The following is a 57,026-nucleotide window of genomic DNA, read 5'->3' on the forward strand; positions in this document are numbered from 1 at the left end:
AGCCGCCAATGGCGAAAAACGCCCCGTGGCCCAGGCTCAAGATGCCCAAATAGCCCCACACCAAATCCACCGCCACCGCGAGCAGCGCGTAGCTCAGGTACTTACCGAACAGGTTGACGGTGTAAGCGTTCACATGCAGCGGATGCCCCTGGGGCACCGCCAAATGCAGCACGGTGACCAGCACCAGGGCGCTCAACAGGACGCCGAGGAAAAGTTGCGTGGCCCGCTCACCGAACGGGCGTGTCAGCCAGAATTGACTAGACGTCGATTGCATCGTCATCACTTAGCCCTCCGCAGCCCGGCCCTTCTGCGGGAAGAGTCCACGCGGGCGTTTTTGAATGAATAGAATGATGAACACCAGCACGATGATCTTGGCCAACACGGCACCGGCCCAGGGCTCCAGCACCTGATTGATCACGCCCAGCGAGAGCCCCGCCACCAGCGTGCCCCACAGGTTACCCACGCCGCCGAATACCACCACCATGAACGAATCGATGATGTAGTTCTGGCCGAGGTTGGGTCCCACGTTGGTGAGCTGGGAGAGCGCCACGCCCGCCAACCCCGCCACGCCCGAGCCCAGCGCAAACGTCATGATGTCCACGCGAGTGGCACGAATGCCCATGGAGCGTGCCATGGCGCGGTTCTGGGTGACGGCACGCACTTCGAGTCCTAGTCGGGTGCGGCGCATGATCAGCATCAGCGCGGCAAACACCACCAGCGCAAAGCCCAGCACGTACATACGGTTGAGGGTCAGCGAGAGCGCGTCGTTGATCACCAGCGAGCCGCTCATCCACTCCGGCGTCACCACGGTGCGGTTGAGCGGTGAAATGACCGTGCGCACCAGCTGCTGAAGAATCAAGCTGATACCGAAGGTGGCCAGCAAGGTTTCCAGCGGGCGGCCTTTGAGGAACTGAATCACACCCCGCTCGATGGCAATGCCTACCAGGGCGGCCACCATAAAGCCCGCCGGAATCGATAGAATCAGCGCCAGCCCCGGCTGGCCCGGCAGCAGCTGCTGCATCATCCAAGTGGTGTAAGCGCCCAGCATCATCAGCTCGCCGTGGGCCATGTTGATCACGCCCATAACGCCAAAGGTAATCGCCAGGCCAATGGCTGCCAGCACCAGCACCGAGCCCAGGCTCAAGCCGAAGTAGAGCGTCTCCAGGCCGCGGTTGATCTTGAGTTGCTGCTCAATGCCAGCCAGCGCCGCTGTTGCTGCATCGGCAACAACAGCGTCGTCGCTGTTCGCCGCACGGCCCAGCGCCACGCGAGCTCGCGGGTGTAGGCTGCCGGTGAGGGCTTCTACGCCTGCCATCTCACCCTGTTCCGCGCGGTATATCGCCACCGCTTGCGCCAAGCGTGTGCGCACGTACTCATCTTCTGCGTCGGCAATCACCGGTGCCAACGTCTCGGCAAGCTCGCCGTCCACTTCACCCAGCAGACGGTCGGCGGAGGTGCGGCGGCGCTCGACGTTGGGGGAGTAGAGATCCACCACGGCAATGGCGCTACGCAGCTGGTTACGCAGCGCATTGTTGATGCCGATGCGGTCCAAGTCGCGGCGAGACATGTCGCCCAGCGGCTCGTTGGTCAGCGCATCGGCCACCGGCCAGTCGCGGCCGCGATTATCCAGCACCAGCACGAAGCGGCCATCGTCGGTGCGCTGCAGGCGGCCATCCAGCAGCGCCTGCAGCCAGTCGCGGGCGCGCTCGTCGTCGCTTTGCAAAATGGCGGTAATGGCGTCGCCTTTATCGCGGTAGGAGTCCACATCCAGCGCTGTCAACAGCGCGAGGGCTGCTTGGTCATCGGGGGTCGAGGAGCTGCTTTGTGCCTGCGCCGTCAAGGCGGTGCCGAGTAGCATCAGACACAGTAGCCCCAAGGAAAGGAAACGCCTCATGGGGTTCTTCCTTTGGTGATCGAAGAGGGGAGATAGCGTGCTCCCCTACTGCACCGATAAACAGGCACAGTAGGGGCAAGGATTGCCCGGCGAGCGTTATTCGGCGAGCGCTGCTTCGGCTTCTTCTGCGGCGGTGCTACCCCCGCACGAGCCGTTCACAACGTTGAAGTTGCCGCACTCCATGGGCTTGCGCCAATCGGCGATCAGGTCGCGGGAGCCCGGTAGGTAGTCCGACCACGCATCACCGGCCACGGTAGAGGGCGTTTGCCAAACGATATCGAACTGCCCGTTATCCTGAACTTCACCAATCAGCACTGGTTTGGTGATGTGGTGGTTGGGCATCATCGCCGCATAGCCGCCGGAGAGGTTCGGCACGGTCACGCCGATAATCGCGTCTTTCACCGCGTCCACGTCGGTGGTACCCGCTTTACGCACCGCTTCGGCCCACATGTTGAAACCGATGTAGTGCGCTTCCATGGGGTCGTTGGTCACCGACATCTCGTCACCGGTATGCTCGATCCAGGCATCGATGAAGTCGTAGTTGGCGTCGGTATCCACGCTCATGAAGTAGTTCCAGGCGGCCAGGTGGCCCACCAACGGCGCGGTATCGATACCGGACAGTTCCTGCTCGCCCACCGAGAAGGCGATGACCGGAATGTCGGCGGCGTCGATACCCTGGTTAGCCAGCTCGCGGTAGAACGGCACGTTGGCGTCGCCGTTAATGGTAGAGATCACGGCGGTGGGCTTACCCTCTTCGCCAAAGCGGCGGATTTCGGAGACGATGTTCTGCCAATCCGAGTGGCCGAAGGGCGTGTAGTTGACCATGATGTCCTCTTCCGCCACACCGTGCTCATCTTTCAGGAAGGCTTCTAAGATGCGGTTGGTGGTGCGCGGGTAGACATAGTCGGTACCGATCAGCGCGAAGCGCTCGATGCCCACTTCGTTGATCAAATACTCCACGGCAGGAATGGCCTGCTGATTAGGGGCAGCCCCGGTGTAGAAGACGTTTTCCGACGACTCTTCGCCCTCGTACTGCACCGGGTAGAACAGCAGGCCGTTGAGCTCTTCGACCACAGGCAGCACCGCTTTACGGGAGACGGAGGTCCAGTTGCCGAAGATCACATCCACCTCTTCCTGGGCCAGCAGCTCACGGGCGCGTTCGGCAAACAGCGGCCAATTGGACGCAGGGTCGACCACCACGGCCTCTATCTGACGGCCCAACAGGCCACCGGCCTCGTTCTGCTGCTCGATGAGCATTTCCACGGTGTCTTTCAGGGTGGATTCACTGATGGCCATGGTGCCAGAGAGCGAGTGCAGAATACCGACTTTGATGGGGTCGTCATCTTGGGCGACCGCTTGGGCGCTCGCGCTTATAACGGCGGCGGTGATCAAGGCAGTAGCGAAACGGCTAAGGGTACGAGGGTGTGTCTTGCGCTGCAGTGTGGTCACTTGAACCTCCTTGCGCCCCTTATGGTTGGGGCTCGTGTTTGGGGTACCGCGGCCAAGCGTTGTCGTTATCGAGGCGACGGAGCACTTGGTGCGTCCACTCGTGGGTAGCGAGTTGCTGCTCGTTCTTCACACGTCGCTCTACACACTGCAAGGGGTGCGCCAATGTGGAACAAAGACCATGATTAAAAACACAATCAACCACTTAGCCGTATACAAAAAACATGCTCCAGGCCACTTAGCACCAAAATAGCGCAATACAGTAGCGCGCATGCACGGTTGTCATGCACCAACAAGATGCTTTGCACCACAGGCGGTGATATAGCATAAAAAAAGCGTCCTCGCAGACGCGAGGACGCTTTAGGGTTCCGCCATAGCGGGTCAGTTAGCAGCGGTGGCCGCTTTGTTGCGCCGCTTTTTGAGCAGCGGCAGCCCCAGCGACAGCACCGCAATCACCAGTAGCGCCAGCGAGATGGGCTTGTCGATGAAGGTGGTCCAGTCACCGCCGGAGATCTGCAGCGCCCGGCGCATGGACTCTTCCATGATGTTGCCGAGGATCAGCGCCAGAATCAGCGGCGCGGTGGGGAAGCCAAACAGACGCATACCCAAGCCCAACAGGCCAAAGCCCAGTAGCAGCAGCAGATCGAACACGCTGAAGCTCATGCCGTAAACGCCGATCATGCAGAAGATCAGGATCATCGACAGCAGCAGCGGGCGCGGCAGGTCGAGGATTTTGGCGATCAGCGGAATCAGCGGCAGGTTGAGTACCAGCAGGAAGATGTTGCCGATGTACATACTGGCAATCACGCCCCAGAACACGTCTGGGCGCTGCTCCAGCATCATCGGGCCAGGCGTGACGCCCATCACCAGCAGCGCGCCCAACAGCACCGCCGTCGTGCCGGACCCCGGCACCCCCAGCGTCAGCAGCGGTACGAACGAGCCGGTACACGCGGCGTTGTTGGCCGCTTCCGGCGCGGCCACGCCTTTGATGTTGCCTTGACCAAAGGTGTCGCCATCTTTCGCCAGGCGCTTCTCCATGCTATAGCCCAGGAAGGAGCCAATGGTGGCGCCCGCCCCCGGCAATACGCCGGTAAAGAAGCCCAGTACGGAGCTGCGGCTGATGGGGCCAGCGATCTTCTTCACTTCGCCACGGCTCAGCTTCAGCGAGCCGATCACGTTGCGTGGCACTTCTTTACCACCGCCGCCGCGTAGCAGCATGTAGAACACTTCCGCCAGGGCGAAGATACCCAGCGCCACGACCAGGAAGTCGATCCCGTCGAGCAGCTGGATCGAGTCGAAGGTAAAGCGCTCGGTGCCGGTTTGCGTGTCGATCCCGACGATCGAAATCATCACGCCGACGACCGCCGCAATCAGGCCTTTGACCAGCGACTTGTCCGACAGTGATACGACCGCCGTCAAGCCCAGCACCATCAGGGCGAAGTACTCAGCCGGGCCAAAGCTCACCGCCACTTTGGAAAGCAGCGGGGCCACCAGCATCAAAAAGATCACCGACACCGTGCCGCCGATGAAGGAGGCGTAAGCGGCAATGGCCAGCGCCTTACCCGCCATGCCCTGCTTGGCCATCGGGTAGCCATCGAAGGAGGTAGCCACCGTGCCCGCCACGCCCGGGGCGTTGAGTAGGATGGAGGAGGTCGAGCCGCCGAAGATGGCGCCGTAGTAGACCCCGGCCATCAGAATCAACCCGGAGGAGGGCTCCATGGCAAAGGTAATCGGAATCATCAGGGCCAGCGCGCTGATCGGCCCTAGGCCGGGCAGCATGCCGATGATGGTACCGGCAAACACACCGGCAAATACGTAGGCGATATTGATGGGCTCTAGCGCGATGCCAAAGCCGTACATCAGATTGTTCAAGGCATCCATGGGAGTGTCTCTCGTTAAAGCCTGCTAAGCGTGCGCTTGCACACCTGCTTAGAACGGCAGTAAGCCGGTGGGCAGATAAACATCCATTACCCGCGTCATGGTCAGGTAAAGGGCCAGTACCACGCCCAGCGACGCCGCCAGGTTGACGCCATGGCGTCGATAGCCGTAATAGGCGGTCAACCCCACGCTCAGCAGCGTGGAGGCCAGCACGAAACCCAGCGGCACCAGCAAGAAGGCATAGGCGGCAATGGCCAGTGCCGTCACGATGACGCGTGCCCAGGGAGTGAATAGGAGCGGACCTCGGGTGGCCTCATGGTCGATCTCATCGGCCCCAGCGATGGCACTCGGCTTCTCGAAAAACAGTAGCGCAGCCAGAATCAGCAGCGACACACCCAGCACTTTGGGGAAGAGGTCCGAATCCACTGGGCGCGGCAGAGGGAACGTCGGAATTTGCCAGGCCATGGCCAAGTAAACAGCCGCCACTAGCGCCAGCACGAGCGCTAGCCACTGGTTGATATTCAATCGAGTCATTGGGATTTCTCCGAAGACACCAGCGCTGACGCGCTGGCTCTCGCGGTAACAGATAGACGCATCCGGCGGCGCTTGGCCGCCGGCGTATCGCTAACGGGTGTTGGCGCTTATTGGCGCAGCAGGCCCAGGTCGGTCAGCACGCTGCTGAACTGCTCTTGCTGCTCATCCAGAAAGGCGCCGAACTCTTCGCTATTCTGGTACGCATCGATCCAGCCCAGCTGGTCGCTGGCTTCGCGCCATGCGTCGGTTTCGAGCATGTCAGCAAACAGCGTTTCGTAATATTCGACCGCCTCTTCCGGCATTTCTGGCGCGCCCATCACACCGCGCCAAATGTCGAAGGTGTAGTCGTAGCCCTGCTCTTGGTAGGTGGGCACGTCGGCCAAGCCGCCGCCCAGACGCTCTTCGGAGGAGACGCCCAGCGCACGCAGTTGGCTGCCTTCGCCTAACTGACCCACCGCTTCACCGGCACCGCCGATCACCGCTTCGATGTGGCCGCCCATCAGGTTGGTCATGGCATCGCCACCGCCGGAGAACGGAATGTAGTTCACTGCAGACGCTTCCATTCCCGCTGCCGAGGCCAGGCCCGCCATTGAAATGTGATCCATGGAGCCAGGCGCACTGCCGCCGCCTACGCTCAGGCCGGGGTTGGCTTTGAGTGCTTCGAACAGGTCATCGAGGGTTTGGTACTCGGAGTCCGCCGCCACCAGGATGATGGAGTAATCGGTATTGATTCGCGCGATCGGCGTAAAGTCGGTGTGGTCATAGCGGGAAGCGCCTGCCAGCGGCACCAGAATCATCGGCGGGCTGGTGGCAAACAGTTTATGCGGGTTGCCGCTATCACGGGCGACCTGGGCCCACGCCACTGCGCCGCCGCCGCCGGGTACGTTGATGGCCGCGAAGCTTTCGTCTGCCAGAGACTCCTGCTGAATCACGCGGGACATGGTGCGTACCAGCGTATCCCAACCGCCGCCGGGGTTGGCGGGGGCGATGAATTCGATGGACTTGCTCGGCGTCCACTCCTGCGCTTGGGCAGCGGTCGTCATGGCCAGGGCCGCCATCGGCAGGGCCAGCACGGCGATGCGCTTCAAGGAAAGCGTAGTCATTGGCGTTCTCCACGTTTTTGTTCAGGCGTTATTGTTCAAACGGTGTTTTGGTGGGCGCGGTTTGTTGTGTGCGCCGAACGAACCAAAAGCACGGCTAACCAGCAGCGCTTGGCACTCGATGATTAGCTTTGTGTGGTTACGCCCTGAACGTTAGAAGAGTGCCACCCTCCTCGACAAGCTTATGGCCATTAACGACAAACTGTTCTTTTTGTGCGTTTTGTTCATTTTGTTCACGCTGTGCTGCTCATAGCGTTTCCAGCCATCCTTTGGCGGCGCTCAATAGCCGATAGCGCCGCTCGGGACGGCCTACATCGCCATAGCCCAGCTCGGCACTGACGGCCTGCTCGGCGACCAAAAACTCCAAATAGCGACGCGCCGTCGAGCGGCTCGCCCCCATGGTGCGCGCCACCTGCATGGCCGTGAGCGAATCGGACTCGCAGGCCAGCGCGTCTACGACCCGACGCAGCGTCAAGCGGTCGATACCTTTGGGCAGCGTTCGGCTTGCCGTGCGCGTGGGCTCGCTGGGCGTCATCCGGGACAGCACGTGATCCAGTTCGTCCTGGCTCATTTCCGCGCGATTGGCCAGCGCCTCACGCTCACGGCGAAAGCGGGCCAGCATCTGGTTCATGCGGGTCGCTTCGATGGGTTTGATCAGGTAGTCGAACACGCCGCCACGCAGCGCTTCGCTGATGGTTTCCACCTCTTTGGCGGCGGTGACCATGACGATGTCCACATGAACATGATCCCGTCGGATAGCCCAGAGTAGTTCGAGCCCCTCCACGTCGGGCAAGTAGGCATCGAGCAAAATGAGCTGAATATCGGCGGCGTGCTGTGCCATTAGCGCCTTGGCTTCGCTGCCGTTGCGCGCCATGCCGACCACGTAAAACCCTTCGCTCTGCTCGATGAAGGCGCGATGGATATCGGCAATGCGAAAATCGTCTTCGACGACCAAAATGCCGTATTGCGTCGTAGACATGCGGTGTCCTCTTATTATCGTCGTGTGCTCGTCATGAAGTCAGGGAAGAGTTGGCGGAGTCTGCGCATAGCGCGCGATCCAGCACGGCGATGAAGCACGCCCCCCCCAGCTCACTCTCCTCCAGCGTCACCGCACCGCCATGCTGACGGCAAAGCCTGGCCACCAGGGCGAGACCAATACCCCGGTGTTTGCCGGTCTTGGTGGAGAACCCGTCGACGAAGATCGACTCGGCATGCTCGGCGGGCACGCCGGGTCCGTTATCTTCCACTTCGATGAGCAACTGCTCGCCAAGATCGGTAAAGAATAGCCGCACCTGGGGCTGGTCACCGTGCGGCCCGTTGAGGGCGGCGTGGCAGGCGTTATCCAACAGATTGCCGACCACGCTCATCATCACTTCCTGGCCCGTTGGGGTCAGCGGACAGGAGAGCGAACTCTGCTCGTCGATCTCCAGCGCAACGCCCAGCTCGCGGGCACGGGTGAGCTTGCCCAGCAGTGTACCGCTCAGTACGGCATCCGCCACGTGGCGCATTAAAAAGCTCATTTGCGCCTGGGCACGCTCGGTTTCCTGGTGAATTAGCGCCAGCGCCTCCTCGATGCGCTGAAGCTGCAGCAGTCCCGAAATGGTGTAGAGCTTATTGGAAAACTCATGGGCCTGGGCGCGTAGCATGTCCACATCGCGGCTCGCCTGGGTCAACGCTTGAGAGAGGTCGATGATCTCCCGACGGCTGCGAAAGGTAGCGACGGCCCCCTCTATTTCGCCTTCATGCACAATCGGCACGCGGTTGACCACCACCGGATGATCGCCGAGCCACATCTCCTGGTCGAACTCCTGCTCACCGCGCTTCAAGACTTCCAGTAGCCGCGAGTTGGGCACCACCTCCCGAATGGGCTGGCCTAACAGCACATGCTCGTCGGGCAGCGCCAAAAAGCGCCGTGCCTGCTGATTGACCAGGGTGATATGGCCCTCTCGATTCACCGCAAGAATACCTTCGTGAATCGACTGCAGAATGGCCTCTTTCTCCATGGCCAAGCGAGCGATTTCATAGGGTTCCAAGCCTAAAATGATCTTCTTCAAATGCTGTGAAAGCCAATAAGCACCCGCGAAGCCCAACACGATCATGAGCGCCACGAGGGCCCAGCCCAGACTGGTGTAGCGGGCAACGTCCATATCGACCCGTTCGAGCATGAAGCCCACCGATACCACGCCGATGATATTGCCCTCTTCGTCCCATACCGGTGTCTTGCCACGCATGGCCGTGCCGAGCGTGCCGGTCGCTTCCGAGACATAGGACTGGCCATAGATCAGCGCCTGCTCGTTATCGCCGCCTACCATGGGCTGGCCGATCCGTTCGGGAACGGGATGGGAGTAGCGGATAGACTGGGCATTGCCCACCACCACATAGCGCGCGCCGGTCTCATGGCGCACGCGCTCGGCGAGCGGCTGAATGATGGCAGAGGGGTCAGACGTCGCAAACGCGTTGACGATCTGCGGCATCCCGGCCACGGTCTTGGCCACCGCCAGCGCCCGCTCGCCCATTTGATGGGTGATGATCTCGGCTTTGCGGTGGTTGAGATACGTGCCCTGGGCCAGCAACATCCCCGCCAGCAGCAGCCCCACCAGCATCATGACTTGCAGGCGAAAACTGCGTTTGTACCAGCGGCGCTTGGCACGAGTGCGGCGCCAGCGCTGTAATTCGGCCAGTGTTCGGGGGCGAGGAGCAGTCATAACGGAACTCATGGTGCGCGACCGCGTCATTATGGCACGCAGCGCCTAATGGCCGTTAGTCGTTGCGCTGCTGCCTCACTGTGCTTATATAGCAGCCTCTTAACGACTCTACGCTCAAGGAGGAGTGTCGTGCGACACCTATTTTGCTCCCTGATGTTTGGCACCACGCTCCTGTGGACAACCGGGGCCATAGCTTATCCGTTCTACGCTCCGCCACCGCCCAAAGAGGACTCGCCGGTGTTCAGCGGCGACGCCGAGCTCGGCTTTACCCACCTGTCGGGCAACACCGATAGCCAAACACTGATCGGCAAATCGCGTCTGACCTGGCTGACCGGTCAGTTGACCCATTCGCTGCGAGGGGAAGTGCGTAACGTCAGCAAGGATGGCGAAACCAGCGCGGAGCAATATCTGCTCGCAGGGCGTGAACGCTACGACTTTAGCGGGCCGCACTACCTGTTTGGCTTTGCCCGCTGGGAGAAGGACCGTTTTGCCGGTTACGACCAGCAGCTCTCGGTGATTGGCGGCTATGGGCGACAGCTATTGGAGAGTAAGCGCCATACGCTATCGCTAGAAGCAGGGCCCGGCTATCGCAACGACCGCCTGCGAGATACGGATAACGAGCAGCTCGCCGTCGCCTATACCGCGCTGGATTACCGCTACCGATTCTCTGAATTCGCCGATCTCGCCCAGGAGATGTCGGTGGAGTACACCGAAGCCAACACCACCGCTCGCTCGCTGACCTCTCTCACTGCCCGGCTGAATGCCAAGCTGTCGCTGCGACTCTCTTACGAAGTGAAGCACAACTCTCAACCGCCCGAAGACGCCAGCGAGCGCACCGATACCACCACCAGCGCCTCGCTGCTATATAGCTGGTAAACAGCAGTGGCTGCTAGCGGTTCTGCCCTCGGTGAGCCCAACCGGTCATGCGCTTTTCCAACAGCGCGAACAGCTCGTACATCACCATCGCCATGGCGCTGATCACCAGCAATCCGGCGAACACCAAGCCCATGCGCATCTGTGAGCCAGCGCTCATCATCAAGTAGCCAATGCCTTGGTTAGACGCCACGGTTTCCGACACCACCGTGCCCACAAACGCCAGGGTGATGGCGATTTTTAGCGAAGCAAAAAAGTACGGTAGCGAGCGCGGCAGGCCCACCTTGAGCAGCACGTCGATACGCCGCGCACCCAATACGCGCAACACGTCCTCCATTTCCGGCTCCAGCGTCGCCAGCCCCGTCGCCACGTTCACCACGATGGGAAAGAAGCAGATCAAAAACGCGGTGAGGATGGCGGGCACGGAACCGATCCCAAACCAAACCACCAGAATGGGCACGAACGCGACTTTTGGGATGGCGTTGAAACCCACCAAGAGCGGGTAGCAGGCGTTATAGAGAAAGCGTGACGATCCCACGATGAAACCCAGCACCAGCCCCACCACGACCCCCAACCCAAAACCAATCAGCGTGGTCCAAAAGGTTTGCCAGGAGTGCATGGCAATCGGCCCGGAATACGTCATCAGCGCCTGCAGGGTGTCCAGCGCACTGGGAAAAATGAAGCTCGGTACGTTGAAGAGCCGTACGGAGGCTTCCCAGACGGCCACGAGAACGGCCACAGCGATCCAGGGCGCGAGCCGTTCAATCAGCTTGCTGTTATGGGTCATGTTCATATCCGTTAGGTGCTGCGCACGTCGCCAATCTGGGCGCGTAAGTCCTGCACTAGGTCGATAAAGGGCTTTTCGTAGGTGGTTTCCAGCGCTCGCGGGCGAGGCAGTTCGATACGGCGCCGTTCGATGACGCGGCCGGGGCGGCGGCTCATGACGTAGACCGTGTCGGCCAGGAACGCGGCTTCGCGGAGATCGTGGGTCACCAGCACGACGGTAAAGCGCTGGGCTTCCCATAAGTCCCGCAGCACGCACCACAGCTCTTCGCGGGTAAAAGCGTCTAGCGCGCCAAAGGGCTCGTCCAACATCAGCAGGCGCGGCCGATGAATCAGCGCGCGGCAAATGGAGGCCCGCTGCTGCATACCCCCCGAGAGCTGCCAGGGATACTTATCTTCGTGCTCGGCCAAGCCAACCGTGGCAAGCAACGCCCGCGCCCAGCCTTTGAACTCCTCGCGGCGCTGCCGAAACTGCCGCCGATACGGCTCGACGATCTCCAGCGGCAGCAGCACGTTATCCAGGGTAGTACGCCAGGGAAGTAGATTGGCGTTCTGAAACGCCATGCCCGAGATCTTCAGCGGTCCGGTCACGGGTGCATCGTCCACGCGCACGCTGCCCTGGGTCGGCGCGTGCAGCCCGGTACATAGCTTCATGAAGGTGGATTTACCGCACCCGGAGGGCCCCACGAAGGCGACGAACTCGCCTTCGTGGATAGCGAGATTGATATCCTCGATGGCGTTGCCGGTGCCATCATAGGCCAGGCTTACGTCATCGAAACGGACAAACGCTGCCGACATCACTCGGTCTCCGATAGCAGCATGCGCTCTTCTACCGGCGGCAGGTAGCGGGAATCGAACACTTGATCGGGCGACGGCAGCGTCGGCAAATCATAGGCATCAGCGACCAGTTGAATCGCCTGCATCAAGCGCTCGTCATCCACGCCGCCTACGCCAAACTCGCGGGCATCCGGGGTGTCCACCACGCTCTCCAGCGCCAGTTTCAAACGGCGGGTCTCCATCTCCACATCGATCAAGCCATCGCGGTTTTTCACGTACTCGATGGCGGCGTCTGGGTCGGCCAGCGTTTCTCCTAGCGCACGGTTAAAAGCACGCAAAAATCCCTGAACCGCCTCGGGATTGTCTTGGGCAAAGGCTTCGCTAGCCAATATCGCGTTGCCGTAGAGCGGCACGCCATAGTCAGGGAACGGCATGATGGTCAGATCCTCTTCGCTCATTCCCCGCTCTTCCAGGTTCAGCAGGCTGGTGAAGTAGAACCCGGTGATGGCATCTACGTCGCCACGGGTCAGCAGGGTTTCCCGTAGCGTGGGGTCGACGTTTTGCCACTCCACGGCATCGGTTTCTAGCCCGTTGGCAGCCGCGAAAATGCCCCAGGCGCGGTAGCCGGTATCGAAGGCGGGCGCGGCAATGGTTTTGCCTGCAAGATCGGCGGGGCTTTCAATGCCGCTCTCTTTGCGGGCAAATACCGCCGCTGGCGTGCCGTCATAGACGATGTAGACCCCCTGGATGCCAGGGCCTTCGGGATTTTCGGCCAGGAACTCGATCAACGCGTTCAGGTCGCCAAAGCCCATTTCGTAGGCGCCTGACGCCACCCGATTCACCGCACCTGCCGAGCCGCTGCCGGAATCGATCTGCACGTCCAGGCCTTCTTCGGCGAAATAGCCCTTTTCAGCCGCCATCAAGAACGGTGCAGCGGGGCCTTCGAATCGCCAGTCGAGCTGGAAACGGATAGGGGTCATGTCTGCCAGAGCGCCCATCGGCAGCAGCGATAGCGCTAAGCCGCCTAGCGTGCTGGAGATCGTGCTGGAGATTGAGCGGGGTGAAGCAGAACCAGGGCGTTGTGTCATGGCTTGAGGCACCTTGTATACAATGATGCCCTGCCCGTTGCAGCAATACTGCCATTTTTCGATTTTTACTATTTTTTCATAGCGTTATAGGGCTGCCGATAGCGGAAGGCGCTCCGTAAACGTTCAAAATGGTGCAATCACTTTGCGGCACGCACCATTTTTAAACATTTCCGCTCTAATCGTTAGACTTTGGTCTAATTCATCGGTACACTGTGCTCAGTTTCCTGTCCTCGCGCCATTCATTGAATGGCGCTTTTTTTTGTCCTGAAAATTTGTCCTGAAAACGGGCGGCGACGACGGGTATCGCATCCAATGCTCCTGGGCCGTTAAGTCGGCTCACGCAGCGGTTTGTTAAACTCGTGGTTCTGCTTCCGCATTTCTCCCTGCCACTCCCATCCATAGGTGTTCATCATGAACCAACCTCCTCGACACGCCGAGGGGTCTTCGCGTTTCTCCCTCGGCGATCCTATCGTGCTGCTGCTCAGCATCGGCTTTATCGTGGCGTTTCTTGGGCTCTCGTTTTATGACATCGAACGAGTCGCCAGCTCGATTAGCGCAGGCTTCGCCTGGACGGCCCTCGTCCTGGGCAGCTATTTCCAACTCCTGCTGTTACTGACGTTTTTCATTGCGATGGGCGTGGCGTTGACGCCCGCGGCGAAAGCCAAGATTGGTAACCTCGATGCACCCGAAATGAGCACGTTCAAGTGGCTTTCGATCATTCTGTGTACCCTGCTAGCCGGTGGCGGCGTGTTTTTTGCCGCAGGCGAGCCGGTGTATCACTTCGTCGTGACACCGCCTGCGTTCGATACCGAACCGGGCACCGCCAACGCCGTTGCCGGTGCGTTGGGTCAATCGTTCATGCACTGGGGCTTCATGGCCTGGGCCGTGCTGGGCTCGCTCACCGCCGTGGTGCTGGCCCATGCGCACTACGTAAAAGGCCAGCCGCTTCAGCCGCGCACGCTGCTCTACCCGGTGTTGGGCGAGCGCTTGATGCGTGGCCCGCTGGGCAGCATCGTGGATGCCTGCTGTGTGATTGCTCTGGTGGCGGGCACGGTCGGCCCCATCGGCTTTTTGGCCACGCAGGTGAGCTTTGGCTTGCATGAGTTGTTTGGTCTGCCGGAGGGCTACACGGGCCAGCTCATCATCCTAGGCGTATTGGGCGTTATCTATGTGCTCTCTTCCATGAGCGGCGTCCACAAGGGCATTCAGCTGTTGAGCCGTTTCAACGTGCTGCTGGCGCTGGCCATCGGCGCCGTCATCATCGTATTCGGCCCCACGCTGTTTTTGGTCAATACCTATCTGTCCAGTATGGGGGCCTATATCAGCGAGTTTTTCACCATGGCGACGATGACCGCTGAAACCGCCCCGGCGTGGTGGATGCAGTGGTGGACGGTGTTCTTCTTTGCCTGGTTCATTGGCTATGCGCCGCTGATGGCGATCTTCGTGGCGCGCATTTCACGGGGCCGCAGCATTCGCGAGATGATCGTGGCCGTGGCGGTGCTCGCCCCGATTGCCACCACCGTGTGGTTTACGCTGCTGGGCGGTTCGGGCATCTATTACCAGCTCACCGGTGTGATCGACCTCAGCGAAGCGCTCAACAACTTCCAATTCGACGTGGCGACGCTCACGGTGGCCCAGGCGCTGCCCGGCGGCACCTGGATGGCGCTGGCGATTCTGCTGCTAACGACGATTTTCGTGGCCACTACCGGCGATTCGATGAGCTATGCCATTGCCGTCGTCGGTGCGGGACACGATGCCCCCAGTCCCTACATGCGCGCTTTCTGGGGCATTGCCATGGCGCTGATGGCGGCCGTGCTGCTGTACATGGGCGCAGGGCAAATCAGCGCGCTGCAGCAGTTCATCGTGATCACCGCGATCCCGGTGTCGCTGATACTGCTGCCTTCGTTATGGAACGGGCCGCAGGCGGCTTATGCCATGGCACGGGAACAGGGCATCATCGACGAACGCTGATCGGCGGCTCGTCGTTATAGCCCCTCCAGCAGCCGCAGAATCAGCTGTGGCTGCTGGTTGACCCGGGTCAGCATGGCGATACCCACCTGTTGTAGCAGTTGGGCACGAATCAGATTGGAGACTTCTTGCGCGTAGTCGGCGTCTTGGATACGCGACTGGGCGGCGGAGGTGGTGATGATGTTGGTATTGAGGCCGTCGATGACGCTCTCGAAACGGTTCTGTACCGCGCCAAAATAACTACGCTGACGATCGACCTGCTTCATGGCCTCATCCACGACATCCATCGGGTTGGGCGTGGCCGAGCCATCGTCCAATACGCTGAAACCGTCCATGCCCAAGGCCTGGCGCCCCATTCCCGAAAAGCGCACGCCAATCACATCTCCGGCGTTGGCGCCCACCTGAATGTTGAGGGTTTTATCGCTCTCGACCAGCCTGATGCCGTTAAAATTACTCTGCCCAGCGACGCGATCGATCTCCTCCAGGCGCTGGTCGATTTCCAACTGAATAGAGGCAAGATCGTCTGACGAATTGGTGCCATTGAGCGCCTGAACGCTCAACTCGCGAATACGCTGCAGGCTGTCGTTGATCAGGTTCAGCGAACCTTCGGCAGTTTGCACCATGGAAATTCCGTCATTGGTATTACGGATCGCCTGGTTCATGCCGCGGATCTGCGCGCCCATGCGATTAGCGATGGCCTGACCCGCAGGGTCGTCTTTGGCGCTATTGATACGCAGCCCAGACGACAGACGCTCCATGGAGGTCTGCATCGCTTGTTGGCTCGTACGCAAATGGTTCATTACCAGTAGCGACGTGATATTGGTCGCAAGGCTGATCACATAAGTGACCTCGACGGTAAGCGCGAAGGCGCCGTTAGCATCGTTATCGGCCAATGGCCAAAAAACATGAGGCCTGCAGCATCGACGACACCTCACATGCTGGCGATGGCAGGGCTACGAGACGGGGCCTGCGCTTATGGAGCGCCCGCTGGCGCTCAATACCGCATCGACCGGGCCACGCACGTACTGATGCTTGAAGTAACCGTCGTCGACGATTTCACCGTCCCACGCCACGATGTCTAGATCCATGGTTCGAGGACCGGATTTGATCGGCCCGCGCACCCGTCCCAAGCGATCCTCGACCTCTTTCAGATAGGCTTTGAAGGCGTCCCGATCCAGCGCAGTGCGCACCACCAGCGCGGCATTGAGAAAATCGGGCTGATGTTGAAAGCCCACCGGCGACGTACGGACGGCGGACGAGCGGGCCACCAGCTCGCACTCGCTGCTCAAAATCTCCAGCGCTTGAGAAAAGTGGTGTTCGGGTTCGATATTGGACCCCACTGAGATCACGCACTCATGGTGCATGCTGCCGGTTGTTGCATGCGACGACGTTGATGACATAGCGACATTCCATAGATAAGCCGATGATGGTGTAACGAGGTCAAAACGCTTTCACACGGCCATGCACTCATCCAAAGGCCGATAGACGCAAGCAGGCTGCGTTTTCACAGAGTAGAACGTGGGTCATTTTGTTCAAGCTCTGTACAAGTTATTGACAAACGCTGCGCTCACGCAGAGAGTCTTCGTTATTGCTCCACCACCATTCACTTCCTATCGACAGCGAGGGATTCGTCATGCCGACACCTGCGGCACTCGTCACCGGCGGCGCCACACGGCTTGGTCGCCACTTTGCAGAAGCCTTGGCCGACAAAGGTTTCGATATTGCTCTGCACGTGAACAGCTCACGCGGGGAGGCTGAAGAGGTCGCCACGGTGATTCGCGGCAAAGGGAGGGAGTGCGAGATACTACCCTGTAACTTTCTGAGCGACTCGCTGGAGAGCCTGATACAACAGGCGGTAACACGCTTCCCCGGCTTGAACGTGCTGCTCAATAGCGCCTCGGCCTACGAGCCCGCGCCCATCGCAAAGACCGAGCTGGCAATGCTGGAGACCCAATTTCGGGTCAATATGTTCACCCCGCTGCTTCTCACACGCCATTTTGCCGATGCGGTAGCGCAGGGCCAGGTGATCAACATCATCGATAACAAGGTGGCCTATCACCAGTACCCGTATGCGGCCTACTTGCTCTCCAAAAAGAGTTTGGCCGAGATGACGCGGATGGCCGCGCTGGAGTTTGCTCCACGCCTGCGCATCAACGGTATTGCGCCGGGAGTGGTGTTACCCGCCTCTCAACGCACCAGCGACTATATCCAGTGGCGCATCGACGGGATTCCGGTGGATCACCAGGGCGATCCAGCCCACCTTGTACAAGCCTTGCACTATCTACTGGACAACGCCTTCGTCGCCGGACAAATCCTGTTCGTGGACGGCGGCGAGTCGATCAACCTCGAAGGTCGCCACTCCGAGAACTATCATCCCAAAAACCATCACTCCAAAAACCAACCCGGCGACCGCTGACCCAACGCAAAGAGGCCGCCCGGAGGCGGCCTCGCGTAGGTCACGATATCAATGCTTAGGTCTCATCGACATCGTCATGATCCGGCTTGTGATGCTCCGGGTTATGCTGTAGTGCGTCTTCGCTGCGCTCTGACAAGGGCGCCGTTTCGGTCCGTTTTTTCTCGGCTTTCGCCTCCAAAATACGCACGTTGGCGGGCGGCGTCTTGCCCCCTTTGGTTTCGCCAAAGTAGAGCGTGGTATGCGGGAACGGAATCTCGATGCCCGCGGCGTCGAAGCGCAGCTTGACCAAACGATTGTAAGCGCGGCCCACGGCCCACTGATCGCCTGGCGTGGTCTTGATCACGACACGGATATTGACCGAGCTGTCGGCCAGCGCGGTGACACCCGCCACGGTCATGTCCGCCAACAGTTTATGACCATGCTCTTCGCTGGCTTTAAGATCTTCGAAGGCTAGCTGTAGCTGCTCGATCGCCTCGTCGATACTTTCGTTGTAACCAATGCCGTACTCGCCCACATGGTTGCCGTACTCACGCATGTAGTTGGAGACGGTATCGACGCTGGAGAACGGTACGATATGGTAGGTACCGGACAGGTCACGAATGCCCACCGAGCGGATACTCAAACGCTCGGCCGTGCCGGTCACGCCGCCCACGGTGACCACGTCGCCGGTGTTCATGGCGTTCTCTACCTGAATGAACACCCCGGTGATCACATCCTGCACCAGCTTCTGCGCACCAAAACCAATCGCCAGACCCAGCACACCGGCACCGGCAATCAGCGGCCCGATGTTGATGCCGATTTCCGACAGCACGATCATGCCGGTGATGGTCACCATGGCAATTGCCAGCGCGTTACGGAATAAACTCAGCAGCGTTTTGGCGCGAGCCGACGGCTCACCATGTCCGGTTTCCGGGTTGAGCTTGTGCTCGATCAGGCTCGCCAGCCCCAGCCAGACACCGAGAGCCACGATCAGAATGACGGCCACGCTGATCAGGTTACCCACTAGGTTGGCGCCACGCTCGGAAGCATACCAAGCGGCGAGGTTAAAGGCTCCCCAGGCGTCCAGCACGACCATGATTACCGCGACGACGATCACCGTGCGCAGCACGCGCAGCGCGTTGGGCACGTAGCTATTCAAACGCACTTCCAAAAGCGGCAGTTTGCGGCGCAGATCGTCGGAGAGCTGGATACGACGGCCAATGGTTTGCGTCAGAAACGCAGAGAGCAGCAGGCCTACGACCACGGCCCCCAAGGTTTTTAGTGTCGCGTAAAGTACGAAGGGCAGCGCATCGCCTGGACGGGTCAGGGTCAGCACGAACACCATCAGGAAGTAGATCAATGCAAACAGGTGCCACGTCCGGGCAAACAGCTGCAGCGACACACGGCTCGCCGTCAGCGTCGAGCGCGCGCTCATTTGATTTAGATTATCGCGCAGGCGCACGCGGTTTTTGAGCACCACGCCCACCGCATAGATAAACGCCAGCAGCATGATCAGCGTGCCGACCGCTTGTCCCAGGGTGGCGGCCACATAGAAGTTGACCAGCGGCACGACGACCATCAGGCCGTACCCCACCATGCCAATCAGGCGCGCCAGCCAGCGGTTCCAATACGAGGCTTCTTGAGCTGAAATCGGTAATAAGCGAAGACCCTCGTAACGCGAGGAGAAGAGCATTCGTACACCGGCTTTGAGCAGTTCGATGATCAAGAAGGCATTTAAAAAGAGCGACGCGCGGGTAGAGAGTTCACCGGTCTCTCCCACGGCAAAGGTGGCCACCAAGTTACCGCCAACGTACGCCAGGGCGATCAAAAGAATATCGACGACCGCGGCGACCGCGACACACAGCACTAAACGTAGCACCGGCGTCAGTCCCGTGCCCTGCTGTGACCAGCCGCTGATTTTGGTGAACAATGATTTTGCCAACCGGCGGAACACCATAAAAATGGCGAAGGTCGCCACGATCACGATGCCCAGGTTGATGGCTGCGCTCATGAAGGCCGCCATATCGAAGCTGCTGCCCGTGCCTTGGCCGGTGAACATATTGCCGACGATCGCCGCAGCCTGCTCGATCTGACCGCCCACATCACCTACTACACGGCTGGTCAACTCTGCCAACTGGCGGGGTAGTGAGACGTCCTCGGGCGCTACGTTGCCCCCCGCGGCAGCGGCTTCCGGCGACAGCTCGGCCGCAACGCCAGCAGGCAACTCAGACGCTTGATTACGCAGCAGTTCAATGAGCTCCTGGCGGGCCTGCTCGTCTTCCAGCAGGTCGGCCAGCGCCGCATAAGAGGGCTGCTCTTCAGCGACGGACGCATCGCTCTCGGCGCTTAACGTGGTTTGCGCCATGGCTGGCCCGGCCAGCATGGCGAACAGCGCCAGCATCCAGACGCTGAGCCAGGGGAGTAAACGTAGTGACGTCACACCATAACCTCCTTTTGGGTGAGTATTTGCCATCCTGCCCTCGTTAAAATTCAACCTAAGAATGTTAAACACAGGATAGTGCATCCAATGGAAATGCAAGCTTTGTATAACGCTCGATCCAAAGTGACTAGCGTAACATGACTCGAAGAAAGAGACGTTAACGCGACTGTTTTTTGCGCGCCATATAAGACAAGGTAACCTTCAGTGGCAGTAAGGGGCTAACCACTGCTGAGCCATGGTGATCAACAGAGCGTAACGCGCCCCTTTGGCCAATACGATCCACAACATCGCCCGCCACCAAGCAAGGCGCATCACCCCTGCCAGCACGGTGAGCGGATCGCCAATCACGGGTAACCAAGACAGCAGCAGGCTCGCCTCACCAAAGCGGTGATACCAGCGCTCGGCGCGGGCCAGCCCCTCAGGCGACGCCGGAAACCAGCGGCGATCTTGAAACTGACGAGCGTAGCGGCCCAGGGCCACATTGATCAAACTGCCCAGCGTGTTACCCACGGTAGCCACAGCCCACAACGCCAGCGCAGGCTCGCCCACACACCATAGCCGCGCCAGCCACACTTCCGAGCCACCGGGTAGCAGCGTGGCGCTCGCCAGCGCCACCCAAAACAGGCTGAACACGTTACGCGTCCTCTCTCGCTCAGCGGGGCAACTGCCCCCCCAGCTGTTGCGTGATCTCTGACGCGACCTGGCGCACTAGCGCACCGAGCACGAGCAGGCGCTCTTCGGGGATACGCGCCATGGGGCCCGAGACAGAGATGGCGGCCAGCGGCGTGGCGTGCTCATCGAAGATGCAGGCCGCCACACAGTGCAGGCCAATGGCGTGCTCTTCTCGATCACAGGCAAAGCCCTGGGCACGAATGTCGGCCATTTCTGTCTGCAGCGAGTCCGTTCGGTAGAGGGTGTTCTCCGTGACGCGTGCCAGCTCATAGCCGCCTTCCAGCAGTGCACTACGCTCCTCTTCGCTCGTCCACGCTAGCAGCGCCTTGCCCACGCCGGAGGCGTGCAGTGGGGCGCGGGAGCCCAAGCGCGTAATCATGCGCATCATCTGCGGAGACTCGTTTTGAGCAAGAAAGACCGCCGTGGCCCCGTCGCGAATACCTAGATTGGCCGTCTCACCGGTCTCCGCGGTGAGGCGGCGTAAAAAGGGGCGACTTTTAGCCACCACGTCGCGGGCCTCTAGAAAACTGTTACCAATACGGAAGGTTTTGACATCGATACGCCACAGGCCCTGGTCACTCTCCTGGGTCACGAAGCCCTGGCCTTGTAGCGCTTGCAGCAGGCGATGGGTGGTCGAAGGGGCCAAGTCGGCCATCTCCGCCAGCTCCGAGAGTGCAAGGCCCAGCGGGCTAGCGGATAGGTATTCGAGCAGCGTGAGGCCACGCACCAACGATTGGCTATGCCCTCCGCTCGCTTTCGTGGCTCCCGCCGGACGTCCGACTGATCTGCGCTTGGCTTCACTCACCTGACTACTCTCCTGACGGCGCTCAATACGTAAAAAGCCAGCAGGATAACGCGCCGCAGGGGGCGCTGTCGCGTTTACGGAAACAAATTCCACCAATGGCTAGCAGCGTGTACTAGCGATGCTGCCAGCGAGGCGCGCGCTTTTCGATAAACGCATCGATGCCTTCTGCCACATCCTCGGCCAGCATGTTGCACGCCATGGTGTCGCCCGCAAAGGCATAGGCCTCTTCCAGCGGCATAGCGAGCTGGCGGGCAAACATCGCTTTGCCGGTACGCACCGCCACCGCGCTTTTACCACCAATGCTGGCCGTTAGCGACGCCACGGCACTGTCTAGCTCGCCCTCTTCGGCAACACGATTGATCAGCCCCCACTCGGCGGCGGTGTCGGCGCTAATGAAGTCACCGGTCAATAGCATCTCCATGGCGCGTTTACGGGGAACATTACGCGAGAGCGCTACGGCGGGCGTCGAGCAAAACAGGCCCACGTTAATGCCGGAGACGGCAAAGCGGGCGCTGCTGGCGGCCACGGCCAAGTCGCAGCTGGCGACGAGCTGGCAGCCGGCGGCGGTCGCGATGCCCTGTACTTTGGCAATCACAGGGACAGGACAATGAACAATGCTTTGCATCACCTGGCCACAGCGCGCGAAGAGCGCTTGGTAGTATGCTTCGTCGGGGTTCGCGCGCATCTGCTTCAGATCGTGGCCTGCACAAAACGCCTTGCCGTTGGCCGCTAGCACCACACAGCGCACCCGATCGTCTTGGGCAATGTCATCCAGCGCCGTTTGCAGCGCGTCCAGCATCGCCTCTGAGAGCGCATTGAAGCGCTCGGGCTGGTTGAGCGTGAGGGTGACGACGCCCTCCTGCGCGGTGCGCATTAGGCAGTCGTTGGATGGGGATGCATGAGTGGGCGACATGGCAGGCTCCTGGGCAGATGTGGCTACCCAGTCTAGCGCTTGCTGGGGCCGCCGAGGGCGCGCTACGACCAAAGTGGCCTCCCGGTCGGCGGCAGGCCACCTCTGGGTTACGCCTTCTCGCGGGCGTCCTGGCGAGGGTTGTAACCCAGCGGGTGAGGTTCGCCGCGCGCTTTGGCCAGCTCGATCTGACGCTGACGCTCGCGGGCGGCGGCGCGGGTTTTCTCGGGCAGCGAGTCGATGCAGTGGGGACAGCTGATGCCTGGCTCGTAGGCCGACGACTGCATATCCTCCTGGGAGATCGGCATCCGGCAGGCGTGGCACTGCTCGTGCTCGCCTTCGCTAAGATCGTGACGCACGGTGACTCGGTTATCGAACACGAAGCACTCGCCCCGCCACAGCGACTGCTCTTCCGGTACTTTTTCCAGATAGTTCAACACGCCGCCTTTCAGGTGGTAGACCTCTTCGAAGCCCTCTTTCAGCATAAAGCTGGAGGCTTTTTCGCAGCGGATACCGCCGGTGCAGAACATGGCGACTTTTTTATGCTGTTCCGGATTGTAGTGCTCGCGGACATACTCCGGGAACTCGCGGAAGGTGGTGGTTTTTGGGTCGATCGCCCCCTCGAAGCTGCCAATCGACACTTCGTAGTCGTTGCGCGTATCGATGACCAGTACGTCCGGGTCGGAAATAATAGCGTTCCAGTGCTCTGGCTCGACATAGGTGCCCACGGTGTCGTTCGGGTCGATACCCGGCACGCCCAGCGTCACGATCTCTTTTTTGAGCTTTACTTTGGTGCGATAGAACGGCGGCTCGTCACAAAACGACTCTTTGTGGTCGATATCGGCCAGGCGCGGGTCGGCGGTCAGCCAGGCCAGCAGGGCGTCGATGCCCTCGCGGCTCCCAGCCACGGTGCCGTTGATGCCCTCTTTGGCGAGCAGCAGCGTGCCTTTTACGTCGTTATCGACCATCGTTTGACGCAGCGGCTCGCGCAGCGCTTCGAAATCGTTCAGAGTAACAAATTTGTACAGCGCCGCCACCACGATGGGCGGCGTTGGGGTCGGGGTCGTCATGGCGTGCTCCTGGTAGTCGCCCTCGCAAAGGGCGGACCGGGTTAAATGAACGCGCGTATGATAGCAAAAAGTGCGCCTTCGGCGCATCTCGGCGAGGCTGACCCAGATCAAAGACGTGTCAATCGTCGATTATTTCGACGCCATCATTGAGAAAGCTTCATCCCACGACGCACACACTCGGTCGTATAGTAGACGGCAACTCGACTCCGTCATTGAGGTGCTTTCATGAAGATTCGTCGTTCCAACGAGCGGGGCTACGCGGACCACGGCTGGCTGCGCTCCTACCACACCTTCTCCTTCGCCAACTATATGGATCCCAACCATATGGGCTTCCGTGCGCTGCGGGTGATCAACGAAGATCGCGTCGCACCCGGCCACGGCTTTGGTGCCCACCCCCACCGGGATATGGAGATCATTTCCTACGTGCTCGAAGGCGAGATGGAGCACAAAGACAACATGGGCAATGGCGAAGTCATGCGCCCTGGCGACGTGCAGCGCATGTCGGCGGGTACCGGCGTCCTGCACAGCGAGTTCAACCACTCCCAGGAAAACGGCCTTCACTTTTTGCAAATCTGGATCGAAACCGCCCAGCGTGGCATTCGGCCCAGCTACGAACAGAAGCACTTCCCCAGCGCCGAGCGGCAGGGCCAGTGGCGTTTGGTCCTCTCCCCCGATGGCCGTGATGGCTCGGTGAGCGTGAACCAAGACGTCAACCTTTACGCCAGCCTGCTAAGCGCCGGGGACCACCTCACGACACCGCCCTCACGCTACGCATGGCTACATGTGGTGAAAGGGACCATCGAGGTGAACGGCGAACGGCTCACCACCGGCGATGCCGCTGCGTTTACGCCGGATGAGCACGTCGAGCTCACCAGCAGCGACGCCAGCGAAGTGCTGCTGTTCGATCTAGCCTGATAACGTCTTGTTAGGTCATTGATGAAACGCAAAACGGCCCCTGCGGGGCCGTTTTGGTGACAAGCGCTAACTCACTATTTACTTAGCTATTTTGCTTGCTTAGCTATTTTGCGCCGAGTAGAGCACACGAATCTTCAGCGTGTGTTCCACTTCCTTCAGCGCTTCCAGCGCCTGCGGGCCGTAGGCTTTATCGACATCGATGACCACGTAGCCGACCTTATCGTTGGTCTGCAGATACTGGCCCGAAATATTGATGCCGTTTTCCGACAACACGCGGTTGATCTGAGAAAGCACGCCGGGCACGTTGTCGTGAATGTGCAGCAGACGGTGCTTGTCCGGATGGGCGGGCAACGCCACTTCGGGGAAGTTGACCGAGGTGACCGTGGTACCGTTGTCCGAGTAAGTGATGAGCTTCTCGGAGACTTCGATACCGATATTCTCCTGAGCCTCCAACGTCGAACCACCGATGTGTGGCGTCAGAATCACGTTGTGCAGGCCACGCAGCGGGCTTTGGAACTCTTCGTCGTTGCCCTTCGGCTCGACTGGGAAGACATCGATGGCCGCGCCATTGAGTTTTCCCGCTTTGATCGCCTCGGCAAGCGGCTCGATCTCAACTACGCTGCCGCGGGCGGCGTTGATCAGAATCGCTCCGTCCTTCATGGCCGCGATCTCTTTGGCACCGATCATCCAGCGGGTCGAGGCCAAGTCCGGCACGTGCAAGCTGACCACGTCAGCGCGGCCGAGTAGCTCTTCCAGGCTGCCTACCTGATTAGCGTTCCCCATACCCAACTTGGTAATCACGTCGTAGTAAATGACGTTGAAGCCCAAGGATTCGGCCAATACGGAGAGCTGCGCGCCAATGCTGCCATACCCCACGATACCGAGGGTTTTGCCACGCGCCTCGTGGGAGTTTTTCGCCGATTTCAACCAGCCCCCCTGGTGAGCACGGGCATTCTTTTCGGGGATACCGCGCAGCAGCATGATCGCTTCGGCCAGCACCAGCTCAGCCACCGAGCGTGTGTTGGAGTACGGCGCGTTGAAGACCGCGATACCGCGCTTGAGCGCCGCATCCAGGTCGACCTGGTTGGTACCGATACAGAAACAGCCCACACTCACCAGCTTCTCGGCCGCCTCGAACACGCGCTCAGTCAACTGCGTGCGGGAGCGGATACCGATGAAGTGAACATCGCGAATCTTCTCGATCAGCGCCTCTTCATCCAGCGAGGTCGGCAGAAGCTCGATGTTCTCGTAACCGGCGTTGTGAAAATTGTCCACCGCGCTTTGGTGGACGCCCTCGAGTAGCAGGATCTTGATCTTGCTCTTTTCCAGGGACGTTTTGGCCATGGCTGAATCAACCTCTATGGTCGGCGGCATGCGCCGTGTATCGGTTCACGGGAGGCGCATATGGTAGCACAGCCGCTGGCGCTCTCGGCGGCCTGGTGTGATGAAAAGTGTGCGCTTTCAAGATGAACGCAGCGCAAGTCGATCAATCAACCCATGGTGAGGGCAGACGCCGCCCCCTCGCCTCGGTGTATACTGTGCGTTTATTTGACAGCACGCAGCCACACTCGTCGCCCTGGCGGACACTAGGGCGCCCGGAAAACGGTAGGCACTGCCCGATGAGCGACACGACACCCCCACACGATTTTGCCGCAACGGTGGCCCAACTCGAGACCATTGTGGAACGCCTGGAGTCCGGCGAACTCTCATTGGAAGATGCGCTGACCGCCTTCGAGCAAGGCGTACGACTCACCCGCGACGCCCAGCAGCGGCTCGACAGCGCCGAGCTGAAGGTCCGGGCGCTGAGCGAAGATGCCGACGGCAAACTCGACGTCGCTCCCTTTGCCAGCACCTCGGAAGCAGGCGATGACAGCGAGGAGACGCCGCCATGGTAACGGCTCAAGCTTCCCGGCTTACCACGCTGCGCCACGCCAGCAGCCGCCGTGTCGACGCGACGCTTGCCGCTCTGTTCGACGCTCGCCCCGCCGTCGATGCGCGCCTGGAAGCCGCCATGCGCCACGGCCTGCTGGTCGGTGGTAAGCGCCTACGTCCACTGCTGGTCTATTTAGCGGGCCAAGCCCTCGGGGCGAGCGACGACGACCTTGACGCGCCAGCGGCCGCCATCGAACTGATTCACGCCTACTCGCTGATTCACGACGACCTGCCTGCCATGGACGATGACGACTTGCGGCGCGGTCAGCCCACGGTGCACAAAGCCTTTGATGAGGCCACCGCCATTTTGGCGGGCGATGCCCTGCAAGCGCTGGCATTCGAAGTGCTCGCGAGTCGCCCATCTCCTCGCCTGAGCCAACTAGTCACTACCCTGGCAGTCGCCTCGGGCCGTGACGGTATGGTGGCGGGGCAAGCGCTGGATCTGGCCGCCGTGGGCGGCCACCCGGATGCCGAGGCCATGGCCCACATGCATGCCCATAAAACCGGCGCGCTGATCGTCGCTGCCGTCCGGCTAGGGGGGCTCGTCGCCGTGGATGACCACGATCCGCGCCTGGCGGCGCTGATTCGCTACGCCCGCGCCATTGGGCTAGCCTTCCAGATTCATGACGACATCCTGGATGTGACGGGTGACACCGCCACGCTGGGCAAAATGTCCGGCGCTGACGCTGCCCGCGCCAAACCTACTTATCCCAGCTTGCTGGGTCTGGAAGGGGCGCAGCGTAAAGCGAACACGCTTATTGACGAGGCCATTGCCGCCCTCGCCCCGCTAGGCGAGCAGGCCGCACCCCTGGCCGACCTTGCCCACTATATGATCGAGCGCGACCACTAACGATGCCTATGAAGCTGTTCGACGAGATACCCCGCGAGCGCCCGGCGACGCCACTGCTCGACTCCTTTGACCACCCCGCCGCGCTGCGGGCCATGAACGCCAAGCAGCTCGCCCAGCTCGCCGACGAGCTGCGTGCCTACTTGCTCTACAGTGTCGGCGTTACCGGCGGCCACTTTGGTGCCGGGCTAGGCGTTGTCGAGCTCAGCGTCGCGCTGCATCACGCCTTTCACACACCGAAAGACCGCTTGGTATGGGACGTGGGCCATCAGGCCTACCCGCATAAAATCCTCACTGGGCGGCGCGATGCCATGCTCAGCATTCGCCAGCACGGCGGCTTGGCGGCATTTCCACGTCGAGCCGAGTCCGAGTACGACACCTTTGGCGTGGGCCACTCCAGCACCTCGATTTCTGCCGCGCTAGGCATGGCTCTGGCCGCCCAAGCGCAGCGAGACCCGCGCAAGGTATGCGCCATCATTGGCGACGGCGCGCTGACCGCGGGAATGGCGTTCGAAGCGCTGGCTCACGCAGGCCACGTCAATGCCAATCTGTTGGTCGTGCTCAATGACAACGAAATGTCGATTTCCGAAAACGTCGGCGGCATTGCCACCTACCTTGCTCGGGTGCTCTCCAGCAAGCCCTACCTCAAAATGCGCGAAGAGGGCAAAAAGGTGCTCTCGCACCTGCCCGGCGCGCTGGAGCTTGCCAAACGTACCGAAGAGCACATGAAAGGCATGGTCAGTCCCGCCACGCTATTCGAAGAGATGGGCTTTCACTATGTCGGCCCCATCGACGGTCACGACTTGGAAGCGCTGACCCAAACGCTGCGTAACCTGCGCGACCAGAAAGGGCCGCAGTTTCTGCATATCAAAACGGTCAAAGGGAAAGGCTTCCTGCCCGCCGAAGCGGACCAGATTGGCTACCATGCGATCACGAAGCTGGAAAAAACCAGCGCAACCGTGAGCGCCCCGCTGGTGAGCAAACCGGCCAGCCCCAGCGCGCCGAAGAACGCCCCCAAGAAAAAGTACTGCAACGTGTTCGGCGACTGGCTGTGCGATATGGCCGCCGCCGACCCACGCCTGATGGGCATTACACCTGCCATGGGTGAGGGCTCGGACTTGATACGCTTCTCGCAAACGTATCCCCAGCGTTACTTTGACGTGGCGATCGCCGAGCAGCACGCGGTGACTCTCGCCGCAGGGATGGCCTGTGAAGGTATGAAACCGGTGGTGGCGATCTATTCCACCTTTCTGCAGCGCGGTTACGACCAGCTGATTCATGACGTGGCGGTGCAACATCTGGACGTGACGTTCGCTATCGACCGTGCAGGTCTCGTGGGCGAAGACGGCCCCACCCACCACGGCAGCATGGATCTTTCGTTTCTGCGCTGCGTGCCGGGCATGGTGATTCTGGCGCCTGCCGATGAAGCCGAATGCCGCGCCATGCTCAGCGCCGCCTACTACCATCCTGGACCAGCCGCCGTGCGCTACCCCCGCGGCACCGGTCCTGGGGCCGTCATTCCAGAGCACCTAGAGCCGCTGGCGATTGGCGAGGCCCAGGTGCGTCGCGAGAGCACCAGCGACGGCGTGCGCATCGCGCTGCTGGCCTTTGGCAGCGTGAACAGTGCCGCCGCCGACGTGGCTGAGAAGCTCAATGCCACCCATATCAACATGCGTTCCGTAAAGCCGCTGGACCGCGACGCGGTGCTTCACGCGGCGGACGAACATGAGCTGCTGGTCACCTTGGAAGAGAACGTCGTTGCGGGCGGTGCAGGCAGCGCAGTCAACGAGCTGCTCAACGCCGAAGGCGTTCAAGTGGAAGTCCTTAACCTAGGCCTGCCAGATGCCTTCGTAGAGCACGGCACGCCCGCCGAGCTACTGCGCGACTGTGGCCTGGACGCGGAAGGTATCGAGCGCGCCATTCGTGCCCGGCTGCCGTAACGTTCATGCGCACCCCACGTGAATATAAACTATCGAGATCTCTATGTTATTTCTAATCATTGTGTTTGGTTTGATTGGCCTCGCCATCGGGGGCCCCATTGGCCTCCTGGTGGGTGGGGGCCTAGGTTGGTGGCTGGGACGGCGCATTAGTCGTCGCTTGCACGCAGCTCGCATGCAGCTTCAAGAAGGCTTTTTGGAGTCGATCTTTTCGGTGATGGGCTGCCTGTGCCAAGCGGACGGCAAGGTTACCGAAGGCGAGCTCGGCGTGACCGAAAAGCTCTTCGATCAGATGCGTTTGCAGGGTGAACACCGCGCCAAAGCGCGCGCGGCCTTCGAGCGTGGCCGCGCCGATGATTTCGATCTGGAAGCGGAGCTGGCCAAGGTCAACCGCCTGACCCAGCGCCAGCCGGTACTTCGTCAAGTCTTTTTGCAGGTTCAATTGAGCGCCATTGCCGCCGATGGCGTGCTGCACCCTGCCGAGCACGAGATGATACTGCGTGTGGCTCGCGGCGTTGGCTGTAGCGATGCCGAGGTGCAGCAAATCGAAGCCATGCTGCACGGTGCGGCGGCCAATTCTCAAGGCGCCAGCGAGGAGGCGTTGAAAGATGCCTACCGCGTGCTTGGGGTATCGGAAGATGCCAGCGACGCCGAGATCAAGAAAGCGTATCGTCGCCTGATGAGCCAAAACCATCCGGACAAACTGGCCGGCAAAGGGCTGCCGGAGAGCATGCGCGACGTCGCCCAGGCACGCACTAGCGAAATCGGCAACGCTTACGAACGTATCCGCGCAGCCCGCGGCCAATAGTCGGTCCGTGACAGACGGCAAGGGAGTCGCTACATTGAAAGCTTCACGGTACTGCCTGGAGCCGACGAATGATCTCGCTATACAGCTTTCCCAACTCCCGCTCTTTACGAGCCGCCTGGACGCTTGAAGAGCTGGGTCTGCCATACCAGTGCCACCACGTTGCGCTGGATAAAGGCGAAGGGCAAAGCACCGAGCATCTCGCCCGCCATCCGGATGGCAAAGTACCGGTACTGGAAGACGGGGAGCTAACGCTATTCGAGTCAGCCCCCATCTGCCGCTACCTCGCCGAGCGATATGGCGAGGGGCAACTGCTGCCACAGCACGAGACCGAACGCGCACAGGTCGACCAGTGGCTTAGTTTCATCGTTACCGAGATCGAGCAGCCACTGTGGCTGCAAGCCAAGCACAAATTCGCCCTGCCTCAAGACAAGCGCGTCCCTTCAGTGCTACCCACCGCCGCTTGGGAATTCCAGCGAGCCCTGCTCGCGCTCGAGCGCCGCTATCGTGGCCAGGAAAATCTGGTGGGCGATACCTTCACGTTGGCGGATCTGTTCTTAACGCACACGCTCACTTGGGCCACAAGCATGAAACATCGCTTGCCGGAGCCGCTGGTGGCCTATCGCGCCCGCCACGCCAATCGCCCAGCGCTTGCCCGCGCCGCCGAAAAAGAGCAAGCAGCGGCGCAAGCGAACCAATAATCACGCATGAGGCGCAGGAAGCCGGGGTGGCAACTGCGCCTGACCCTCTTCGGCGCGGGCGGCACCCCAGGCACTCTTCAAGCCCCCCGGAAAACCACTTCGCTGGCTATAATCTGGGGTGATACCGCCTTGATAGGCATGGCGTTGGCTCAGCGCTTTGGCGCAGCCATAATCCACTATCGTCAGCACGCCTACGGCGGTGAGTGCCAAATAAAGGTTCTCTTTATGCGACGGGTGACGCTTCAAGGCAAACGTAAGCGCTGAAAAGTCGAGCACATCCCCCACCACGCGGCTCCATATCGCGCGGGTCGGATTATCAGACAGCGCGCCGATGCCGCTGACGACTCCGCGGGCACCGCACGCGCGTATTTTATTGTGCCGCTGCGGCATTCCCAGCGCTCGGCCTAGCCGACGCGGCGCCACTAACTGATACAACCCCATCCCTAGGCTTAACCACCCCAAACCTCTGGCCAGCTTGTCCGCTGGTGACATCGAGCGTGTTGATGAGCGGGAATGGCGTTTCATCGGTGTGTTCATGCACTCCTCCCTGGGTAGCATCACGGTTTCAGTATGACTTTGACGCAGCCATCCTGTTTATCTCGAAAGGTTTGATACATTTCAGGCCCCTGGGCCAAATCCACCGCGTGGGTAATCACAAACGAAGGATCGATTTGTCCCTCGTCGATACGCCGTAACAGATCGTCCGTCCAGCGGTTGACGTGGGTTTGCCCGGTGCGCACGGTGAGGCCTTTGTTCATCAGTGCCCCCATAGGAATTTTATCGACCAACCCGCCATACACCCCGGGAATGGATAGAATACCGGCCGGACGGCAGACGTAGATCATTTCACGTAACACGTGAGCGCGGTCGGTTTCTAACCACATGGCCTGCTTTACCCGGTCGTAGACCGAGTCCAGCGAGCGCGTGGCGTGGGCTTCTAGCCCCACCGCGTCGATGCACTTTTCAGGCCCTTTACCGTGAGTCAGCTCCTGCAATCGGCCGAGTACGCTCTCGTGGGCAAAATTGAGCGGAATCGCACCGCCGGCAGCAGCCATCGAGAGTCGCTCGGGCACGTTATCAATGACCACGACCTGCTTGGCGCCCAACAGTACCGCACTGCGAACGCAGAACTGACCAACCGGGCCTGCGCCCCAGATCACGACGGTATCGGTGGGCTGAATGTCACACTGCACGGCGGCCTGCCAGCCGGTGGGAAAGATATCGCCTAGAAACAGCACCTGCTCATCGGTGAGCGTATCGGGCACTTTAATGTGGGTGGTATCGGCGAAGGGCACCCGCACAAACTCGGCTTGGCCGCCTGCATAGCCGCCAGTGAGTTGAGAGTAGCCAAATAGTCCAGCACCGCCATGGCCAAAGACTTTATCTGCCAGAGACTTGTTACGATTGGAGCGTTCGCAAACCGAGTAGTTACCGCGCTGACACTGCTCGCATTCGCCACAAAAAATGGTGAAAGGCACCACCACCCGGTCGCCTACCTTGAGGTTTTTCGTCTCGCTGCCCACCTCCATCACCTCGCCCATGAACTCGTGGCCGAGGACATCGCCACAGGACATACCGGGCATATAATGGTCGTAAAGGTGCAAATCAGAGCCGCAGATGGCGCAGCTACTCACATTGATAATGGCGTCGCGGGGATGTTCGATTGCGGGGTCGGGCACGGTGTCGTAACGAACATCGTTCTTACCGTGCCAGCACAATGCTTTCATGACGGCTTCTCCTGACTAAGGTGCATATAGCGTCCTGCTACGTATCACCATAGCTCAGACACCCAACAACCAAAGTTAAGAAAAGCAGGTTATTGCACGTTCGAAGAAAAACGCGCTTTTAACGGGCAACTTAGATTAAAAACGCGATCAATAAAGGTTAGCTACTTAGCCTTTGCGCTCGATATCCACATCGCTGGCTTGGGTAAAGTCGTCCAGCGCCATCATATGGCCAAGCTTTCCCGCCTTGGTGGAAAGATACTGCTCGTTGTGGGGATTCAAGCCAGTGGTGATCGACAGCCGCTCGACGACGTTTACCCCATCGCGACTCAACGCATCCACCTTACGAGGGTTGTTGGTCATCAGCTTAAGCGCGGTGATGCCCAAGTGGTCGAGCATCGGGACGCAGAGGTCGTAGCGGCGCATGTCGGCACCGAAACCGAGTTGCTCATTGGCCTCTACGGTATCGGCCCCCTGGTCTTGCAGATGATAGGCACGGATTTTATTGAGCAGCCCAATACCCCGCCCCTCCTGACGCAAGTAGAGCAGCACGCCGCGCCCCTCTTCGGCGATGCGCTTCAGCGCTTCTTGCAGCTGGTAGCCGCAGTCGCAGCGCATGGAAAACAGCGCATCGCCCGTCAAGCACTCGGAGTGTACGCGCCCTAGTACCGGCTCGCCGCCGCTCACATCGCCCAACGTCAAGGCGATGTGGTCCTTACCCGTGGCGTCGTCTTCGAAGCCATGCATAGTGAATGTGGCCCAGGGAGTGGGCAGCCGAGAGGCAGCAATGAAGCGAATGGTCACAGGTTTCCTCGCTGATTAACCAAACCAGTTAACCACACCAGTGTTGGCGAAGTGGGCGGACAGTTTATCAGGAAGCCGCGCGGGCCTCACGGTCTTCGCAGGGTACGACGATGTTGGCCACGGTTTGCGCCGCCATCCCCGGCGATCTTCACGTACAATTCCTATCTTCAGGTAGAATGACTCCCTTACAATGCGGGCAAATTTCTCAAGAGCAAGTGTTTATGACCACCACACCTTTGCAAAACGACCGTTTTCTTCGCGCGCTGGCTCGCCAGCCCGTTGACCGCACTCCGGTGTGGATGATGCGTCAAGCAGGACGCTACCTGCCGGAGTACCGCGCCAGCCGCGCCGACGCGGGTAGTTTCATGGACCTGTGCCGCAATCATGACCTGGCTTGCGAAGTCACCCTTCAGCCGCTGGAGCGCTACCCGCTCGACGCCGCGATTCTGTTCTCGGACATTTTGACCATCCCCGACGCCATGGGGCTGGGCCTCTACTTCGAAACCGGCGAAGGCCCCAAATTCAAGAAGACCGTGCGCACGCCGGAAGAAGTAGCGGCACTGACCGTGCCGAACGCCGAGCGCGATTTGGACTACGTGATGCGCGCGGTGTCCACTATCCGCCGCGAGCTGAATGGCCGCATGCCGCTGATCGGCTTCTCCGGCAGCCCTTGGACGCTGGCGACGTATATGGTCGAGGGCGGCTCCAGCAAGGATTTCCGTCATCTGAAAACCATGCTGTACGACACGCCGGACACCATGCACCAGCTACTGGATACCCTGGCGCAGGCGGTCACCGACTATCTGAATGCGCAGATTCGTGCGGGCGCTCAGGCCGTACAGATTTTCGACACCTGGGGTGGCGCGCTCTCCACGCCGGCGTATCTAGAGTTCTCGCTGCGCTATATGGAGCAGATCGTCTCCGGGTTGATCCGCGAGCATGACGGCCGCCACGTGCCGGTGATCCTGTTCACCAAAAACGGCGGACAGTGGTTGGAGCATATCGCCTGTGCCGGTGCCGATGCCCTAGGCATCGACTGGTCGACCGAGCTATCCGATGCTCGTGCACGCGTGGGCCATAAAGTCGCCCTGCAGGGCAACCTGGACCCCAACGTGCTGTTTGCCCGCCCCTCGGCCATTCGCGCCGAAGTGGCACGCGTGCTGGAAAGTTACGGCCACGGTCCGGGTCATGTATTCAACTTGGGCCACGGCATCAGCCAGTTCACCAACCCCGATCACGTCACCGCCTTCATGGAGGCGCTGCACGACCTAAGCCCGCAGTACCATCAGGGCATTCCGACCCAAACGAACGATCAATGCCCAGGAGCCAAGTAATGAGCGACCTACGCGACGACCAGTGGTTTACCGAAGTCTTCGATAGCCATGGCAGCGCTTTCTCGCTGAAAGTCACCGAAAAACTGCTGGATGTACAGAGCCCCTACCAACACCTGGAAGTCTACGCCACGGAGACCTACGGCCACCTGATGGTGCTGGATGGCTGCGTGATGCTGACCGATCGCGATAATTTCCTGTATCACGAAATGATTGCCCACCCGGCGCTGTTCACCCATCAAGACCCCAAGCGGGTGGTGATCATTGGCGGCGGCGACTGCGGCACCTTGAAAGAAGTGTTGCGCCATCCGGGCGTCGAGAAGGTCACCCAGATCGATATTGATGAAGAAGTGACCAAGGCGGCTGAGCGCTTTTTCCCGTCGCTGGTGGAAGCCAACGGCGACCCCCGCGCCGAGCTGCTGTTTGCCGACGGCGTGAAGTGGGTCGACGACGCCGCCGACGAGAGCATCGACGTGCTGATCATCGACTCCACCGATCCGGTCGGCCCTGCCGAAGGCCTGTTCAAGACCGACTTCTTGAAACGCTGCCACCGTATTCTGAAAAGCGGCGGGGTGATGGTACAGCAGAGCGAATCGCCGCTTTATCATAGCGGTTCGATCATCCGCGAACTGCGCAACGACATGCGCGAAGCAGGCTTCGATAGCGTCGCCACGCTACCCTTCCCCCAACCGGTGTATCCCTCGGGTTGGTGGAGCGTGACGTTGGCCGGTAAAGCGACCAGCGTTGAAAGCTTCCGCGAAGAGGCTGCCGCCGATCATGAAATGCCGCTACAGTACTACACAGTAGATGCCCACCGGGGTGCCCTGGCGCTGCCGCCCTTTATGCGTAAAGCCTTCGCATAAGCGGGCAGCTACGCTAGGTATCTGGCCGGGCTCTGCCCGGCTTTTTTATGCGCCAATCATCGTGCGCGCCACGTTAAGGAATAACAAATGAACACCACGCGTTGGTTTGGATGGGGAGTCACCCTGTTAGCGCCCGCCCTATGGGTACCCACGGCCATGGCCGATACGCTACAAACGGTGCAAGAGCGCGACAGCGTGCGCTGCGGCGTCAACGCGGCTCAGCCCGGCTTTTCGTCCTTAGACGATAACGACGAGTATCGCGGTCTGGATACCGATGTGTGCCGTGCCGTGGCGGCCGCCGCGCTGGGTGATGCCAGCAAGGTCAACTTCGTGCCGTTGGATTCGGTGGAGCGCTTTGCCGCGTTGCAATCAGGTGAAGTAGATGTCCTTTCTCGCACCACCACCTGGACGTCTAGCCGCGACACCACACTGGGCATGCACTTTACCGGTGTGAGCTACTACGACGGCCAAGCCTTCATGGTGGCCAGCGACTTGGGCGTGCAGAGCGCGCAAGAGCTGGATGGCGCGGCGGTGTGTACGCAGTCGGGCACTACCAGCGAACTCAATCTTTCCGACTACTTCCGTATCAACGACATGACCTACGATGCGGTGGTGTTCGATTCACCCGAGCAGTCGATTGCGGGCTTCGAAGCAGGCCGCTGCGACGTCTTGAGTTCGGATGCCTCGCAGCTCTACGCCCAGCGCATTCAACTGGCCGATCCCAACATGGCCGTCGTCCTACCGGAAATCATCTCTAAAGAGCCGCTAGGCCCCGCCGTACGCCAAGGCGATGATCAGTGGTTCAACATCGTGAAGTGGTCACTGTTTGCCATGCTGAATGCCGAAGAGCTGGGCGTCAGCCAAGCCAACGTGGATGAGCAGCTAAGCTCAGAAAATCCCGATGTGATGCGCCTGCTTGGGCAAGACGGTGATTTTGGTGAGGCCATGGGCCTACAATCAGATTGGGCTTACCAAATCGTCAAACAGGTCGGTAACTATGCGGATATTTATGAACGCAACGTGGGCACCCACTCCGACTTCAACATTGCCCGTGGCCTGAATGCCCTGTGGAAAGATGGGGGCATTCAGTACGCGCCGCCCATTCGCTAGTGCGCTCGGTCACTCGCCAGCGGCTGCGCACCAAAAAGGCGCAGTGCGTAGCCGCTGGCGCACTTTTTTGCACCAAGACCTTCGTTAAATTCGCTGATTTTACGTTGAAAAGCGCTGAATTTGACGACATATCTTTTTTGGCACCTTCCTTGCTAGCTTTTAGTGATGCATCACCATGCATAACGACACTAAATCGAGGAAGGGGAACACAACATGATCAATAAGAAACACCTGGTACTTCTGGCCTCCGCAGGCGCCATCTCTCTTGCGGGCGTGGCGACCGCCCAAGCCGATACGCTGGAAGATACCCGCGAACGTGGTGCCGTACAGTGTGGCGTCAGCGACGGCCTGCCAGGTTTTTCCGCCCCGGACGATAACGGTAACTGGCAGGGCCTCGACGTTGACGTATGCCGTGCCGTGGCCGCTGCGGTACTGGGCGACGCCGATGCCGTCAACTACATCTCTTTGAACGCCGTCGAGCGTTTCACCGCGCTGCAGTCCGGCGAAGTGGACGTTCTGTCTCGTAACACCACCTGGACCACGACCCGCGACACTACCCTGGGTCTGAACTTCACCGGCGTTAACTTCTACGACGGCCAGGGCTTCATGGTCTCTCGCGACCTGGGTATCACCAGCGCGGCCGAGCTGGATGGCGCGGCGATTTGTATTCAATCAGGCACCACTACCGAGCTGAACCTGGCTGATTACTTCCGTGCCAACGGAATGGAGTTCGACCCCATCGTTTTCGATACCTCCGAGCAAACCGTAGGTGGCTTCCAGGCTGGCCGCTGTGACGTTCTGACGTCTGACACTTCTCAGCTGGCGGCCCTGCGCATTCAGCTCGACGACCCGTCGGGCGCGATGATTCTGCCCGACGTCATTTCCAAAGAGCCGCTGGGCCCGGTCGTACGTCAGGGGGACGATCTGTGGTTCAACATCGTGAAGTGGTCGCTGTTCGCCATGATCAACGGTGAAGAGTACGGCGTGACCAGCGAGAACGCAGAAGAGATGCTCAGCTCCGATAACCCGGACGTAGCGCGTCTACTCGGCCAGGACGGCAACTATGGTGAAGGCATGGGTCTTGACGCCGACTGGGCCTATAACATCCTGAGCCAAGTGGGTAACTACGGTGAAAGCTTCGAGCGCAACGTAGGTATGGGTTCACCGCTGGAAATCGAACGCGGTGTCAACGCCCTGTGGAACCAAGGCGGCTTCCAGTACGCACCGCCGATTCGCTAAGCGTCTCGCTTGACCCCGGCCCGCCACCCTTTTTGGTCATGGCGGGCCATTTGATTGACCTTCCGTATCGCGGAGACGCCACCCATGTCCGTAAGACCTAACGCTCGCCCCGTTGGCCAAAAGCCACCGTTCTGGCGAGACCGCGCCAAACGTGCGCTCATCTTTCAATGTCTGCTGATTGCCGCTGTCATCGCTTTTCTGTTCTATATCGTCGGCAACGTGCAAGACAACCTCTCCTCACGGGGTATCACCACAGGTTTTGGCTTCCTGAGTAATACCGCCGGTTTTGGGATCGTTCAGAGTCTGATCGACTACTCTTCCCAAAGCACCTATGGCCGCACCTTCTTCGTTGGCCTGCTGAATACGCTGCTGGTGGGTGGGTTGGGCGTTATTGCCGCCACCATCATTGGCTTTATCGTCGGTATCGCTCGTCTATCGCCCAACTGGCTGATCGCCAAGCTAGCCGCCGCGTATATCGAAACCTTTCGTAACATTCCGCTGCTGCTGCAGATTTTCTTTTGGTACTTTGCCGTGCTGCGGGCGCTCCCCAGCGCTCGAGAAAGCCTCGCGTTCGGCGAGGCCGTGTTTCTTAACGTACGCGGGCTTTATCTACCTGAGCCGCTGTTCGAATCGGGCTTCGGGCTGATTCCTGTCACCTTCGTGATCGCCATCGCGGCCAGTATTGCGCTGGTGATATGGGCAAAACGCCGTCAGGAAGCCACGGGGCAGCGAATTCCCGCTTACTGGATCTCCTTTGTACTGATCTTTGGGCTGCCCCTGTTGGTCATGTTGGCCACTGGCGTACCCATTACTTGGGAAATGCCCGAGCTGCGTGGCTTCAACTTCCGCGGCGGCATCACGGTGATTCCTGAGTTTCTGGCGCTGTGGTTCGCACTCTCGATCTACACGGCGTCGTTCATTGCCGAGATCGTGCGCTCCGGTATTCAGGCCATTTCACATGGCCAAACCGAAGCGGCGCAGGCACTGAGTCTGCCGCGCAACCTGGTGCTGCGCCTCGTCATCATTCCTCAGGCATTGCGGGTCATCATCCCCCCGCTCACCAGCCAATACCTGAATTTGATCAAAAACTCGTCGCTGGCCACGGCCATTGGCTATCCGGACCTCGTGTCGGTGTTTGCAGGCACCACGCTGAATCAGACGGGCCAGGCCATCGAGGTCATCGCGATGACCATGGCGGTGTATCTGACGATCAGCCTGCTGGTGTCGATGTTCATGAACTGGTTCAACGCCCGCGTGGCGCTGGTTGAACGCTAGGCTGAGGCGAGGAGCCACACATGATTCATAATCAAACGATGATCGAACAGCGGCCAGCGCCCAGCAACTCCGTTGGCGCGATTGCTTGGCTGCGAACGAACCTATTCAACGGGCCGATCAATACGATCTTCACGTTAATCGGCCTCTATATCCTCTATCTGCTCGTCGTGCCTACCGTGCAGTGGGCGTTCATCAACGCCGATTGGGTAGGCACCACACGCGACGACTGCTCACGGGAAGGCGCTTGCTGGGTCTTCATCAACGCACGTTTGACGCAGTTTATTTATGGCCTATATCCCAGTTCAGAGATCTGGCGCGCCAATATCGTGTTCGCCATGTTCTTTACGCTGATTGGCTGGCTGGCGATTCCCAAGCTGCCTTTCAAGCGCTGGGTGGCCATCTTTGCGCTGGTGGCATTCCCCATTATCTCGTTCGTACTGCTTTACGGCGGCTACTTCGACCTTCCCCAGGTGCCTACGCACCGCTGGGGCGGCCTGATGCTAACGCTGCTGCTGGCCACTGTGGGCATGGTAGGCGCGCTACCGATCGGCATCGTACTGGCGTTGGGACGTCGCTCGAACATGCCGATCGTCAAAAGCTTTTGCGTGGTATTTATCGAATTCTGGCGCGGCGTACCGCTGATCACCGTGCTGTTCATGGCCTCGGTGATGTTGCCGCTGTTCCTTCCTTCGGATATGAGCGTCGACCGCCTGGTGCGCGCTTTGATCGGCTTGACGCTGTTCCAAAGCGCCTACATGGCGGAGGTCATTCGCGGGGGCTTACAGGCCATCCCTAAAGGCCAGGAAGAGGCGGCAGCGGCTCTCGGCATGACCTACTGGAAACGCATGGGGCTGATCATCCTTCCCCAGGCGTTGAAGATGATGATTCCAGGCATCGTGAATACGTTCATTTCGCTGTTCAAAGATACCACCCTGGTCATGATCATCGGCCTCTTCGACCTCTTGGGGATCGTGCAAGCGGCTCTAGCCGACTCACGCTGGCTCGGCTTCTCGTTGGAAGGTTACGTGTTTGCCGCCTTCATGTTCTGGATCTTCTGTTTCAGCATGTCGCGCTACAGCCAGTACCTAGAACGCAAGCTGCATACCGGCCACAAGCGCTAACGCCGCTTTTATCAACGATTTTTTAGCAGGATAGTGACATGACTCAAGCAGCGACCAACACCCCTGGCACCAGCCCCTCTGACCTAATGGTCGAAATGCGCGGCGTGAACAAGTGGTACGGCGATTTCCACGTGCTGCGGGATATCTACCTGGAAGTGAAACGCGGCGAGCGGATCGTCATTTGCGGGCCTTCTGGCTCGGGCAAATCCACCATGATCCGCTGCATCAATCACCTAGAAGAGCACCAAAAAGGCGAGATCGTGGTGGGTGGCGTACCGCTGACCCAAGACGTCAAACGCATCGAGCAGATTCGCCGCAGCGTCGGCATGGTATTCCAGCATTTCAACCTGTTCCCTCACCTCACGGTGCTGGAAAACTGCTGTATCGCGCCAATGTGGGTACAGAAGAAGCCCCGCAAAGAGGCCGAAGCCATGGCCATGCAGTATCTGGAGCGGGTGCGTATTGCCGAGCAGGCCAAGAAGTATCCCGGCCAGCTCTCCGGCGGCCAGCAGCAGCGGGTAGCGATTGCCCGCTCGCTATGTATGCACCCGGACGTCATGCTGTTCGACGAGCCCACCTCGGCCCTCGACCCGGAGATGATCAAGGAAGTACTGGACGTGATGATCGAACTGGCCGAAGAGGGTATGACCATGCTCTGCGTGACCCATGAAATGGGCTTCGCCAAGACCGTGGCCGACCGCGTGATCTTCATGGACCAAGGACAAATCATCGAAGAGAACGCGCCGGAGCCGTTCTTCAACAACCCGCAGTCCGAGCGTACCCAGCTCTTCTTGAGCCAGATTCTGGGGCATTAAGTCAGCTTACAGCGCCCCACAGTGCTGAACCTGGGCCTCCTATGAGGCCCATTTTTATGGGGTTTCTACGCCACAACACCACAACGAGCGAGTCATCATGGAAAAGCTATTTATCGATCGTGCACCGCAACCCATTGCGCCGTTTTCACACGCCTGCCGCGTGGGGGATTTGGTGTTCATCACCGGCCAGATGCCCACGGTGCCGGAAACCAACGAGATGCTGCTGGGCACCTTTACCGAACAAACCCACCGGGTGATGCAAAACCTGGCCATCGTGCTGGAAGAGGTCGGCAGTCGCTTCGAGTACGTGGTGCAGTCGCGGGTGTTCATCACCAATATGGGCCACTTCGATGAAGTGAACCGGGTCTACGCCAGCTACTTCGACAAGCCGCTGCCCACCCGCACCTGCATCGGCGTGACTGGGCTTGCGGGCGGCGCGGATGTGGAGGTGGATATGATCGCCTGGATTCCCCCCAAAGAGGGTGCTTAACCGCCGACGAGGGTAATGCTGGCGGGTAGCAGCGCAGGCTGCTCCCGATGCTGTGTCAGCGGCTTGCCCGCCAGCGCCGTGAGCAGAATTTGTAGCGGATCGCCGTGGCTGACGATCAGCACCGTTTCGTTAGTAAAGCGCTGCTCCAACGCTTCCAGCACGGCACACATCCGGGCTGCTACTCGGCTAACCGGCTCTACCTGCCACTGGGTATGCTCGGCGCTCTTGGCATCGAAGGCCCACACGTCTGGGTAGTGGCTATCCGCCTGCCCCTCCAATTCGCCAAAGTGGCGCTCCCTCAAGCCCGCCTCTTGCTGCATTCCCACCCCAAACGCGGCGGCCACTCGGGCGGCGGTGTGTGTCGTACGTAAAAAGTCCGAATGCACGATCTGTGTCGGCACCGGCCAGGACCACTGCGCCAGCGCTTCCTCGAGTTGCTGTTCACCCTGCTCTGATAACCCGTAGTTCGCCAGGCCCTGCTCCGGAGAGCTGATGATTTTCCCCTGAGCGTTGGCCTGGCTATGGCCATGGCGCATCAGCAGATAGCGGTTTCGCCAATGGTAGGAGGGGGTCAGGAAAGTGTTTGACATATCTTTGTAACAAACCCTAGATTGAAGATGCTCGTTTTCGAAAAATAAACATCTGCGCTTTTAAATGTCCATTTGCGAAACAGACGCTGATCGAAGCACACACTTGCGACGCAGCAGTGGGCATACGCGACAACAATAATGCACGTAAGAGGCTGACTATGAAAACGCTACATCTGCGCAAGCGTCCGCTTGCCATGCTCACGGCTATCTCGCTACTTCCCCTTGCGTTACTCTCCAGCCATGCCTACGCCGAATGCGAGCGGGGCGACTTGGACACCCTTTACTGCGACGAAAATGGTGACATGGTCGCCGACCGCCCGGCCGATGAGTCGGAATGGGCCAACCCCGACACGCTGATTTTTGCCTATACCCCAGTGGAAGATCCCGCCATTTATTCCGATATCTGGCAGCCCTTTATCGACCACTTATCGGACGTCACCGGGCGCGATGTGCGCTTCTTTGCGGTGCAGTCGAATGCCGCCCAGGTAGAAGCCATGCGCAGCGGTCGTCTTCATATCGCGGGGTTCTCTACTGGCCCAACGCCGTTTGCGGTCAACCTAGCCGGTGCCGTGCCCTTTGCGCTGATGGGCTCTGATGACGGCCAGTTCGGTTACACCCTGCAGCTATTTACCCACGTCGACTCGGACATCGAGACGCTGGAAGACTTGAAAGGGAAGCGCGTGGCGCATACCTCGCCCACTTCGAACTCGGGCAACTTAGCGCCGAGAGCGCTCCTGCCCGAGCTGGGCATCACGCCGGAAGAGGATTACGAGGTGGTTTACTCCGGTAGCCACGATCAATCCATGCTGGGCGTGGTAGCCAGAGATTACGATGCTGCTCCGGTCGCCTCTGAAGTCGTCGAGCGCATGGCCGCGCGTGGCCTTTACGATACCGACGATGTTCGACTGATCTACGAATCCGATCGCTTCCCCACTACCTCGTATAACTACGCTTATAACCTACATCCTGACCTAGTAGAGAAAATCGAAGAAGCGTTTTTTACTTTCGATTTCGTGGGCACCGAGCTAGGTGACGAATTCGAAGGCGTCGAGAAGTTCATCCCCATCACCTACAAAGACAACTGGCAGGTGATTCGCACCATTCAGGCCGCCAATGGCGTGACCTACACGCCTGACAACCTGGAGTAACGCGTGCTGCGCCGCTTGTCGCGGCGCGGTTCTTCGTCTTTCGATGGATGCGAACACATGCTGGAAATCACGAATTTGGTCAAACGATATGGCCACAGCGAGGCCGTGCTGAAAGGCCTCGATTTGAAGGTGGAGGGCAACAGCGTGGTGTCTATCGTAGGTGCCTCCGGCGCCGGTAAAAGTACCATGTTGCGCTGTATCAATCGCTTGGTAGAGCCCACCTCTGGCTCAATCAAACTCAATGGCACCGAACTTGTGAACCTGAAAGGGGCCGAACTGCGCCGGGCACGCCGTAAAATTGGCATGGTGTTTCAAGGATTCAACTTACTTGATCGGTTAACCGTGATGGAGAACGTGCTGGCAGGGCGGCTAGGCTACGTCAGCTTTTACCAGGCCATTTCACGCCGCTACCCACCCGCCGATATCGAGCGTGCGTTTGTGCTCATGGAACGCGTAGGCATTGCCCACTACGCTAACAAGCGCGCAGACGAGCTGTCTGGTGGCGAGCGCCAGCGGGTGGGCGTTGTACGTGCTTTGATGCAAGAGCCGGACGTGCTGCTGGCAGATGAACCCACCGCCTCGCTGGACCCGCGCACCTCCGAGCAAATCATGATGCTGCTACAGAGCCTGGCGAGCGAGCTGTCGCTGCCGGTATTGATCAACATCCATAACGTCGCCCAAGCCAAAACCTATACCGAGCGCATCGTGGGCCTGCGTCACGGCAAGATGATTTTTGATGGGCAGCCTGCCGATTTTAATAAAGACGCGTTGGACGCCATTTATGGCGGCATCGAAGCGCCGGACGATGCCATCACCGAGACGCCGGGCACCGCCGTGGAGGGGGCGCGCCATGACGCCGTCTAACCCGCCCACGCCTAGAGCCTGGAAAAAGCCACCGTTTATCGCCAACCCACTGCTGCGCTACGGATTACTCGTGATGACAGTAGGGTATCTGGTGTGGGCGTTTGGCTCGCTGCCCTTTAACTGGGAACGTATTTCGGAGGGTCTCCCCCGCGCGGCGCGCATTTTTAGCGGCGGTTTTCCGCCGAACCTAGAGCGCTATGAGCTACTGCTCACCGGGTTTAAAGAGAGCTTTCAAATTGCCATTCTCGCCACGCTATTAGGGGTGTTGCTCTCGATTCCATTTGCGGTGATGGCTGCCCGTAATATCGCGCCGCTGCCTGTTTACCTGTTAGGGCGCAGCATCATTATTATTTCGCGTAGCTTTCACCCCGTGATTGTCGCCATCCTGTTCGTTGCCGCCGTGGGATTTGGCCCGCTGGCGGGAATACTCACGCTGACACTCTACTCCATTGGCTTTGTCGGTAAGCTGCTCGCTGAAGAGATAGAGGAGATCGACTGGGGCCAAGTAGAGGCCATGCGTTCGACCGGGGCTGGCTATCTCGTTACGCTGTTTTATGCGGTGTTCCCACAAATTCTGCCACGCCAAGTCGGTCTGTCCATGTACCAGCTCGATAGTAATCTGCGTGCTTCTGCCGTCGTGGGCATCGTCGGTGCAGGCGGCATTGGTGGCACCTTGATGAATGCCTTTGGGCGCTACGATTACGACTTTGCGTTTGCCATCTTACTGGTCATTATCGCGGTGATTCTGCTCAGCGAAGGGATCAGCGGCTGGGTGAGGAAAAAAATATGGTAGATCGCGAACAGCTACTCGCTGACCGTATTTGGCAGCGTTACGACCGCAAAGAGCGGCTGATCCGTTACGCCGCCCTGCTCGCCACGCTGATGCTGGTGTTTTGGGCCGTGCGTGATATCGATATTTTTTGGCCCTGGGTGTGGGATGCTCCCAACCAAATATCGAACCTCGGGGCGCGCATGTGGCCGCCAAGCGCGGTCGGACTCAGCGGTATTCTCAATGCGCTCATGGAAACCGTGCATATCGCCACGCTGGCGACGTTCCTGACGATTTTTCTAGCCTTACCTGTTGCCTACATGGCGGCCCAAAACACCACACCTAACCGCGCTTGCCTGTGGTTAGGCCGTTTCATTTTGGTCTCTAGCCGCTCGGTGAATACGATCATCTGGGCCCTGCTGTTCGTGGCCATTTTTGGGCCCGGCGTGCTGGCGGGCATTCTGGCCATCGTCTTTCGTTCCATTGGTTTTATCGGCAAACTCATGGGCGAAGCCATCGAAGAGATCGACCGCCGCCCCGTGGAAGCCATGGAGGCGACGGGAGCATCGAAAGCGAAAGTCGTGGCCTACGCCATCGTGCCCCAGGTGATGCCTGCCTTTTTTGCCATCGTGGTGCTGCGCTGGGATATCAACATTCGTGAATCCACGGTATTGGGCTTGGTAGGCGCAGGGGGCATTGGGGTCATTCTGCAAGGCGCGATCGATACCTTTGCCTGGCCAACCGTGGCGACCATTCTCATCGCCATTATCGTGCTGGTACTGCTCGGCGAAGCGGTGACCAGCCTGCTGCGCAGTAAGGTACTTTAACGGGCCTTGGGGCAAATGGGCAGGCGTTTGACCAAACCCTAAACGCTTGCCATGGTTAAAGGGTAATCAACGACATGGAGGACGTATGACAATGACCACCTATATCGTGGTAGCCGATGCCGCACGCGCACGTATCTTCACCCGTGATGCGCTCCATCTCGCCGAGCAGGAGAGCTTGGTACACGCCGCAGGCAGACTGCATGAAGGCGACTTGATCACGGACCGTCGCGGTGCCGACGTCCACGAGTCGACGTCGACGTCATCACGCTCCTCTGGCGAAGAGGGCGCAGCCTCTCAACATGAAAACGAGCTATTTGCCAAAGAAGTCGCCCAGCGACTCTATGCTGCCCGGGTAGACAACCGCATGGAGAAGCTGATCATGGTCGCGCCTCCCAAGTTCTTGGGTCTGCTCAAAGAAAAACTCGATAATCCCACGCAAAAGCTGGTCACGCATACGCTATCGAAAGATTTTAGCAAGGCCTCGTTGGCCGACATCCAACAGGCGGTCAGCGATTTGCGTTAGTCAACGCAGTTAGCACTTACTTACTATTTTCCTGCTTTTTGCTAAAGACAGCGTCGCTCTCGCCGATACCCATCATGAATCCTGATGATCCCGAGAGCGACCATGTTTTCCTCCCTACGTACACGCATCCTTCTGGCGGCCCTCATGGCTATCGTGTTGGCTTTGACGGCCAATGGTATTGCCAGCTACACCACCGTTAAGCATCATAATAGTGAACAGGTAAACCGCAATCTCAGCGCTGTTGTGAATGGAAACACACAGGCCATTAACGAATGGTTCAACGCTCGCTTTACGATGCTGGCCAGCATGGAGCATGCCGTTGGTAGCGAGGCACCGCTACAAGCGCTGCGGCAGCTAGCCGACTCTGGCGACTTTATGACCGCCTACATCGCGTACCCGTCTACCTCAGAAGGGATTTTCTCAGACGGCTGGCAACCTCCCAGCGATTATGACCCGCGCCAGCGCCCTTGGTACCAAGGTGCCGTGAGCGCACAGGACACCATCATTACTGCCCCTTATGTCGATGCGCAAACAGGCGGTTTGATCGTGACCTTCGCTCGGCCTTTCTATCAGAATGGTGACCTCACCGCCGTGGTAGGCGCCGACATCACGATTGCCGACGTCATCGATATCGTCGCTAGTATCGCGCCGACCCCATCCAGTTTCGGCTTTCTAACGACGAGCGACGGCACTCTGGTCGCCCACCCCGACGCGTCACTGACGCTGGAGCCTGCAAGCGCGCTTAGCGATGCGCTCACCCCTTCCGACCTGACACGCATCGTGCAAGCGGACACCCCGCAACCGCTCACCCTACAAGGCAACGACAAACTCCTGATGGGCAGCAGTGTAGGTGGCAACAGCGGTTGGCAGTTGGTCGTGGCGCTGGATGACGCAGAAGCCACGGCAGATCTACGCGCCATTGCGACAACGTCCATCGTGACGCTGCTGATCGTTGCGGCCATCACGGCCGTCGTGTTTGGCATGCTGCTGTCACTGCTGCTGCGTCGTCTACTAGGCGTCCGCAATGCGATGGATAACATCGCCTCGGGTGAAGGGGACCTGACTCAGCGCTTGCCGGAAGAAGGCACCGACGAAGTCGCCCAAATCGCCAGTGCTTTCAATCGCTTCGTGGGCAAGATGGAAGCAGTCTTGATCGACGTGCGTACCAGCAGCGAATCGGTGCACCACGCCGCCAACGAGATTGCCATGGGTGGACAAGATCTTTCCCGCCGCACCGATAACGCCGCTTCGAGCCTGCAGCAGACCTCGGCGTCAGTCGAAGAGATCACCAGCACCGTGGCGCATACGGCGGCCTCGGCCCAGGAAGCCAACAAGCTTTCCCACGCGGCCACCGAAGTCGCCAAAGAGGGTGGGCAGGTCGTGTCGAACGTAGTCACCACCATGGAAGACATCTCCAACGCCTCCCATAAGATTGGCGAGATCGTCACGCTGATGAACAGCATCGCCTTCCAGACCAACCTGCTGGCCCTCAACGCCTCGGTCGAAGCCGCCCGCGCAGGCGAACACGGTCGCGGTTTTGCCGTCGTGGCGGATGAAGTGCGCAAATTGGCAGGCCGTAGTAGCGATGCAGCCAGCGATATCCAGCAATTGATCGAGGACTCCCAAGCCAAGGTGAATAACGGCACCTCCTTGGTGCGTAATGCTGGCAGCACCATGCAGGATATCGTCGCACATATCACCCGCGTCACCGACGTCCTGGAAGAGATCAACGCGGCCACCAGCGAGCAGAGCGACGGCATCAAACAGGTCAATATTGCGGTCGCCGAACTGGACCGGATGACCCAAGAGAACGCCGCCATGGTCGAAGAGTCGACCACCGCCGCCGAGCAGTTGAAAGAGCAAGCGGATCACCTGACCGGCACGATCAGCAGTTTCAAGCTCTCCCAAGGCGCGACAGCGCCTGCCTTGCAGGCACCTGAAAGCAGCTACCGCTAACGGTTAAGGAATCGGCGGCAGCGGGATATCGTCGCTGCGCTTGGCCCCGGCGGTCATTTCGCGACAGAGACGTAAAAACTCGCGCACGCCGGTGGTCAGGTACTTGTGACGATGCCAGATGAACGTGAACTGGCGTTTTAAATCCAGCTCCGGCGTGGGCAGCGGCACTAGGCTGCCGCGCCGGAAGGCATCGCGCAGCGCCAGCCGCGAAACGCAGCCAATGCCCAGCCCCGATTCCACCGCGCGCTTGATGCCCTCGGTATGCTCCAGCTCCAGCAGGGTATTGAACCGGCTGCGGCGGTGGCGGGCGGCATGCTCCAGCGTCATGCGTGTCCCCGAGCCCTCCTCGCGCATGATCCAGTCTTCGCGCAGCAGTTGATCCAGCTCCAGGTGCTCGCGTCCCGCCAGCGGGTGACGCGGCGAGCAGAACACGCACAGCTCATCCTCGACCCAGGGCTGGCTGATGATCATGTCGTCATCGCACTGCCCCTCGATCAGCCCTAAATCCAACGAGTGCTGGCGCACGCCTTCGATGATATGCCGCGTGTTGCGCACCGCCAGCCGAACTCGACTGCCGGGATAGCGCTGCATGAAATCACTGATCAGCAGCGTGGCGAGATAGTTGCCGATGGTGAGCGTGGCCCCCACGTCCAAAGCTCCCACGCCCTGTTGGCCCCGCAGCAACTCTTCGACCTCCTCGGCGCGGTCCAGCAGCGCCACCGCCTTGGGCAGTAGCTGAAAGCCGAGCGCGTTGAGTTTCAGCCGTTTCCCAATGCGGTCGAGCAGCTGGCAGTCGAACTGGCGCTCCAGCTCGGCCAGCGCCGTACTGGTGGCCGATTGCGACATGGCCAGCGCACGCGCCGCGTGGGAAACGCTCTCGTGCTGGGCAACGGCCACGAAGACCTCTAGCTGCCGCAGGGTGTAATGCATGACCAAAACCTCTCTGTCGAGTGAGCGGCGAAGGGCTATATCGATTTTAAAGATAAGCGTTATCAAGATAATTTGCTTAACAGATATACCACCCTTTATTTAGAATTAGCAGCAACCTATAGAGATAATTTTTATTCTTTTTTGGAATATGGCGAGTAAGGCTTAGGCTGCGCCGCCTCTGGAGGAGTGAGCATGAGCAAGTTTGCCCTGGAAGAAGTGCTAAGCGTTCACCACTGGAACGATACCCTGTTCAGCTTCCGCACCACTCGCGAGCGCAGCCTGCGCTTCAAGAACGGCCAGTTCGTTATGATCGGCTTGGAAGTGGACGGCAAACCGCTGATGCGCGCGTACTCCATCGCCAGCCCCAACTACGAAGATCACCTGGAATTCTTCAGCATCAAGGTGCCGGATGGCCCGCTCACCTCGCGCCTGCAGCACCTGCAGGTAGGCGACCAGATCATGGTCAGCCGCAAGCCGACCGGCACGCTGGTGTGCGACGACCTGCTGCCAGGTCGTAACCTCTACATGCTCTCGACCGGCACCGGCTTGGCGCCGTTCATGAGCCTGATTCAGGACCCGGAAGTCTACGAGCGCTTCGAGAAAGTCGTGCTGGTACACGGCGTGCGCGAAGTCTCCGAGCTGGCCTACGCCGACTTCATCACCAAAGAGCTGCCCGCCCACGAGTACCTGGGCGAGGAGATCGCCGAGAAGCTGGTGTACTACCCCACGGTGACTCGCGAAGAGTTTCACACCATGGGTCGCCTGACCGACCATATTCGCACCGGCAAGCTGTTCGAAGACACCGGCCTACCGCCCATCGACCCGCGCCAAGACCGCGCGATGATTTGCGGCAGCCCGGCGATGCTGGACGACACCAGCGCCCTGCTCGATGAGCTGGGCCTGAACATCTCCCCGCGTATGGGCGAGCCGGGCGACTACGTCATCGAACGCGCCTTCGTTGAGAAGTGAGCCCCGTTCGAAGGGTGAAGGGTGAAGGGTGAAGGGTGAATAGAAAATTGTAGCCCGTGTCATCGTCGCCTTATGCACAAAGCCCCTGTGGATATTATCCACAGGGGCTTTGTCGATTCAGCGCGACTCACTGTTCACGCCTTACCATTCACCGTGGTTAGACAGCGTCTTTACCGGTTTCGCCGGTCCGGATACGGATGACCTGCTCGAGCGGCATCACGAAGATTTTACCGTCACCGATTTTGCCGGTATTGGCGACCTGGGTAATCGCGTCGATCACCTGCTCGGCCATATCGTCGTCGACGGCGACTTCCAGCTTCACCTTGGGCAGGAAATCCACCACGTACTCTGCGCCACGGTAGAGCTCCGTGTGGCCCTTCTGGCGGCCAAAGCCTTTCACTTCCGTGACCGTAATGCCTTGCACGCCGATATCCGAGAGCGATTCGCGTACGTCATCAAGCTTGAAGGGCTTGATAATGGCTGAGATCAATTTCATTGCGACATCCTCTAGCTTGGTGGCCCGCTGTCATGCAGACAGCGTTATTAACCGATTGTCATAACCATCGAGGTTAGCGGGGCGCTCACGTAGCCAAGCCCGTTACCCAGTCGATTAAGCATACACCGCCAAGGGCGGAGAATAAAAAATCCGAACGTCACTAGTTCATAACCTTCGACGTACCGCATATCCATCAACGACAAAAAGGCCTCCCACTCGGGGAGGCCACAAGGAGCACGCCAGCTCACATGATTAGCGCAAGCTTATTTCTTGACGCTAAACTCGGGGTAGGCTTCCAGACCGCATTCAGCGATATCGACGCCTTCATACTCTTCTTCTTCGCTCACGCGAATGCCCATGACCGCTTTCAGCACCAGCCATACCACAAGGCTTGCGATGAAGACCCAGCCAAAGATGCCCACAATACCGATTAACTGCGCACCGAAAGAGGCATCGCCATTGGTGAGCGGCACAGCCAGCACGCCCCAGATACCGACCACACCGTGCACGGAGATCGCACCCACCGGATCGTCCAGCTTCAGCTTGTCCAGCGTGACGATCGCAGCGACGACGATCAGGCCACCCACCGCACCGATGATGGCGGCACCCAGCGCCGAAGGAGAGAGCGGATCCGCAGTGATGGCGACCAGGCCAGCCAGCGCACCGTTCAGCGCCATGGTGAGATCTGCTTTACGGAACCACAGTTTAGCCAGCACCAGAGCGGCAATCACACCGCCTGCTGCCGCAGCGTTCGTGTTGACGAATACTTGCGCAACGTTGTTGGCAGAGCCGATATCGGACATTTTCAGCTCGGAACCACCGTTGAAGCCGAACCAGCCCATCCATAGGATGAAGGTACCCAACGTGGCCAGCGGCATGTTGGCACCGGGAATTGCATGGATAGAGCCGTCTTTACCGTACTTGCCTTTACGCGGGCCCAGGACGAGCACACCTGCCAGCGCGGCGGCCGCACCCGCCATGTGGACGATGCCAGAACCGGCATAGTCAGAGTAACCCACTTCGGACAGCCAGCCGCCGCCCCAGGTCCAGTAGCCCGACACCGGGTAGATGAACGCCGTCATCACCACGGCGAAAGCCAGGAAGGCCCACAGCTTCATACGCTCGGCAACCGCACCCGAGACAATCGACATGGCGGTGGCAACGAACACCACCTGGAAGAAGAAGTCAGAACGCATGGAGTAGTAAGGCGCATCGTCGCCACCGGCCAGCACCGCATCGACGCTGTTCTCGGTACCGATCAAGAAGCCCAAGTTCGGCAAGAAACCGCCTGCGCTGCTGGAGTACATGATGTAATAACCCACCAGCAGGTACATGGTGCAAGCAATCGCAAACAGCGCGATGTTTTTGGTCAGAATTTCGGCGGTATTCTTGGAGCGAACCAAGCCCGCTTCCAGCATCGCGAAGCCAGCGGCCATCCACATGACCAGCACGCCGCAGATCAAGAAATAGAACGTATCGAGCGCATAGCTCAAATCAGCTAACTCATTCATGAGGTGTTCCCCGTTGGTACTTAAGAAGAGGTACTTGGAAGATGTACGTGGCAGCGTGGCGACATCATCAGCCGCCCAGCATTACCCTTACACGGCATCTGCACCGCGCTCACCGGTACGAATACGGATCACATCTTCCAACGGCGTGACGAACACTTTGCCGTCGCCGATCTTGCCGCTATTCGCTGCGTTACAGATGGCGTCCAGCACGCTTTCCAGGCGTGCATCGTCCACGGCGACTTCCACTTTCACCTTTGGCAGAAAATCGACCACGTATTCCGCGCCGCGGTAGAGTTCGGTATGCCCTTTCTGGCGGCCAAAGCCTTTCACTTCGGTTACCGTAATCCCTTGAACGCCGTTGTCGGCGAGTGCTTCACGAACGTCGTCAAGCTTGAATGGCTTGATGATAGCGGTGATGAGTTTCATCCCGGATCTCCCCTGCTGGATCAGTCCCACTCGGTGAAAAGCGGCATGGCCGCCCGAATTTAGTGCTTGCCCTACTAATGCGCATACCGTGCCACCCGCTTTTTTATTATTAACTTTCAATTACTTAAAATAATTATATAAGCAATTCACGGTAGCTTAGACGTGCTACCCAATGCGGCTCACCCTGGCTTTGCACCATTAATAAACATTAATAAAAGCTAGCCGCTCCATTTCGATGCATTGATTCATCCCGCTCACCACGCTTAATTCACACGCGGCGCATGCGAATCGGCGCCGGGTTGCGTATCCTTACTGACAAGCAGTTCATATTCATGCATGCCCTTTCAAGGAGAGAGCCATGGCGCCCCAAGATCGCATTAGCCGCTTAGCCCAGCAGATCGGCGACCGTCTGCAGAATGCGTCGCAAGCCCCGGAAGATATTCAAAAAGGTGTCCAGCAGGTGGTACGCGGCGCCTTTGACCGCCTGGAGCTGGTATCGCGGGAAGATTTCGATATTTTGATGGATGTGCTGCAGCGCACGCGCTCGCGGGTTGAAGCCTTAGAGCGCCAAGTGGCCAGCCTGGAAGCGGCCGTAGAAGCCTCTAGCAACACCGCGTCCACGCCCGTAGAAGCCGAAGTGCCGCCCGCCCCTGTGCAACCCTCCGGGACGACGAAATCAACGTCCGATAAACCGTCCACTGGCGATACTGAGTAAGCCGCCGTTGTGCTCAGAATGGGGCAGGCTGAGCTGCCCCAAATTAGCGAACAAGAATCACTATCATTGACTCCCGTCGCGATAGTGCTATCGTGCGTTGATTGGCTGCCTCATTCACGATAGCGACGGCTCAGATGCCCCCGCAGGAACGCCTCATCACGCCCGAAATCACCCACCGCTCACTGGTCCAGCTTGGCCAACGATTTGGCATTCACTACCGCGTGGACGGCACCCCTTTACAGCACCAGCCGGTCGCGCTGGGCCATGTGCACGATGTTGGCTTACCCCAAGGGCTGCACCTAACGCTGTCTAACCTGCAAGTAGAGCGCGGCTATACCTCCACGTCTTACCAAAGCGTCCCCTGGTTCTTTAGCATTATTTTGGAAGGCACGATTCAACTACAAATAGGCCAGCAGCACCTGCAGCTAGGTGCCGGGGAGGGAGTGTGCGCTCACTTTGATGCCCACCACCCGCTAACGGTGCACCAACCGGCTCAGCCGCGCCTGAGTACCGTGAATATTGCGGTGCGTAAGACCGCACCGTTAGGGCTTCCCGCTCCCGGCAGCCAACCGGCCTTGCACCGTTGGCGGCTGCCGAGTGCCTTACACCAGCACCTTTGCACCATAAGTGAGCAACCACCCACCACCTGGCGCCAGCCCCTCGTGTGGCAAGGTCTCGCGATACAACTGATTGGCCTGGGACTACCGGAAACGACGCCCGCACTCCCCAAGCATCACGGCCTCTCCACCCGAGACAGACGCCGCCTAGCAGCGCTGCACGCGCGCATCACTCAGCATCCCGCCGAGCCCTATAGCCTCGCGGCTCTAGCCAAAGAGGCCGCCATGAGCGCCAGCAGCCTGCGGCAGAAATTTCGTGCCTACTACGGCTGCACACTGTTCGACTACATTCGCCAAGCGCGCCTGGAGCAGGCGCACGCATCGTTGCGCCAAGGCCACAGCGTTCAACACACGGCCCACCGCTGCGGTTACCGCCATGCCAGCAATTTTTCGAGCGCCTTTAAGCGCCACTTCGGTGTTTCCCCTCACGAGCTTCAACGAGACAAGCCATAAGCCATCGTTCCCTTGATGCGATCACTTATGACAGCGCGCATAGCTGGCTTGGCACAACGCATACCTTTACGATGCCATAAAAAGTAATAATTCTCATTGCTTAATAAAACTGATTCCACTTCCTCTCAGGATCACTTATGGCCTCCCCCCATCGTCCGTTCTTATTGGCTCCACTCACTAGCACGCTGCTGATGGTGCTGATGTCACCCGTGGCGGCACAAACCAGCACGCCCTTGGCCACGGTTACCGTGACGGCTCAACAAGCAGCCACCAAAGTCGCCACGCCTTTTATTGAAACGCCGCAGAGCGTCTCAACCATCACCGACACGCAGGTGACACAGCGCGGTGTCACCACGGTGCAACGCGCTACCGACTACACGCCCGGCGTGTACAGCAATCAAATAGGGGCTTCCAACCGTTTTGATTACCTGGTGCTGCGCGGCTTCTCCGATGGCAGCTTGAGCAACACCTTTTTAGATGGTTTGAAGGTGATGGGGGACGCCAACTCCCATAGCAGCATGCGCATCGACCCCTGGTTTCTAGACAGCATCGAGGTGGTGCGCGGCCCGGCGTCCGTGCTGTATGGCCGTGCCTCACCGGGCGGCGTGGTGGCTCTTAACAGTAAACGCCCCGAGTTCGAGCCGGGCGGCGAGCTGCGCTTCAGAGTCGGCAACAATAACCAGCGCAGTGCCGCGTTCGATCTCACGGGCCCGCTGGGGGCAGAGCAGCGCGTCGCGTTTCGGCTCACCGGCATTGCCAGCGCCGCCGATACCCAGTTTGGCCCAGCCGAGGAGGAGCGCTACGCCATTGCGCCACGGCTGACCTGGGACATGACCGACGCTACCAGCCTCACCGTAGAAGCCTACCTGCAAGACGAACCAGAAGGCGGCTACCACTCCGGCGTACCCTATGAAGGCGCGGTGATCGCTCGCAATGGCCGCCAAATAAGCAATAACTTCTTCGATGGCGAAGCCGACTACGACGCCTATCAGCGCACCCAGCGCATGCTTGGCTATACCCTCGAACATCGCTTTAACGACCGCGTGTCCGCCCGCCAACTGCTGCGCTATCTCAATTCAGACGTGACGCTGAATCAGGTGTACGGCTTTGGCTGGGCATCGCCGACCTCCAACGAACTGGCCCGCTACTACTCCGGCAGCGAGGAGTCGCTTCAGGCCCTGACGGTGGATAATCAGTTAGAAGCCCGACTGACCAACGGCTTCATGGAGCACACCCTGCTGCTCGGCGCGGATTACCAGCAGCGCGAGAACGAGGTTGCTTGGCCTTCCGGCGCGTTCCCCTCGTTGGATGCCTTCAACCCGGTCTACGGTAGCGAGCCGCTGGCGTTCTACGCGCCCGTTCGGGAGAACCACGAGCTGGAGCAAACCGGGGTCTATCTGCAGGGTCAGATCGCCATCGACCAGTGGCGCGTGACGCTGGGCGGGCGTTTTGACTGGGTCAATATCGACAACACCAACCGCGACAGCGGCGCTACCAGCGCGCTCAGCGACACCCAGTTTAGCGGCCGCGCCGGGGTGGTGTACCTGTTCGATAACGGCATCGCACCCTATGCCAGCTACTCGACGGCCTTTACCCCCACCAGCTTTGTGGATGCCAACGGCGACCTGCTTTCTCCCATGGAAGGCGCGCAGTGGGAAACCGGCGTGAAATACCAGCCCAACGAACAGCAGCAGTACAGCGCAGCGCTGTTCCACATCAGCCAGGAGAACGTGGCGACCAAAGAGCAGCCTACCGACCCCTACCGCGCTGTAGGCGAGATCGAGTCGCAAGGTATCGAACTGGAAGCCCAAACGCAGCTCACCGAGGCGCTCTCGCTTCAGGCGGGCTACAGCTTTACCGATATTACCTACGCCAAAAGCGACGACGGCAACCAGGGCAATCACGCTATTTATTCACCCCGCCACCAAGTGCAGCTCTGGGGCCACTATGCCGTACAGGAAGGCTGGCTGAGCGGTGTGGATGTTGGCGTAGGCGTGCGCCACTACGCTGACATTGCCGCCGACCGCGCCAACACCGCCACGGTACCGGACTACACCCTAGTTGATGCCACGCTGGGCTACGACTGGCGCCAAGTAGGCTTGAACGGCGTCGAAACCCGCCTGAATGTGCACAATGCGTTGGACAAAGCGTACGTGGCATCGTGTAACTCACTGGAGTACTGCTACTTCGGTGCCGAACGCGGTATCACTGCCAGCGTTCACTACCGCTTCTGAGCAGCGCCCGCCAAGCCCACACCCAGGCCTCCGCAACCTGCGCTTGCCTGGGTGTTTCTATTTGCAATTGATAAATAGACTCGTTTAAATAAGGCGCTTATTGCTAGGTACTAATGCCATGCGCCGTTTTCCCCGACTGCTTATCCTGGCTCGCCACGGCCTTCTCGCGGCAAGCCTGCTGCTGTCTACCGCCAGCCACGCCCAGTGGGCCACCATCGACTGGACCATTGCTGAAACGCTGCTAGCCATTGATGCCCCCGTGAGCGGCATTGCGCAGCAACCGGCCTACCACGACTGGGTGGGCGAGCCGCGCATTCCCGAGGGCGTGATGGATATTGGCCTGCGCACCCAGCCCAACTTCGAGCTGCTGGCCCAATCGCCCCCCGAGCAAACGCTGCTCTCGCCCATGTTTACCGGGCTCATTCCCCGGCTGGAGAAAATCGCCCCAGTGGGCACCTTCGCCCTCTACTCAACGGGTGCGGATACGTGGCAAGAGATGCAGAGCCTCACTCGCCAACTGGGCGAGCTGACCGACCGCAACGCCGAGGCCGATGCGCTGATCGAGAACACCCAGCAGCTGATGGCCGACCTGCGTCGCCAGCGCAGCGACTCGCCCCCACTGCTGATGGTGCAGTTCATGGATGCCCGCCATGTGCGCGTGTTTGGCGAGAACAGCCTCTACAACGCCGTGCTAGAACAGCTCGAATTGCCCAACGCCTGGGATCAGCCCACCAACGCCTGGGGATTCTCA

Annotated in this window: 55 protein-coding genes (2 of these 55 only partly in view); 28 read left to right on the forward strand and 27 right to left on the reverse strand. The window is 59.6% G+C overall.

Going from position 1 to position 57,026, the window contains the following annotated elements:
* The 8 genes from urtC to GYM47_RS16620 all read right to left on the reverse strand — a co-directional run.
* A protein-coding gene (gene urtC, locus GYM47_RS16585) for an urea ABC transporter permease subunit UrtC (RefSeq protein ID WP_139526239.1) crosses the window boundary here: on the reverse strand, positions 1 to 280 show its beginning. The gene continues 866 nt to the left of window position 1, outside the view; the window shows 280 of its 1,146 coding nt (coding positions 1-280); it begins with the start codon at positions 278 to 280; its stop codon lies off the left edge, out of view.
* Between the two features lie 3 nt (positions 281 to 283).
* On the reverse strand, positions 284 to 1,894 hold the full coding sequence (gene urtB, locus GYM47_RS16590) for an urea ABC transporter permease subunit UrtB (protein ID WP_139525967.1): 1,611 nt from the start codon (positions 1,892 to 1,894) through the stop codon (positions 284 to 286).
* A 96-nt stretch (positions 1,895 to 1,990) separates the two neighbouring features.
* Positions 1,991 to 3,343, reverse strand: a complete 1,353-nt coding sequence (gene urtA, locus GYM47_RS16595; protein ID WP_139525968.1) for an urea ABC transporter substrate-binding protein — start codon at positions 3,341 to 3,343, stop codon at positions 1,991 to 1,993.
* A 378-nt stretch (positions 3,344 to 3,721) separates the two neighbouring features.
* Positions 3,722 to 5,221, reverse strand: a complete 1,500-nt coding sequence (locus tag GYM47_RS16600) for a tripartite tricarboxylate transporter permease (RefSeq protein ID WP_139525969.1) — start codon at positions 5,219 to 5,221, stop codon at positions 3,722 to 3,724.
* A 48-nt stretch (positions 5,222 to 5,269) separates the two neighbouring features.
* Entirely contained in the window at positions 5,270 to 5,752 is a 483-nt protein-coding gene (locus GYM47_RS16605; protein WP_139525970.1) for a tripartite tricarboxylate transporter TctB family protein, read from the reverse strand.
* Positions 5,753 to 5,859: 107 nt separating this feature from the next.
* On the reverse strand, positions 5,860 to 6,855 hold the full coding sequence (locus GYM47_RS16610) for a tripartite tricarboxylate transporter substrate binding protein (protein WP_139525971.1): 996 nt from the start codon (positions 6,853 to 6,855) through the stop codon (positions 5,860 to 5,862).
* Positions 6,856 to 7,099: 244 nt separating this feature from the next.
* Positions 7,100 to 7,831: a response regulator gene (locus tag GYM47_RS16615; RefSeq protein WP_139525972.1), complete on the reverse strand. Its 732-nt coding sequence runs from the start codon at positions 7,829 to 7,831 to the stop codon at positions 7,100 to 7,102.
* Positions 7,832 to 7,862: 31 nt separating this feature from the next.
* Entirely contained in the window at positions 7,863 to 9,557 is a 1,695-nt protein-coding gene (locus GYM47_RS16620; protein WP_139525973.1) for an ATP-binding protein, read from the reverse strand.
* A gap of 153 nt (positions 9,558 to 9,710) precedes the next feature.
* Between GYM47_RS16620 and GYM47_RS16625 the strand changes: the two genes are divergently transcribed.
* On the forward strand, positions 9,711 to 10,433 hold the full coding sequence (locus GYM47_RS16625) for a DUF481 domain-containing protein (protein WP_139526240.1): 723 nt from the start codon (positions 9,711 to 9,713) through the stop codon (positions 10,431 to 10,433).
* 13 nt (positions 10,434 to 10,446) lie between these two features.
* Here GYM47_RS16625 and GYM47_RS16630 read toward each other — a convergent pair whose 3' ends face one another.
* From GYM47_RS16630 to GYM47_RS16640, 3 genes are read right to left on the reverse strand one after another with little or no spacing between them, the layout of a single operon-like run.
* Positions 10,447 to 11,217: an ABC transporter permease gene (locus GYM47_RS16630; RefSeq protein ID WP_139525974.1), complete on the reverse strand. Its 771-nt coding sequence runs from the start codon at positions 11,215 to 11,217 to the stop codon at positions 10,447 to 10,449.
* Positions 11,218 to 11,228: 11 nt separating this feature from the next.
* Entirely contained in the window at positions 11,229 to 12,011 is a 783-nt protein-coding gene (locus GYM47_RS16635; RefSeq protein ID WP_153843744.1) for an ABC transporter ATP-binding protein, read from the reverse strand.
* The gene (locus tag GYM47_RS16640) at positions 12,011 to 13,078 is read right to left on the reverse strand and encodes an ABC transporter substrate-binding protein (RefSeq protein ID WP_139525976.1); all 1,068 of its coding nucleotides are present in this window, start codon (positions 13,076 to 13,078) and stop codon (positions 12,011 to 12,013) included. Before GYM47_RS16640 ends, GYM47_RS16635 begins: the two co-directional genes overlap by 1 nt.
* 411 nt (positions 13,079 to 13,489) lie before the next feature.
* Between GYM47_RS16640 and GYM47_RS16645 the strand changes: the two genes are divergently transcribed.
* The gene (locus tag GYM47_RS16645) at positions 13,490 to 15,049 is read left to right on the forward strand and encodes a BCCT family transporter (protein WP_139525977.1); all 1,560 of its coding nucleotides are present in this window, start codon (positions 13,490 to 13,492) and stop codon (positions 15,047 to 15,049) included.
* Positions 15,050 to 15,063: 14 nt separating this feature from the next.
* Here GYM47_RS16645 and GYM47_RS16650 read toward each other — a convergent pair whose 3' ends face one another.
* Both GYM47_RS16650 and folK read right to left on the reverse strand, forming a co-directional pair.
* Positions 15,064 to 15,885 carry a flagellin N-terminal helical domain-containing protein gene (locus GYM47_RS16650; protein WP_139526241.1) on the reverse strand — a complete coding sequence of 274 codons (822 nt, stop codon included), beginning with the start codon at positions 15,883 to 15,885 and terminating at the stop codon, positions 15,064 to 15,066.
* A gap of 114 nt (positions 15,886 to 15,999) precedes the next feature.
* Entirely contained in the window at positions 16,000 to 16,446 is a 447-nt protein-coding gene (folK, locus tag GYM47_RS16655; protein WP_168444476.1) for a 2-amino-4-hydroxy-6-hydroxymethyldihydropteridine diphosphokinase, read from the reverse strand.
* Between the two features lie 233 nt (positions 16,447 to 16,679).
* Between folK and GYM47_RS16660 the strand changes: the two genes are divergently transcribed.
* Entirely contained in the window at positions 16,680 to 17,462 is a 783-nt protein-coding gene (locus GYM47_RS16660; protein WP_139525978.1) for an SDR family oxidoreductase, read from the forward strand.
* 55 nt (positions 17,463 to 17,517) lie between these two features.
* Here the strand turns inward: GYM47_RS16660 and ybiO are convergent, their stop codons facing one another.
* From ybiO to trhO, 5 genes are all read right to left on the reverse strand, one after another.
* Positions 17,518 to 19,881, reverse strand: a complete 2,364-nt coding sequence (gene ybiO / locus GYM47_RS16665) for a mechanosensitive channel protein (protein WP_139525979.1) — start codon at positions 19,879 to 19,881, stop codon at positions 17,518 to 17,520.
* 201 nt (positions 19,882 to 20,082) lie between these two features.
* Positions 20,083 to 20,514, reverse strand: coding sequence for a YqaA family protein (locus tag GYM47_RS16670; protein ID WP_139525980.1), 432 nt, complete (start codon positions 20,512 to 20,514; stop codon positions 20,083 to 20,085).
* Between the two features lie 19 nt (positions 20,515 to 20,533).
* Entirely contained in the window at positions 20,534 to 21,358 is an 825-nt protein-coding gene (locus GYM47_RS16675; protein ID WP_139525981.1) for an IclR family transcriptional regulator domain-containing protein, read from the reverse strand.
* A gap of 112 nt (positions 21,359 to 21,470) precedes the next feature.
* Entirely contained in the window at positions 21,471 to 22,271 is an 801-nt protein-coding gene (locus tag GYM47_RS16680; protein WP_139525982.1) for an enoyl-CoA hydratase, read from the reverse strand.
* Positions 22,272 to 22,378: 107 nt separating this feature from the next.
* On the reverse strand, positions 22,379 to 23,338 hold the full coding sequence (gene trhO, locus GYM47_RS16685; RefSeq protein ID WP_139525983.1) for an oxygen-dependent tRNA uridine(34) hydroxylase TrhO: 960 nt from the start codon (positions 23,336 to 23,338) through the stop codon (positions 22,379 to 22,381).
* Positions 23,339 to 23,563: 225 nt separating this feature from the next.
* Between trhO and GYM47_RS16690 the strand changes: the two genes are divergently transcribed.
* Positions 23,564 to 24,253: a pirin family protein gene (locus tag GYM47_RS16690; RefSeq protein ID WP_139525984.1), complete on the forward strand. Its 690-nt coding sequence runs from the start codon at positions 23,564 to 23,566 to the stop codon at positions 24,251 to 24,253.
* Positions 24,254 to 24,352: 99 nt separating this feature from the next.
* On the opposite strand, the gene serA is transcribed toward GYM47_RS16690, so the two are convergent.
* Complete coding sequence (gene serA / locus GYM47_RS16695) at positions 24,353 to 25,597, reverse strand: phosphoglycerate dehydrogenase (RefSeq protein WP_139525985.1); 1,245 nt, start codon at positions 25,595 to 25,597, stop codon at positions 24,353 to 24,355.
* 275 nt (positions 25,598 to 25,872) lie between these two features.
* On the opposite strand from serA, the gene GYM47_RS16700 reads away from it, so the two are divergent.
* The 5 genes from GYM47_RS16700 to GYM47_RS16720 all read left to right on the forward strand — a co-directional run bounded on the left by GYM47_RS16700 (position 25,873) and on the right by GYM47_RS16720 (position 30,475).
* Positions 25,873 to 26,148, forward strand: coding sequence for an exodeoxyribonuclease VII small subunit (locus tag GYM47_RS16700; protein ID WP_139525986.1), 276 nt, complete (start codon positions 25,873 to 25,875; stop codon positions 26,146 to 26,148).
* Entirely contained in the window at positions 26,142 to 27,035 is an 894-nt protein-coding gene (ispA, locus tag GYM47_RS16705) for a (2E,6E)-farnesyl diphosphate synthase (protein WP_139525987.1), read from the forward strand. Before GYM47_RS16700 ends, ispA begins: the two co-directional genes overlap by 7 nt.
* Positions 27,036 to 27,037: 2 nt before the next feature.
* Positions 27,038 to 28,972, forward strand: a complete 1,935-nt coding sequence (gene dxs / locus GYM47_RS16710) for a 1-deoxy-D-xylulose-5-phosphate synthase (protein ID WP_139525988.1) — start codon at positions 27,038 to 27,040, stop codon at positions 28,970 to 28,972.
* A gap of 43 nt (positions 28,973 to 29,015) precedes the next feature.
* Positions 29,016 to 29,777 carry a co-chaperone DjlA gene (gene djlA, locus GYM47_RS16715; protein ID WP_139525989.1) on the forward strand — a complete coding sequence of 254 codons (762 nt, stop codon included), beginning with the start codon at positions 29,016 to 29,018 and terminating at the stop codon, positions 29,775 to 29,777.
* 68 nt (positions 29,778 to 29,845) lie between these two features.
* On the forward strand, positions 29,846 to 30,475 hold the full coding sequence (locus tag GYM47_RS16720; RefSeq protein WP_139525990.1) for a glutathione S-transferase family protein: 630 nt from the start codon (positions 29,846 to 29,848) through the stop codon (positions 30,473 to 30,475).
* Here the strand turns inward: GYM47_RS16720 and GYM47_RS16725 are convergent, their stop codons facing one another.
* The 3 genes from GYM47_RS16725 to ribA all read right to left on the reverse strand — a co-directional run bounded on the left by GYM47_RS16725 (position 30,476) and on the right by ribA (position 33,003).
* Complete coding sequence (locus tag GYM47_RS16725; protein WP_231125645.1) at positions 30,476 to 31,012, reverse strand: hypothetical protein; 537 nt, start codon at positions 31,010 to 31,012, stop codon at positions 30,476 to 30,478.
* A 20-nt stretch (positions 31,013 to 31,032) separates the two neighbouring features.
* Positions 31,033 to 32,202: a zinc-dependent alcohol dehydrogenase gene (locus GYM47_RS16730; protein WP_139525991.1), complete on the reverse strand. Its 1,170-nt coding sequence runs from the start codon at positions 32,200 to 32,202 to the stop codon at positions 31,033 to 31,035.
* Between the two features lie 165 nt (positions 32,203 to 32,367).
* Positions 32,368 to 33,003, reverse strand: a complete 636-nt coding sequence (ribA, locus tag GYM47_RS16735) for a GTP cyclohydrolase II (protein ID WP_139525992.1) — start codon at positions 33,001 to 33,003, stop codon at positions 32,368 to 32,370.
* Between the two features lie 221 nt (positions 33,004 to 33,224).
* Between ribA and hemE the strand changes: the two genes are divergently transcribed.
* The 8 genes from hemE to GYM47_RS16775 all read left to right on the forward strand — a co-directional run bounded on the left by hemE (position 33,225) and on the right by GYM47_RS16775 (position 41,247).
* Positions 33,225 to 34,337, forward strand: coding sequence for a uroporphyrinogen decarboxylase (gene hemE / locus GYM47_RS16740; RefSeq protein WP_139525993.1), 1,113 nt, complete (start codon positions 33,225 to 33,227; stop codon positions 34,335 to 34,337).
* Positions 34,337 to 35,197: a polyamine aminopropyltransferase gene (speE, locus tag GYM47_RS16745; protein ID WP_139525994.1), complete on the forward strand. Its 861-nt coding sequence runs from the start codon at positions 34,337 to 34,339 to the stop codon at positions 35,195 to 35,197. Before hemE ends, speE begins: the two co-directional genes overlap by 1 nt.
* Positions 35,198 to 35,284: 87 nt before the next feature.
* On the forward strand, positions 35,285 to 36,307 hold the full coding sequence (locus tag GYM47_RS16750; RefSeq protein WP_139525995.1) for an amino acid ABC transporter substrate-binding protein: 1,023 nt from the start codon (positions 35,285 to 35,287) through the stop codon (positions 36,305 to 36,307).
* 213 nt (positions 36,308 to 36,520) lie between these two features.
* Positions 36,521 to 37,546, forward strand: coding sequence for an amino acid ABC transporter substrate-binding protein (locus tag GYM47_RS16755; RefSeq protein ID WP_139525996.1), 1,026 nt, complete (start codon positions 36,521 to 36,523; stop codon positions 37,544 to 37,546).
* Positions 37,547 to 37,630: 84 nt separating this feature from the next.
* Positions 37,631 to 38,821, forward strand: coding sequence for an amino acid ABC transporter permease (locus GYM47_RS16760; RefSeq protein ID WP_139525997.1), 1,191 nt, complete (start codon positions 37,631 to 37,633; stop codon positions 38,819 to 38,821).
* A gap of 20 nt (positions 38,822 to 38,841) precedes the next feature.
* Positions 38,842 to 39,942: an amino acid ABC transporter permease gene (locus GYM47_RS16765; RefSeq protein WP_139525998.1), complete on the forward strand. Its 1,101-nt coding sequence runs from the start codon at positions 38,842 to 38,844 to the stop codon at positions 39,940 to 39,942.
* Positions 39,943 to 40,028: 86 nt separating this feature from the next.
* Entirely contained in the window at positions 40,029 to 40,757 is a 729-nt protein-coding gene (locus GYM47_RS16770) for an amino acid ABC transporter ATP-binding protein (protein ID WP_139526244.1), read from the forward strand.
* 97 nt (positions 40,758 to 40,854) lie between these two features.
* Positions 40,855 to 41,247 (forward strand): RidA family protein, encoded by a 393-nt coding sequence (locus GYM47_RS16775; RefSeq protein ID WP_139525999.1) that lies wholly within the window; start codon positions 40,855 to 40,857, stop codon positions 41,245 to 41,247.
* Here GYM47_RS16775 and GYM47_RS16780 read toward each other — a convergent pair.
* Positions 41,244 to 41,837 carry a histidine phosphatase family protein gene (locus tag GYM47_RS16780; protein WP_153843743.1) on the reverse strand — a complete coding sequence of 198 codons (594 nt, stop codon included), beginning with the start codon at positions 41,835 to 41,837 and terminating at the stop codon, positions 41,244 to 41,246. The genes GYM47_RS16775 and GYM47_RS16780 overlap by 4 nt on opposite strands.
* Positions 41,838 to 41,995: 158 nt before the next feature.
* Here GYM47_RS16780 and phnD point away from each other — a divergent pair, with 158 nt between their 5' ends.
* The 6 genes from phnD to GYM47_RS16810 all read left to right on the forward strand — a co-directional run bounded on the left by phnD (position 41,996) and on the right by GYM47_RS16810 (position 47,924).
* Positions 41,996 to 42,985: a phosphate/phosphite/phosphonate ABC transporter substrate-binding protein gene (phnD, locus tag GYM47_RS16785; protein WP_153843742.1), complete on the forward strand. Its 990-nt coding sequence runs from the start codon at positions 41,996 to 41,998 to the stop codon at positions 42,983 to 42,985.
* Between the two features lie 57 nt (positions 42,986 to 43,042).
* Positions 43,043 to 43,849 (forward strand): phosphonate ABC transporter ATP-binding protein, encoded by an 807-nt coding sequence (phnC, locus tag GYM47_RS16790; RefSeq protein ID WP_153843741.1) that lies wholly within the window; start codon positions 43,043 to 43,045, stop codon positions 43,847 to 43,849.
* The gene (phnE, locus tag GYM47_RS16795) at positions 43,836 to 44,642 is read left to right on the forward strand and encodes a phosphonate ABC transporter, permease protein PhnE (RefSeq protein WP_139526003.1); all 807 of its coding nucleotides are present in this window, start codon (positions 43,836 to 43,838) and stop codon (positions 44,640 to 44,642) included. Before phnC ends, phnE (GYM47_RS16795) begins: the two co-directional genes overlap by 14 nt.
* Positions 44,636 to 45,445 (forward strand): phosphonate ABC transporter, permease protein PhnE, encoded by an 810-nt coding sequence (gene phnE / locus GYM47_RS16800; RefSeq protein ID WP_139526004.1) that lies wholly within the window; start codon positions 44,636 to 44,638, stop codon positions 45,443 to 45,445. The genes phnE (GYM47_RS16795) and phnE (GYM47_RS16800) overlap by 7 nt, the downstream gene beginning before the upstream one ends.
* A 91-nt stretch (positions 45,446 to 45,536) precedes the next feature.
* Complete coding sequence (locus tag GYM47_RS16805) at positions 45,537 to 45,968, forward strand: host attachment protein (protein WP_139526245.1); 432 nt, start codon at positions 45,537 to 45,539, stop codon at positions 45,966 to 45,968.
* Positions 45,969 to 46,070: 102 nt separating this feature from the next.
* The gene (locus GYM47_RS16810; RefSeq protein ID WP_153843740.1) at positions 46,071 to 47,924 is read left to right on the forward strand and encodes a methyl-accepting chemotaxis protein; all 1,854 of its coding nucleotides are present in this window, start codon (positions 46,071 to 46,073) and stop codon (positions 47,922 to 47,924) included.
* Between the two features lie 3 nt (positions 47,925 to 47,927).
* Here GYM47_RS16810 and GYM47_RS16815 read toward each other — a convergent pair whose 3' ends face one another.
* Complete coding sequence (locus GYM47_RS16815) at positions 47,928 to 48,854, reverse strand: LysR family transcriptional regulator (RefSeq protein WP_044629892.1); 927 nt, start codon at positions 48,852 to 48,854, stop codon at positions 47,928 to 47,930.
* Between the two features lie 192 nt (positions 48,855 to 49,046).
* On the opposite strand from GYM47_RS16815, the gene GYM47_RS16820 reads away from it, so the two are divergent.
* Positions 49,047 to 49,823 carry a ferredoxin--NADP reductase gene (locus GYM47_RS16820; protein WP_139526007.1) on the forward strand — a complete coding sequence of 259 codons (777 nt, stop codon included), beginning with the start codon at positions 49,047 to 49,049 and terminating at the stop codon, positions 49,821 to 49,823.
* A 157-nt stretch (positions 49,824 to 49,980) separates the two neighbouring features.
* Here the strand turns inward: GYM47_RS16820 and glnK are convergent, their stop codons facing one another.
* From glnK to GYM47_RS16835, 3 genes are all read right to left on the reverse strand, one after another.
* Positions 49,981 to 50,319: a P-II family nitrogen regulator gene (gene glnK, locus GYM47_RS16825; RefSeq protein WP_009098335.1), complete on the reverse strand. Its 339-nt coding sequence runs from the start codon at positions 50,317 to 50,319 to the stop codon at positions 49,981 to 49,983.
* Positions 50,320 to 50,582: 263 nt separating this feature from the next.
* Positions 50,583 to 51,830: an ammonium transporter gene (locus tag GYM47_RS16830; RefSeq protein WP_139526009.1), complete on the reverse strand. Its 1,248-nt coding sequence runs from the start codon at positions 51,828 to 51,830 to the stop codon at positions 50,583 to 50,585.
* A gap of 87 nt (positions 51,831 to 51,917) precedes the next feature.
* On the reverse strand, positions 51,918 to 52,256 hold the full coding sequence (locus GYM47_RS16835; protein ID WP_058579766.1) for a P-II family nitrogen regulator: 339 nt from the start codon (positions 52,254 to 52,256) through the stop codon (positions 51,918 to 51,920).
* 358 nt (positions 52,257 to 52,614) lie between these two features.
* Here GYM47_RS16835 and GYM47_RS16840 point away from each other — a divergent pair, with 358 nt between their 5' ends.
* The 4 genes from GYM47_RS16840 to GYM47_RS16855 all read left to right on the forward strand — a co-directional run.
* Positions 52,615 to 52,971: an accessory factor UbiK family protein gene (locus tag GYM47_RS16840; RefSeq protein ID WP_153843739.1), complete on the forward strand. Its 357-nt coding sequence runs from the start codon at positions 52,615 to 52,617 to the stop codon at positions 52,969 to 52,971.
* Positions 52,972 to 53,105: 134 nt separating this feature from the next.
* Positions 53,106 to 54,041 (forward strand): helix-turn-helix transcriptional regulator, encoded by a 936-nt coding sequence (locus GYM47_RS16845; RefSeq protein WP_153843738.1) that lies wholly within the window; start codon positions 53,106 to 53,108, stop codon positions 54,039 to 54,041.
* Between the two features lie 137 nt (positions 54,042 to 54,178).
* On the forward strand, positions 54,179 to 56,275 hold the full coding sequence (locus GYM47_RS16850; protein WP_153843737.1) for a TonB-dependent siderophore receptor: 2,097 nt from the start codon (positions 54,179 to 54,181) through the stop codon (positions 56,273 to 56,275).
* Between the two features lie 118 nt (positions 56,276 to 56,393).
* Positions 56,394 to 57,026, forward strand: partial view of an ABC transporter substrate-binding protein gene (locus GYM47_RS16855; protein ID WP_153843736.1) — the 5' portion only. It continues 237 nt past the right edge of the window; only the first 633 of its 870 coding nucleotides appear in the window; the start codon lies at positions 56,394 to 56,396; the stop codon falls past the right edge of the window.

It is taken from the genome of Vreelandella piezotolerans, assembly GCF_012427705.1.
GTDB lineage: Bacteria > Pseudomonadota > Gammaproteobacteria > Pseudomonadales > Halomonadaceae > Vreelandella > Vreelandella piezotolerans.

Bases quoted from the DNA above. Each gene is read 5' to 3' on its own strand.
- GYM47_RS16805 (WP_139526245.1), top strand. From the start codon at position 45,537: ATGACCACCTATATCGTGGTAGCCGATGCCGCACGCGCACGTATCTTC.
- GYM47_RS16700 (WP_139525986.1), top strand. From the start codon at position 25,873: ATGAGCGACACGACACCCCCACACGATTTTGCCGCAACGGTGGCCCAA.
- GYM47_RS16725 (WP_231125645.1), bottom strand. From the start codon at position 31,012: ATGAACACACCGATGAAACGCCATTCCCGCTCATCAACACGCTCGATG.
- GYM47_RS16680 (WP_139525982.1), bottom strand. From the start codon at position 22,271: ATGTCGCCCACTCATGCATCCCCATCCAACGACTGCCTAATGCGCACC.
- phnE (WP_139526003.1), top strand. From the start codon at position 43,836: ATGACGCCGTCTAACCCGCCCACGCCTAGAGCCTGGAAAAAGCCACCG.
- GYM47_RS16820 (WP_139526007.1), top strand. From the start codon at position 49,047: ATGAGCAAGTTTGCCCTGGAAGAAGTGCTAAGCGTTCACCACTGGAAC.
- GYM47_RS16690 (WP_139525984.1), top strand. From the start codon at position 23,564: ATGAAGATTCGTCGTTCCAACGAGCGGGGCTACGCGGACCACGGCTGG.
- speE (WP_139525994.1), top strand. From the start codon at position 34,337: ATGAGCGACCTACGCGACGACCAGTGGTTTACCGAAGTCTTCGATAGC.
- GYM47_RS16620 (WP_139525973.1), bottom strand. From the start codon at position 9,557: ATGACTGCTCCTCGCCCCCGAACACTGGCCGAATTACAGCGCTGGCGC.
- GYM47_RS16850 (WP_153843737.1), top strand. From the start codon at position 54,179: ATGGCCTCCCCCCATCGTCCGTTCTTATTGGCTCCACTCACTAGCACG.
- GYM47_RS16645 (WP_139525977.1), top strand. From the start codon at position 13,490: ATGAACCAACCTCCTCGACACGCCGAGGGGTCTTCGCGTTTCTCCCTC.
- GYM47_RS16640 (WP_139525976.1), bottom strand. From the start codon at position 13,078: ATGACACAACGCCCTGGTTCTGCTTCACCCCGCTCAATCTCCAGCACG.
- GYM47_RS16660 (WP_139525978.1), top strand. From the start codon at position 16,680: ATGCCGACACCTGCGGCACTCGTCACCGGCGGCGCCACACGGCTTGGT.
- folK (WP_168444476.1), bottom strand. From the start codon at position 16,446: ATGTCATCAACGTCGTCGCATGCAACAACCGGCAGCATGCACCATGAG.
- GYM47_RS16780 (WP_153843743.1), bottom strand. From the start codon at position 41,837: ATGTCAAACACTTTCCTGACCCCCTCCTACCATTGGCGAAACCGCTAT.
- phnE (WP_139526004.1), top strand. From the start codon at position 44,636: ATGGTAGATCGCGAACAGCTACTCGCTGACCGTATTTGGCAGCGTTAC.
- GYM47_RS16830 (WP_139526009.1), bottom strand. From the start codon at position 51,830: ATGAATGAGTTAGCTGATTTGAGCTATGCGCTCGATACGTTCTATTTC.
- hemE (WP_139525993.1), top strand. From the start codon at position 33,225: ATGACCACCACACCTTTGCAAAACGACCGTTTTCTTCGCGCGCTGGCT.
- GYM47_RS16845 (WP_153843738.1), top strand. From the start codon at position 53,106: ATGCCCCCGCAGGAACGCCTCATCACGCCCGAAATCACCCACCGCTCA.
- GYM47_RS16630 (WP_139525974.1), bottom strand. From the start codon at position 11,217: ATGACCCATAACAGCAAGCTGATTGAACGGCTCGCGCCCTGGATCGCT.
- GYM47_RS16615 (WP_139525972.1), bottom strand. From the start codon at position 7,831: ATGTCTACGACGCAATACGGCATTTTGGTCGTCGAAGACGATTTTCGC.
- GYM47_RS16750 (WP_139525995.1), top strand. From the start codon at position 35,285: ATGAACACCACGCGTTGGTTTGGATGGGGAGTCACCCTGTTAGCGCCC.
- GYM47_RS16775 (WP_139525999.1), top strand. From the start codon at position 40,855: ATGGAAAAGCTATTTATCGATCGTGCACCGCAACCCATTGCGCCGTTT.
- djlA (WP_139525989.1), top strand. From the start codon at position 29,016: ATGTTATTTCTAATCATTGTGTTTGGTTTGATTGGCCTCGCCATCGGG.
- GYM47_RS16815 (WP_044629892.1), bottom strand. From the start codon at position 48,854: ATGCATTACACCCTGCGGCAGCTAGAGGTCTTCGTGGCCGTTGCCCAG.
- dxs (WP_139525988.1), top strand. From the start codon at position 27,038: ATGCCTATGAAGCTGTTCGACGAGATACCCCGCGAGCGCCCGGCGACG.
- urtB (WP_139525967.1), bottom strand. From the start codon at position 1,894: ATGAGGCGTTTCCTTTCCTTGGGGCTACTGTGTCTGATGCTACTCGGC.
- phnC (WP_153843741.1), top strand. From the start codon at position 43,043: ATGCTGGAAATCACGAATTTGGTCAAACGATATGGCCACAGCGAGGCC.
- GYM47_RS16720 (WP_139525990.1), top strand. From the start codon at position 29,846: ATGATCTCGCTATACAGCTTTCCCAACTCCCGCTCTTTACGAGCCGCC.
- GYM47_RS16765 (WP_139525998.1), top strand. From the start codon at position 38,842: ATGATTCATAATCAAACGATGATCGAACAGCGGCCAGCGCCCAGCAAC.
- serA (WP_139525985.1), bottom strand. From the start codon at position 25,597: ATGGCCAAAACGTCCCTGGAAAAGAGCAAGATCAAGATCCTGCTACTC.
- GYM47_RS16770 (WP_139526244.1), top strand. From the start codon at position 40,029: ATGGTCGAAATGCGCGGCGTGAACAAGTGGTACGGCGATTTCCACGTG.
- glnK (WP_009098335.1), bottom strand. From the start codon at position 50,319: ATGAAATTGATCTCAGCCATTATCAAGCCCTTCAAGCTTGATGACGTA.
- GYM47_RS16835 (WP_058579766.1), bottom strand. From the start codon at position 52,256: ATGAAACTCATCACCGCTATCATCAAGCCATTCAAGCTTGACGACGTT.
- trhO (WP_139525983.1), bottom strand. From the start codon at position 23,338: ATGACGACCCCGACCCCAACGCCGCCCATCGTGGTGGCGGCGCTGTAC.
- GYM47_RS16730 (WP_139525991.1), bottom strand. From the start codon at position 32,202: ATGAAAGCATTGTGCTGGCACGGTAAGAACGATGTTCGTTACGACACC.
- GYM47_RS16610 (WP_139525971.1), bottom strand. From the start codon at position 6,855: ATGACTACGCTTTCCTTGAAGCGCATCGCCGTGCTGGCCCTGCCGATG.
- GYM47_RS16810 (WP_153843740.1), top strand. From the start codon at position 46,071: ATGTTTTCCTCCCTACGTACACGCATCCTTCTGGCGGCCCTCATGGCT.
- GYM47_RS16840 (WP_153843739.1), top strand. From the start codon at position 52,615: ATGGCGCCCCAAGATCGCATTAGCCGCTTAGCCCAGCAGATCGGCGAC.
- GYM47_RS16755 (WP_139525996.1), top strand. From the start codon at position 36,521: ATGATCAATAAGAAACACCTGGTACTTCTGGCCTCCGCAGGCGCCATC.
- GYM47_RS16605 (WP_139525970.1), bottom strand. From the start codon at position 5,752: ATGACTCGATTGAATATCAACCAGTGGCTAGCGCTCGTGCTGGCGCTA.
- GYM47_RS16625 (WP_139526240.1), top strand. From the start codon at position 9,711: ATGTTTGGCACCACGCTCCTGTGGACAACCGGGGCCATAGCTTATCCG.
- GYM47_RS16600 (WP_139525969.1), bottom strand. From the start codon at position 5,221: ATGGATGCCTTGAACAATCTGATGTACGGCTTTGGCATCGCGCTAGAG.
- GYM47_RS16760 (WP_139525997.1), top strand. From the start codon at position 37,631: ATGTCCGTAAGACCTAACGCTCGCCCCGTTGGCCAAAAGCCACCGTTC.
- phnD (WP_153843742.1), top strand. From the start codon at position 41,996: ATGAAAACGCTACATCTGCGCAAGCGTCCGCTTGCCATGCTCACGGCT.
- GYM47_RS16635 (WP_153843744.1), bottom strand. From the start codon at position 12,011: ATGTCGGCAGCGTTTGTCCGTTTCGATGACGTAAGCCTGGCCTATGAT.
- ispA (WP_139525987.1), top strand. From the start codon at position 26,142: ATGGTAACGGCTCAAGCTTCCCGGCTTACCACGCTGCGCCACGCCAGC.